Source organism: Bartonella sp. CM120XJJH, assembly GCF_042194715.1.
Taxonomy (GTDB): Bacteria; Pseudomonadota; Alphaproteobacteria; order Rhizobiales; family Rhizobiaceae; genus Bartonella.
This window is the reverse complement of the sequence record NZ_JBHINE010000010.1, coordinates 1-57,671: the sequence shown is the minus strand read 5'-3', so window position 1 is coordinate 57,671 and position 57,671 is coordinate 1. Positions and strand designations below refer to the sequence as shown.

Genomic DNA, 57,671 nt, shown 5'->3' with positions numbered 1-57,671 from the left:
AGGGCGCTCTTTTATCCTAGTTGTCTCTGTCATAAAATATCCTGACCTGGTTTTTACTGCAACCGCAATGAACGAGAAAATTCGCATAAAACGACTAAATATATTATCTCGTTTTTACTTGTTTGGCATCTTAAGATACCAATATTACAGGTCGGTTGTCTCAAATAACGGATTAAAGGTCACGCATAAAAAAAACCGATTGCTCCACGGATATAATCCGCAAAACTTGCTTTAATCTAATACAATTTTATCTTCACGTCAAAGGTCTAACATCTTTTCTCAAATATAAAATAGGAATTTTTCCAGATTAAACCTATCTTTTTGAGGATCCACGATATATGCAACGATATCTTAAATTAACCCCATGATTAAGAATAAAACGAGGCAAAAATGATAGATTAAACATTTTTATGTCCCCTCTAAGCCTTTTAAAAGACAAAACGAATCACGAAAGACACAAATAAGCGGCATAAAAGCCGCTTTTGCATAAAGTTTAGCCGATATAATCTCTACTCAGCAACTTGCTTTTCAACATCTGTGCTTACAGCTGCTGCTTCTACTTTCTCAACAACCTTTTCAGCTTTTTTCCGATAATCTCTCTTTTCAGCGATACGCGCAGCTTTACCTCTCAAACCACGAAGATAATAGAGTTTTGCACGGCGCACTTTACCACGGCGCACCAGCTCAACACCTTCAATCAACGGAGAATAAACAGGAAATACCCGTTCCACCCCTTCACCATAAGAAATCTTGCGTACTGTAAAGGTCTCATTCAACCCACCGCCTGAACGGGCAATACAAACACCTTCATAAGCCTGAACACGCGTCCGCGTACCTTCCGTCACACGCACCATGACACGGACTGTATCTCCTGGCTGAAAGGCTGGAAATTGGCGCTTTTCTTCAATTTTTGCACATTGTTCAGCTTCAAGTTGTGCGATAATATTCATTTCTTTTATCCTTCATGTTCTTTATCAAACAGTCAGAGCGCTCAACTCTTACCAAAAAAGCCTTTATTAAGAATAAGGAGCTCTTTAGGCTATGCCTTACACAGGAGCGAATACACCATTCCTTCATTTTAATTCTGGAACTACAGAAAACCTTTTATAAAAAACTCTCTAAAAAGAGAGCCATGCAATACACCACCTTATCATATGAATCAAGTTTTCTGATGATTTTTATCATAACGCGCATAAAGATCAGGGCGACGTTGACGTGTTAACAATTCGGCTTGACTTTGACGCCAATCTGCGATCGCTTTGTGATGACCTGAGAGCAACACAGGCGGAATACCCCGCCCTTCGAAAAGAGAAGGACGTGTATATTGCGGATGTTCCAGCAAGCCATTTTCAAAACTTTCACTCTTCGCAGAAGCTGCATTTCCCATCACTCCAGGCAGAAGACGTATAACAGCATCTAAGATAACCAATGCGGCTGTTTCACCCCCTGAAAGAATATAATCACCAATAGAGACTTCTTCTAATTCTCGCGCTTCTATGACTCGCTCATCAACCCCTTCAAAACGTCCACAAACTAACGTTACACCCCTATCACGAGCCAAGCTATGCGCATAAGCTTGGTCAAAAGGGCGCCCACGTGGACTCATCAACAATCTTGGCGAATCCTGTGGACAACAGTCAAGAGCAGCCGCCAATACATCCGCCCGCATCACCATACCAGCCCCCCCACCAGCAGGTGTATCATCAACGCTATGATGTTTATCCAAAGCAAAATCCCTAATCTGCACCGTCTCCAGTGACCAAATTCCGCGCTCTAAAGCCTGCCCTGCTAAAGAATACCCTAAAAGACCAGGAAACATTTCAGGATAAAGGGTTAAAACGCGCGCCTGAAACTTCATTTTATTTCTCATCCTTATTTTCTTCAACAGACTCTCAATAGTAAAAAGAGCACAAACAAAATATTTAACGCTATAGCGTTAAATTGAATCTCCTTGATATGGCCATATTTAATACGATCCTTCTAAATACTTGCACTAAAAAAGACTCTAAAAATTCAGGACTATCTCGAGATAAAGTGCTTAAAATATCCGCTCAAAAGTGCATTTTTAATATTTCCACACTTTCCACTTTTTATTGACGAAATTCGTCTGTTATTTTTTACCTTCATCTTTATTTTTAGATTCAAGCTATTTCCTTTTTATCATTGTCTCCCCCATCACTTAAACCAGCTGCCATGGGATCAACAACAAGAAAACCAGAATCCATACAAATTTCTGGTACCGCCGCCTTACTAAAGGGAATAAGAACTTTTTTACCCGTATTCAAACGTATTTCAAGCAAATCACCAGCCCCGAAATTAAAGAAACCACACACTTCACCTAAGATTTTTCCCCCACAATCTTGAACACACAAGCCTATTAAATCAACTTGATAAAACTCATCCTCCATCAAATCATCAATTAATTGATCACGCGTCACATAAAGGCGAATACCTTTTAAAGACTCAGCCGCATTACGATTTTCTACCCCTTTAAAATGTACAATCGCCTTATTTTTTTGTATGCGAAGAGTTACAATTTCATAAGAACGCCCCATATCATCATAAAGAGTGCTGTAAGACTTGAAACGCTGTGGCTCAGCACTTAGAATTTTAACAAAAACATCTCCTTTTATACCATGAGGCATACCAATAATGGCAAGATAGACTTTATTTTTAAGCTTTTCTTTATTATACTTCATGAAAAAGATATTATCTCTCAAAAATGAACCCTTCAATCTTATAGTTTTCTATTCAATCTTGTTGCCATATGAGACAATCTTCTAAAAGACCTTTCTTGGTAACAAAAACAAATTAATAAAGGAGAAAGTCTTATGGCAAATATTATGCTATTTTACAAAGATATCACGCCAATCAACAAAGTTTCCCATAAAAATCTAAAATTTGCTCCTCCAAGTGATATGTCTTTTGCCAAGGATACTCACTGGGTTCCTTTAGCAAGTACTGAGTATTTTCAAGCAGCACTAGACTATCCTATTTTATTTATGTGCGCCGAAGATGAACAAAAAAAACGGCACTACACATCCGCGGCTCTTGTCGGTCTTTCTAATGACGAAAATGACTATATCGCTTCTGATAAAAGTTGGAAAACCAATACTTATGTCCCTGCTTTTGTCCGTCGCTATCCTTTTGTTCTAGCACAAATTAGTAATGAAAAAGAACTTTCTGTTTGCTTTGATCAACAGTCAGGTATGTTTAATGAAGTTGCAGGAACAGAACTTTTTAATTCCGACGGCTCTATTTCTCCTTTTATGGAAGAACGTATTCGTTTTCTTGAAAGTTTTAAAATAGCCATGGAGAAAACCTCTGAGTTTATTGATGCTCTTGTGGAAATGGATCTTCTAAGCCAAAAATCCATCAATGTGAAAAACGATAAAGGTCTCTCAGCGCAGTTGGAACATTTTTGGGTTGTTGATGAAGAAAAATTGAATAAATTATCAGCAAGCCAACTTGCTAAACTTCATAAAAATGGCTTTTTAGGATTAATTTTTGCGCATTTGATGTCAACGCACAATCTCTTGAAAATACTCTCTCTCAAAGGTGAAAAGCAGATTATCAATCGTGAAGAGGAACCCCAAAACAAGAATGGTCATTCTAACGATGAAAAATCTAAAAAGAAAGAAACCCTCAACTAGATAATGCCTATCAAAAACGACAAGAGAAAAGATAAAAATATTCCTCTCATTCCAGCAGACCATGCAATTTTAAACGCAAGGAAAAATTGGTTAGAGTGTCTCATCCAAACACGTCGTATGTCGGCACAAACAGTGCAAGCCTATGAACGTGATACGCGGCAATTTTTGTCTTTTCTCTGTCAACACTTAAGCCATATACCAACCCTTACAGATCTTGCTCATTTACGCATCAGTGACTTGCGTGCTTATCTTGCTTATCGGCGTACAAACAATGTAAGTGCTCGCTCTTTAAGCCGCGGAGTGGCAGGCATACGTTCTTTTTTCAAGTACCTATCACGCGAAGGTATCGTCAATGTTCCCGCGGCTCAACTTATCCGAAGCCCCAAACACCCAAGATCGCTCCCAAAACCTTTAGCGATCAAATCAGCACTTCACATAGTCAAACAAGAAAACCAACTAGAAAATGAACCTTGGATTAGTGCTCGTAATGCGGCTGTCCTCATGCTTCTCTATGGCTGTGGAATGCGAATATCAGAAGCCTTAAGCCTCACACCAGAACAATTTTCTGATCCTGAAAAAACAAGTTTATTTATCACAGGAAAAGGCGGCAAAACACGCCTTGTTCCTCTCATCAAAATTGTTTACGAAGCTGTACAAAATTATCTCAAATGTTGCCCATATCCTTTAAGAGATAACCAACCCATATTTCGCGGAGTGCGAGGCGGTCCTCTACAACCCGCCATTATTCAGAAAACTGTACGCAACTTACGAGCAAGCCTTGGTTTACCAGAAACTGCAACGCCTCACACACTGCGCCATTCTTTTGCCACCCATCTTTTATCACGGGGGGGAGATTTGCGCACGATTCAAGAACTTCTTGGGCACGCTAGTCTTTCCACCACACAAATCTATACCCATGTCGATACAGACCATTTGTTAAAAATTTATCAAAAGGCCCATCCCCGTTCCTAAAAACGTCTCATCAAAAAAATTAGAGTGTCTCAACCTCAAGCGCCAAAGCATGGACACAAGTAGCTAACTCTTCTTGTAAAACTTTATAAATCGCTCGATGTATTTCTACGCGTGTCATATTGGAAAAAGAAGAAGATAAAATTTTCACTCGAAAATGTGTTTCTCCTTTACCATCAAAAGCATGTTCATTATGACGATGCCCCTCATGAAGATGACTTTCGTTAATCACTTCAAGCTTTTGCGGATGAAAAGCATCCTGAAGCTTTCTCTTTATTATTGTTTCTATAAACATTTTTCATTCCTCAAACAAAATGAACGTGCAAAAGTACCCCTTTTTCATAATAAAATTAAGTGTGAAAACAAATTTTTTAAAAGTCAATTCTTGTAAAATTAATCAATTTTGCATAAACCAAGGATATGACAATAACATCTAAATTATTCGATTCAATTCGCATAAGCTCAAATAAAAAACAAAAAGCTGAGCCAGAAGCGCAACAGTGCCAGTGGGAAGGTTGTGAAAAAACAGGGTCCCATAAAGCACCCGCAGGTCGAAATCACGAAGGACAATATTTATATTTCTGTATTGAACACGTACGCGCCTATAATAAAAATTTTAATTACTTCTCTGGTCTTAGCAATAAAGATATCGCAAAATTTCAAAAGGATGCTCTCACAGGACATCGTCCGACATGGCCTACAGATCTGAGCAATGGTACATCGAGAAAAACAGCCGCTAATTATGCAAAGATTCGCTCTGGAACAGCTGCCTATCAAAATCGCATGCGCGATCCCTTCACGCTTCTCACTGAGCGGCATTCAAGCAATAATTTCTCACGAAAATTAAAGCCCTTAGAAGCAAAAGCTTTTGATACACTGGGTCTACAGGCAAACGCTTCAGCAGAAGACATCAAAATGAAATATAAAGAGTTGGTAAAAAAGCACCATCCCGATTCCAATGGTGGTAATCGTGCTTCAGAAGAGCGCTTTCGTGATGTTTTACATGCTTATAATTTGCTAAAAAAGTCTGGTTTGTGCTAAAAATACGCGCTTGTATGAGCCTATTTTCATTTAGACCACCATTATTTGCGCAAGATATTATTTTTTGCAAAACATTATAGAATACGTAAAAATCTTCCTTCAATATCTAAGGCTTTCATTATAGAGCATTGCATAAATACTCTAACTCTTGTATCGTTTCTAATGAATAAATAGCGTCCTCTCCCTTCCAGAAACACAATGACAAATCTTAACCTTGAAAATTTGCCCGATATTACACTTTGTGCTCGCGATCTATTTCATATTGAAACAGATCTGAAAGTCCCTGCTTTTAGCACAAAAACCCCCCATGTCCCTGATATCGATCCCGATTATCTTTTTGATCAGCAAACAACTTTAGCGATTCTCGCAGGTTTTACCTTTAACCGTCGTGTAATGGTTTCTGGCTATCACGGTACAGGGAAATCAACACATATTGAACAAGTTGCTGCACGCCTCAACTGGCCTTGTGTCCGCATTAATCTCGATAGTCATGTAAGTCGTATCGATCTTGTAGGAAAAGACGCTATCGTTTTAAAAGATGGCTTACAAATCACTGAATTTAAAGAAGGCATTTTGCCATGGGCTTATCAAAATAATATTGCTCTTGTTTTCGACGAATATGACGCGGGGCGTCCCGATGTTATGTTTGTCATCCAGCGCGTTCTTGAAACCTCTGGAAAACTAAGCTTACTTGATCAAAGCCGTGTCATCTCTCCACATCCAGCCTTTCGTCTTTTTGCAACAGCAAACACCATTGGTCTTGGTGATACAACCGGTCTCTATCATGGTACCCAACAGATCAATCAAGCTCAAATGGACCGTTGGTCTATTGTTACAATACTCAATTATTTACCCCATGATAAAGAGGTTAATATCATTTGTTCAAAGGTCAAATCTTTTCAAACGGCTGAGGGGAAAAAGACAATTTCACAAATGGTTCATGTTGCTGATATGGTACGCCAATCTTTTATCAATGGAGATCTTTCAACTGTCATGAGTCCACGTACCGTCATTACTTGGGCAGAAAATACAACAATTTTTCAAGATGTCGGCTTTGCCTTCCGATTAACCTTTCTCAATAAATGTGATGAACTCGAACGTGCCACTGTTGCAGAATTTTATCAACGCGCCTTTGGACAAGAGCTTCCCGAATCACTCATTCATGGTGTTTCGCCTTAAGGAATCTGTCACTCATGGCTACCGATATTGGCGACAACAAAAATCTGGCAAAGGACTCTTCCAAAAACACTCTTAATGCTGAAGCTTTAAAAAAAGCACTTTCCACCTGTATGCGTGCAATTGCAGGCACAAAAAACCTTGAAGTTTCCTTTAGTCATAACCGACCATCTTTAAGCGAAAGTTGTGCGCGTTTACCAGAATTACCTCAATACGCAACGAATAAAGACATCACCATTACCCGCGGATTAGGTGATTCCATGGCTCTACGCAAAGCATGGCATGATAACCGCATTCACATGCAATTTGCTCCACTAGAATCAGAAGCACGTGCTGTCTTTGATGCCCTCGAACAAACACGTGTCGAAGCAATTGGCACTTTAGCCATGGAGGGGCTTGCAAAAAATCTTGATGTCATGCTCGCCGATAAATACAAAAGAGCCCATTATCATAAAATTAGCAACCAAAGTGAAGCCCCCATCCAAGAAGCGATTGCACTTTTATTGCGTGAAAAAATAACAAAGCGCACAGCTCCAAGAGAAGCAGGTCCTGTCTTAGAATTGTGGCGTCAAGAACTCGAACAAAAAGCAGCAGCAGAACTCGATGAACTCACTCATCATATTTACAACCAACAAGCTTTTGCACAGATTGTTCGCCAGATGCTTGCTACACTCAAAATGACAGTGCAACAAGCTGAAGCTTCTAACAGTGAAAACAATAAAAAATTAAAAAACGAATGTGAACCTCAAGACCAAGAAGAAGAAGAGAGTAAAAACAAAAAACACGCTCAAAGTGAAAAACAAACCAGCACTGAACAAGAAAGTGATGTGCAAGACGACGGAAAAACACAAGCGACACAATCAAACAACAATGATCAAGCTGACGGCGAGCAAAAAAATGGACCTTGGCAAGAAAAGCCGAGCAGACCCAAACGCCTTTTTTCCGATTCGGAACAAATGGAAAGACTTGGCAATTATAAAATCTTCACCCGTCAATTTGATGAAATTTTGGAAGCAACAGATTTTTGTTCTGAAAACGAGTTAGATCACTTACGCCGTTATCTTGATAAGCAAATCAATCATCTTCAAAACATCGTTGGACGTTTAGCAAACCGTCTCCAGCGCCGCTTGATGGCGCAACAAAATCGCAACTGGAGCTTTGACCTTGAAGAAGGATATCTTGATCCAGCACGGCTTCCACGTCTAATTATTGATCCCATGCAACCCCTTTCTTTTAAAATGGAAAGCAACACCAAATTTCGGGACACGGTTGTTTCACTTCTCATTGATAATTCTGGCTCAATGCGCGGACGCCCCATTAGCGTTGCCGCAAGCTGTGCTGATATTTTGGCACAAACTCTTGAACGTTGTAGTGTCAAAGTTGAAATTTTAGGTTTTACCACTAAAACTTGGAAAGGAGGAAAATCGCGAGAACAATGGCTTACCCAAAACAAATCCCACAATCCTGGACGCCTCAATGATTTATGCCATATCATCTATAAAAGTGCTGATACCCCATGGCGTCGCGCACGACGCAATTTAGGTTTGATGATGCAAGAAGGATTATTAAAAGAAAATATCGACGGAGAAGCTTTAATTTGGGCTCATCAACGTCTTTTATCGCGGCGTGAACAACGTCGCATCCTCATGGTCATTTCTGATGGTGCTCCTGTTGATGATTCGACACTATCGGTCAACTCCAGCAATTATCTAGAAAAACACTTACGCGCAGTGATTCAAGAAATCCAAACACACTCCCCCATCGAACTCATTGCCATTGGAATTGGTCATGACGTCACACGTTATTATCAACGTGCTGTAACAATTATGAATGCTGAAGAACTTGCCGACGCCATAACAAAACAATTAGAAATACTTTTTAGTGATAAAAAGCCTCATATTCATAAGAAATAAATCTGCCTTGAAACAGCCAACAGCTACATTTTAAAAAATTATCTCTATCATTAAACCATCGGCATTAAACCATCAGAATTTGATGACTAACAACCTGAGAAGATAATCCCACAAATTGAATATCGAACTTTAAAGAAGCTTCTACTTTACTGGATGCATTATGAATTCTAAAAGAAATGCTCCAACCATCTTCAAAAATTATAATGAGTTTGTTTTTACTTTCTGGTTTTAGTGCAACTGATAAAATTTTGCTTGGAATTTTCCATTTACGACCATATCCCAGAGTGCCATTCAAATTAAAAGACTGAATAATAACCCGTTTTTGTTTAGATCTTGTATCTATCATAATCTTATAAAATCATAAGAACCTATAACATACTGAAACAATAACTTCACAAATTTATCTTGATAATCTAAACAAAGCCTTTGAAGTTCTTTAGAAAAAGCTTCTAGGATTGGAAGATAAACTCTGCTGTCTTTATTCTCTATATCTCTAAAGAACATCTTCTTATCTCTGAGCTCTGCTAAATAATCAAAAATAGGTTTAATTTCATTAAAATAAACGCTGCTACAAGAATAACCTGTCCATTCTTTACCAAAATCTATTTTACTGGAAAGGCGAGGATGTTTGATAGCGCTATGATTATGTTTTGCAGAAATACCAATGTGATTTTCAGGAACTTTTAAAATAATATCACGGACATCTCCTTTGATCCCCGCAAAATCTTCCTGAAGAACAATAGTTTTCGTGTTTCTAATATTTTTATCATGTAACTGTAAGAAAACAGCTGCTTCAATAGAAGCAAGATTTAAAAGCCTTTTTTCAGTATCATTAAATAAATTATAAAAAGACTCCGCTATTTGAAAGGACGAGTTAAATTCTATAGAAGCCTTTGTCGCTTTTTTAAAACCCATGACAAAGCAATTCAAAGGCTTTTCCATTTTCTATCTGATTCATGCAATTTCCTAAAAATCCTTACTCAAAATTACGAGTTCATTTGATTTTTTATTGTTTCCCATACCGTAAGTCCATTCAGGATTTAAGTATTGTATGTCCTTTATAAAGTTCTCCAACTTCCACACAATCATTATAAGATAAAACCCATCTGTGATGCTTTCTCAAAAGTTCAGCAAGAGCTTGATGATCAAAAGAATGATGTTTATCGCCTTTTTGACCGTAAAGTTTTTGATTAATAAGATATGGAGGATCACAATAAAGAAAATCGTTAAAGTGTTTAGGAATACTTTCTGTAAAATCTCTGTGTTCCACTGTAAAATTTTCAATCTTAAAATCTTTAAGCCGTTCAATAGAACGATAATTGAATCGGGAGTGTCCTGGAGACATACCGCCAGAAAGTGTTGTTCCGGAAAAAGAAGAGCGATTAAGAGTAAGAAAAAACGGCAGCAATCTCTAATTGATTTTTAATATTCCCAAAAGTTTTTTGGAGATTATAAAACATTGCGGGAGTCATATCTTCATATTCTCTCACTTTTTATGCAAGAGCTGAAGCATCTCTCTAAAGTATCTGCCCCAAAATAGCATGCAGCTTAAAAGCATCATAAGCATAAACCCTTGTTCCTCTTTTTGCTAAGGTTAATTCAATTGAACCACCTCCTACAAAAGGAGAACATAAAGTTTTCCGTTTCCTTATATAGTTATTAATAATCATAGGAACAGCACGACTTTTCCCTCGGATAACGAAGAGGTGATTTGACAATGGGTAACTCCCTAGTCTCTCTCTGTTTTTTCAAGGAAGTTAATACCAAATTATCAAATAAAGCCTCTGTATGATCTCTTTGATTTATCATTTTGTTCATACTATCAGCTCCAAGTATCGCATTTTCTAACCTACAATTATCTAAAATAAATACTCGAAGCGTTTGCCAAATTCTACAGAGATCGCATTATAACAAATGATAAATTCATTAACATATCTGCACAAACGTTTGTTCCTAAAATAATGATAAATACCAGTATTAAAACCGTCAAAAAGGACTTGATACCATTGGTATTTATTTTTCTATTTATATACTACCCAAATGTATATCGAAATGTTTTTTCCTTTATAAGAACCAAGTTTCTTATAACTCAAATAATCATAAGGAAGAAATCACAATTCTTAACAAGACATTTTGGGTCCTTTATAAGAGCTTTATTATCTGTTTTTAATACTGATAAGATGCCTTTATCTCATACTGAATCAGTCAAAACCGCTTCCCTACACATTATAAGTATAGATGATGTATGGATAAACACCACTTGAGAAAAGAATCAAAATACTTCTTATAAATCCGCTCAAATTCTGCCCTTAGAGGACATAACGCCCCCCTCTTCTTTAGCAAAACAAAAGAACAAAGATCATTATTTGTTACAAACAAAAGAAGAATCATCCTTTGAATGACTTTGATAAAGAGGAAGCTTTACAATATTAAGAATTGTTCCATAAGGAATCAACATAAACAGGCTCATAATAATTTTTACCGAAAAATCACCAAAAGCAAGCGAGAGCCAAACTGGCATGCCTACCCCTCCCAAAACAGTACTCTCCACCAGTGAACTATCAGCATAGCCTGTTATCTTATCAAGAACAGCAAAAGAGCTAGAAAAAGCAAGAGCAAAAAACAGCACTGTATCCAAAGCCGAACCAACCAACGCTGCTGCTAAAGGTGCTTTCCACCATGTTTTACGTCGCAAAGGAGTAAAAACAACAATATCAAGGAGTTGCCCAAATAAAAATGCAAAACTAGAAGCAAGTGCAAGCCGTGGTGTTGCCAATATCCAAGAAACAAAGACGCCCGCAAAAAAACCAGCATAAACCACACGCCGCGCAGCAGATGGACCATAAAAACGATTGGTCAAATCATTGATCAGAAAAGCAAATGGATAGGTAAAAGCCCCATAAGTCAACAGCTCATTTAAATCAAACCAATAGACAGGATATTGAACAAAAATATTAGAAGCAGTGACAGCAAGGCACATTGCTAAAATAGAAAAAACAATATACCTCTTCTTTTGCTGTTCTCGTAAAAGACTGCTTGGGGGCATTTTTTCAACCTAGAATACGGAACCAATAAAATAAAACAATCAACCTGAAAAAACTTAACTTCCAGAACAGAAAACCGGAATGAAAGCGTCAATAAACCAAAAAGAATGGCGCTAACAATTACGCTGCTTGTTCAGCCTTTTGCCCATCTTCTTGCTCAGCTTTTTTCTTAATGATTTGTCGTTTTAGCAAACGCGCACGTTGCGACAACTCTTTATCGTCTGCTTTGACCAAAAAAGCATCAAGGCCACCACGATGCTCAACAGAACGCAACGCATTTGCTGAAATGCGCAAGCGGTAACTTTGCTGTAACACTTCTGAAATCAATGTCACATTGCAAAGATTTGGTAAAAAACGACGCCGAGTCTTATTATTTGCATGGCTAACATTATTACCATACAGAACCGTCTTCCCTGTCAATTCACATGCACGAGACATAAACTTCACCCTTAAACTCTAAGAAACTTTCAAATCCCCATACCCAAAAGACACAATGAACGCAAAAAACGCACAATGCAACCTTGAACGGGCATCATTGGGAAGTCTCTTTCTAATAGGGGGTCGACAACAAAAGGTCAAGTCTTTTATAAAACCTTTTTCATCTCTTACGGGCTTATTCTTCATCTTTTTTCTCAATTAAGGCGTGCAAATTCTGCCAAAAAGCGTACAAAACGTTTTTTTTAAATACATACTATGTTAGAATAAAAACCTATTGTCCCGAAAGGAAGCATAAATCATGAGCAAAAAAGAGCCTCCCATGACAAAGCTTCAGGGAAAATCTTGCTGTTTTTCTTCTTTTTTGTTTGGAACTTTATGTATTTGTTTTTTTCTTCTCTTCAGCGCATTAGGTATATGGCAAGTACAACGGTTAAACTGGAAAACAAATCTTATCACCAGTGCCAATCAGCGCATTCATTTGCCCCCCATAAAAGCCCCCCTAAAAAATCAATGGTCAGATATTACTTTTGAAAAAAATGAATATCAACCTGTTGTTATCACAGGAAAATTTTTAACAGACAAAAATATTTTAGTCACTGCAGCCGCTCAAAATACTACAGGCTATTGGGTTTTGACTCCTTTACAAACTGCTGATAATACACTGATTTTTATCAACCGTGGCTTTATCCCCATGGATGAACGTAACAATTTTCAAAACTCAGAGCAATCGTATACAAATGCCTCATCTCAGCGAAATTCGACCACGGACACAGAACAAACAACGATTATAGGTTTATTACGCATGAGTGAAAAAAATGGATTTTTCCCGCGTAAAAATAATCCTGACAAAAATTTATGGTATACGCGCGATCTCTCCGCTATGGCACAAAAACTTGGTTTGTCCACTGTTGCCCCTTATTTCATTGATGCCAGAAAAACATCTCCACAAGCAAACCTTCCCGTCACTGGTCTTACGATTATCCATTTTCGAAATAATCATCTCGTTTATGCAATCACGTGGTTTATTTTAGCGGCTGGTGTATTAGGAGCTTTTCTTTTTCTGCTACGGCAAAAAAACTAAAAAAGACCTCTTCCATCTCAAGTGATAAAGAGAACAGAATCTACTAACTTGCGCCTTTGTTAAATAAAGATCATAGGCGAACAATGGATCTTTATACCGTCCACACAAAAAATTTACGCGATACTCTTCAAAAAAATCATCATAAAACGAGGATTAATTCATTAAAAATGTACACAAAAATGTGAAGCAATACATTATCTCCACTCTATAAAAAATTCACTCTTAAAAACATTGTCATAAAAGCTTTTGAAAAACATAAAGCCAAATTTAAAAATGATAGGAAGGATAGGCACTCATTTTTGCCTTTATAATTTGATATTCCTGCCTCATTAGATTGTTTCCCATTTCAGAGATTACTCCAACTGATATACGCAATACTTTCGCCTTCATCTAGTATAAAGCTAATATAGCAGAGAATATCCGGATGCATTTTTTGTTTCAAAACTGCTATGAAGATGAGATGTTGAGTTATAAGCAACAAAAAACATTTAATGTCTCAATGAGACTTTTATACCTATCACCACACCTTAAATAAGAGGTTTTTACAGGATAGTAGAAAAAGGTGAGTCATCCTATATTCTAAAAAGACAGTTTATCCTTTCAGTGTATTTTGCTAAAGGCTTATGCTATAAATCTATAAGCTTGTTTTACTAGAATTTTAACTCTTTCATTTTTAAGGCTTCTGTTATGGGTGTTGTTGCCAAAAATTTTCCCATACCTGATCTTCATCGGGTTCGTCGTGTTCTCTTTTCTGTGTCTGATAAAACGGGTGTGGTTGCTTTTGCACAAGCCCTTCATGCTGCTTACAATGTTGAATTGATTTCAACAGGAGGAACAGCCAAAACCCTCATAGCTGCTGGTTTACCCGTAAAAGATGTTGCTGAAGTTACCGGATTTCCTGAAATAATGGATGGGCGTGTGAAAACACTCCATCCTTTGATTCATGGTGCTTTATTAGGGGTAAGAGAAGATCCTAGCCATAGAGAAGCTATGGAAAAGAACAACATTCATGGAATTGATCTTTTGGTGGTGAATCTTTATCCGTTTGAAGAGACGATCCTATCGGGAGCCGACGGGCAAACAATTCTTGAAAATATTGATATCGGTGGACCGGCGATGATTCGCGCCGCGGCAAAAAATTATGCTTATACTGGTGTTGTAACAGCGATAAAAGATTATGATTCGATTCTAGCTGAATTAAAGCAGCATAATGGATGTTTAAGCTTATCTATGCGTCATCAGCTAGCAATGCGCGCTTATGCACACACCGCTGCCTATGATACGGCAATAGCATCGTGGTTTGCACAGGATTTAAAAATTGAAATTCCATCGTGGCAGAGTTTTTCTGGTCATCTTGAAAGTGTTATGCGCTATGGAGAAAATCCACATCAACAGGCAGCATTTTATCGCAATAATGAAAAACGTTTTGGTATTGCAACAGCAAAACTTTTACAAGGCAAAGCACTTTCTTATAACAATCTGAATGACACAGATGCAGCCTTTGAGCTTGTGGCAGAATTTGATCCGCAAAAAACCGCTGCTGTCGCTCTTATTAAACATGCCAATCCTTGTGGTGTTGCGGAAGGAGAAAATTTGAAAGAAGCTTATTTGAAAGCTCTTATGTGTGATAATGTATCGGCATTTGGTGGAATTGTTGCTTTAAATCAAACCCTTGATGAAGAATGTGCTGAAGAGATTGTTAAAATTTTCACAGAAGTGATTATTGCTCCTGATGCCACAATGGCGGCACGTGAAATTATCGCCAAGAAAAAAAATCTTCGTTTGCTCATTACAGGTGGAGTTCCTGATCCACGCTGTGGAGGACTTCTTGCGAAAACACTTGCAGGAGGAATTTTAGTGCAATCACGTGATAACGTGGTGGTTGATGATCTTAAATTGCAAGTAGTGACAAAGCGGGCACCAACTCAAGATGAAATGCGTGATCTTCAATTTGCTTTTCGTGTAGCAAAACACGTTAAATCAAATGCTATTGTGTACGCAAAAAATAGCGCAACAGTTGGAATTGGAGCCGGACAAATGAGCCGCATCGATTCAGCAAAAATTGCTGCAAGTAAAGCAGCAGAAAGTGCTCAAAGAGCCGGCTTAACAGAACCCCTCACAAAAGGATCAGTTGTTGCATCAGATGCATTTTTTCCTTTTGCAGATGGTTTATTAGCAGCAGCTGAAGCAGGGGCAACAGCAGTTATTCAACCAGGAGGCTCCATGCGTGATGAAGAAGTTATCACTGCTGCTGATGCGCAGGGTTTAGCAATGGTTTTTACAGGAACACGACACTTCCGACATTAATAGTTTTGCTGATTCCCTCTTCATATGAGACAAATATTTCAAGGAATTTTTCATAATCATCGTATGACTATTGATAACTGTTGAAATGAAAGCAGTTATTCAATCCAAAGAATCTACACGTGAAGAAGTTTATCACCGAAGAAAATGCACATAATTTAGCCATTGTTTAAGGAGAGAATATTGTTTTTGTTGATATTTTTAATGGTTGCCCTTTCACATGAGGAAAATGTTAAAGGGATGTTATCTTGTATGTAGATGCATACCTGTTATGATATTATAACACAACTCTTTTTAGTAATATGCTCTATTCTTAAACTAAAGAGTGTAATGAAAAGTTTGAGTAGAGGATATGAATATTCTACGTTTTTATAGTAATTGGCGCCGTTATCGTCGAACCGTTAATGCGTTAAGTCGTCTTTCAACATACGAACTCAGCGATCTTGGAATTTGTCGAGGTGATATTGATTCAATTGCACGACGTTATTCGCGTAAATCTTTATGAAAGGTGTTTGGGATATTCGAGAGAATGCTTTGCTATGAGAAAACGTGCATTTTGTGGTTTATTGTTACGCCTTCATTTTTAGTATAATAACGAAGAGCAGAAGTGTTTTTTCTCTCAGCCGTTGCTGCGTGTTGTTTTTCAAATTCTCAGTGCTTCTGTGATATACAACATTTGATTTATTATTTGATTTATAATGACAATTTAGCGTTATTCATATTGAATTAGAACCCTGAGTACCGTAAGATTCTCTCATTTCAAATCTATGTATGTTGAATCAACCAAAACATTCGCTTGTACGTTACAAGCGGGGAATCCTGTGTGGATAAAAACTATTAAGAAAAGGCTAAAAATGCCTCTTATGAACCATCTCTAGTGCTAAGAGCTGTTAGATTGGACACTATAGGTGATGGTGCCAGAATTGCTCCTTCATAAACGTAAAGGGGTTTTTCTTTAAAATAAGTCCGTGAATATGCAATACAATAGCGCTCTGTTTTTTGTGAGGAGCATGACCATATTAATGCAACTCTCTCAGAGATAAATATTGATCCCAATAGCATACTTAAGAACTTATCGAAGATAAGCAACAGCTCTATTTTCTCTCCATATCTTTAAAGAATGAAGATCCTTAACCAGTACGCATCTGTCAACAATGGCCTATCAAAAAACCTTTTTTCTGGAGCCAATCCCTCTTAGCATCACCTCATAAGATTCTATGAGAAAAACTTGCCTAAAAACATCCAACCTATACTCTAACAAAATGTTTCATGTATAAAATTTATATGATCTTCAAATTTTAAGAATATTACCACAATAAACGATGATGTTTTGCGACACGTAAGATAAAACGCAATATACTATGGGTTAGAACAATGTTCTAATTTTTTATCAAACGCTTCACGGATAAAACGCCAACGAACTTTTTCCTGAAATGCAGGGCGAAAATATAAAACAATCTGTTGTGTCCGTTGTGGACCTGTTGATTCTGCAAAATCAATAGAATCTTCAAGACAAATATCTGCGTCAGGCGATATAAAATACCATACTTGTTCGCTCTTCATGTTCTCGTTCTTTACGGCTAAACACACACGTTCGCCATCATAATTAACTTCAACTTGTGGATGAAGATGAAACCGAACAGCAACATTATTCTGTTCATTTTGCACACTCTTGTGTCTCTTTCCCCCTTTATTTGGCATAAAAAAGCGATCAAAACCCTCGATCATATCTCCATTTGTCGCCAAAATAAGACCACGCTCATGAATGAGATTAAAGGGTCGCACATAACCATTATGACTCGCAATAAAACCCGTCTTCTCTGAATCCTCTATACGGCGCACTTGAACTTCCCTGGGTCCATCAAACAAAAATGGCGCGCCATTTTTCTTTTTCTGATAAAAAGCACCCACTGAACAATCATTAAGCGTAGCTGTTGAATGTGCTGCAGTAACACGTCCTAAATGTCGATAATCTTCCCGCCCATCAGGATTAACACCGGTATTTATAATAAAACGGTGCCCTTGTGAAGACATTTCAAAAGACAAACACCCCGAACAAGCCTGCTGTGCTACAAAGCGGGGTGGAAACTTTCCTGTATCTGCAAGCACTGTTGTTTGATTAGCTTTTAAGCGCTGAAATCCTGAATAACGGGCATAACTAAAAGGATGCCCTCCTGTTTCATCAAGCTCCAAAAGGGACGATAACCGTTCCGACACAAGGGGACCAACCCCATTAAAATGGGCCAACGTTTGATCCTCATGGATAAAGAATCGTAAAGCTGGCAACATACGCTCAACAGAATCAATCAAAATACGGGGTGCTGTTTCATTGCTACGCATAAAAAGATGCCGTAACGACAATAAATCCGATAACAAATTCAGCAAAATAACAGGACTACGAGAAATATGCCCACCATCAACTAGGATTTGACGGGAAAGCTCTTCTATAAGTGTGGTTTGTACCTTTTTTTTCATTGCCACAGAAACAGGCAAAGCAAGAGATGCGAATGTCAAAGCCACTGCTGCTTGTAAACGTTGATCATTGTGCTCCATACTACAAATTGTTACGCGCAAATAACGAAATTGCAAACCAAGTGCACGTAAAAAGCGTTTTTCAAACCGCTCACTTGCCCCTTCTAACAACATTTTCGAATGACAAATCCATGAAATCAAGCGCCGCGCCACAACAGGACCACTCCAAGCAAGCCCTTTTACCTTCTTGCCAGCATGGTCAAACCAATCTTCTAAAAGAGAGCGTGCATGTGCAGAAGCTAAATCACTTCCTGCTGCCTCCATATGGCGCAACCAATGAAAATCATGTAGAGCCGCTTCCCATTCTAGCGTTGGTGGAACCAATGCAAACGGCGAAACAGCACCAGAATGAACAATGTGACCAGCAAAAGCAAAACGACCATGATAAAATTCATGCGCCATCATAGGGTCTGCTACATGCAAATCCATGGGATGCGCTAAAATTTTATGAGGACGAAACCCTGAAAATCGCCAACGAAACAATGGTCCAACCCATAAACGCCGCATAACATTCTGTATCGTATCGATACAGGCCGCCACTTTTACCTGAGGAGCTTTTACCGCAACCGCCAAAATTTCATCTCCATTTATGCTGAATCAAATACAATTTCGACCATTTTCGTAAATGAAGCGTTAATTAAGCAATTTTTCGTAAGCGCGCAGCGAAAAAACCATCCATTCCTAAAAATGCGGTGTTCTCAGCATCAAAATTTTTATGACAAAAATCCGCAGGCGTTGTACGTAACATCCCCCCACAAAGCAAATGTGCCAGAGCTCCCATTTCCTCTGGATAAATAGGTTCTAAAACGATGTCATTGCGTGTAGATAAAATTTTCTCAATAAGATCTTCACCTTCTTCTCTTGCCAATGAACAATTGGAAAAAACAATCCGTCCCCCCACCTTCACCAAAGAAATTGCCCCGACAAGCAAATCATGTTGAAACGCCGCTAACTTGACGATATCATCTCTCGATTTCGTCCATAAAATATCTGGATGTCGACGGATCGTTCCAGTAGAAGAACAAGGAGCGTCAAGAAGAACCGCATCAAAAAGCTGTGGGGGACGGAAATTTCTCACATCGCCCTGCCAAATGTTAACTGAAAAATGAAGCCGTTCCATATTTTCTTTTAAACGCTTTACGCGGTTAGCAGAAAGCTCAATTGCTGTCACCTCTGCCCCTTGCAAAGCCAATTGCGCTGTTTTCCCCCCAGGGCTCGCACAAAGATCAGCAACGCGTTTACCCCGAAGTGTTCCTAGTAAACAAGCAGGCAACGCTGCAGCGAAATCTTGAACCCACCAAGTTCCTTCACTATAGCCTGGTAAATCAGAAACAGAACACTCTAGACGATTTAATCGAACAGAACCATTGGGCAACACCACACCGCCAAGCCTTTTAGCCCATCCAACACTGTCAGATTTCACTGTCAAATCGAAAGGGGGTTCCACACTTTGAATTGCTATAATCTGATGCGCCTTTTCTGTTCCATAAGCTGATATTAAAAGCTGTCCAAACCACGCTGGCGCCCCTTCAATGGTAGGAACTTGTTGGCGTAAGGGCATCACCTCACGTGCAATATTGCGTAAAAGAGCATTCACCACCCCTGAAAAACGGTGCATTCGAGGGTCAAGTTTCGCCACACGCACAGCTAAATCAATAGCCGCATGATCGGGAATATCAAGATAAAGAATTTGTGCAACACTGATATGCAAAAGATGCTGGAGTGAAAGTGCTTGTGAAGGCAAAGGACGCGCCAAAAGGCGTGAGAGAGCTGCCGTAATCTGCCCTCGATGACGCAATGAAGCTGTTAAAATAGCCCGACATAACAAACGATCTCGTTGTGAAAGCTTTAAATATTGTGGATGTCCGTGTTCATTATCCGTCAAACCAGACAGAGGCGTGTACTTATCAACTACCGCCCCCAAAAGACGCACACACACCTGTCGAACAGCTAATCCTGGAACATTTTTTTCAGACACATGCCCCGCTTTTTTGTGTTTCAAAACACCACCTTTATATCACTGTTTCCTTTAAAACCCCCTCAATAACTCTATCAACGAGATCTTTTTGAATTTTCATAACGAAGCCAAGAAGGACGTTTTGTAACACGCTGAAAAGAATTGTTTTCTTGCTCACCTAATGCATGAGCCTGACCACTATGAAAATCTCCATAGTTCATCCCGCTGCTTTTTTCATGCATAGTGTCTTCTTTATTCCATCCCACACTTTTGGCAAGAGCCCCTTTCATCTCTTCTGCTTGCTGATAAAGAGCAGCAATACGATTTGCAGTTGCTGGATGTGTAGAAAAAAGACTATCCGCTCCCTCACCGCTCAAAGGATTAATAATAAACAGATGCGCAGTTGCTGGATTATGCTCTGCTTCTTCATTATATACCCCACGTCCCCCATCAGCAATCTTACGCAATGCCGAAGCCAACCATAAAGGATTGCCACATATTTCAGCCCCTCTCCGATCCGCAGCATATTCACGCGTACGACTAATCGCCATTTGCACCAACATCGCTGCAAAAGGTGCCACGAGCAATGCAATAAATCCTCCAATTGCCCCAGCGCCATGAGAATCTTCTGAAGAGTTGCGCTGCCCTCCCATAAAGAAAGCAAAATTACCAAGCATTGAAATTGCCCCTGCAATCGTTGCGGTTAAAGTCATTGTTAAGGTATCACGATGCTCAATATGTGCGAGCTCATGCGCCATAACGCCGGCAATTTCCTCAGCGCTTAACCGCTCTAACAACCCAGTACTTGCAGCAACAGCAGCATTTTGCGGATTACGTCCCGTCGCAAAAGCATTTGGCTGCGCATTCTCAATAACATAAACCTTTGGTTGAGGAAGAGAAGCCCTTTGCGCTAAATCGCTTACAATCTTATAATAAACTGGTGCTGAATGCTGATCAACTTCACGCGCCCCGTACATGCGTAAAACAATTTTATCCGAATTCCAATAAGAAAAAAAGTTTAAACCACTTGCCATCAAAAGAGCAATGACCATGCCACCGCCCCCTCCAACAAGATAACCAACTCCCATAAAGAGAGCAGTTAAAAAAGCCAAAAGCATGGCTGTACGCATTATATTCATTACTCAAAAAACTCCATGATAAAAGTCAATCAATATTATATGATGGTGTTTTCTTTCTGCTTCTTCAATGGAATAGGTGTAAAATGAATAAAAAAGATGGAAAAACAAGCAAAAAAAATGCAACTGTCGTTAAACAGCAATCTCTTTCTCCCGCAGCACAACGCGCCCTTAAAGAAGCTGAAGAACGGCGAAAAAGCGCAGCAAAAAAAGAACAACCTTTAGAAAACGGCGGACGTGGCGGCAAAGACCCTTCCCGCTATGGAGACTGGGAAATTAAAGGCCGCGCTATTGACTTTTAAAACCATTGATTTTTAAAAAACCAACGCTGTTTAAACAAGCAGCTTTTTAAAGAAAATCCGTTTTTGATAGACAAAAACGGATAATATTTATTTTTCTAAAGCTTTTAAAAACACGTTGATTAAACAATCATGCTTCTTATGCTGAAGCAGATTCTGCTTCAACCGCTGCTGCTGCTTCTTCTTCCGCTTGCTTTGCTGCTGCTATACGTTCTTGTGCCTTTTTACCCGGTTCACCTTTATGTGGATTATTACGAGTTGGACGCTTTTTCAAGCCAGCTGCATCTAAAAACCGTAAAACGCGATCTGTTGGTTGAGCCCCTTGCCCAAGCCAATATTGAATACGTTCTTCATTAAGTTTCACCCTCGGTCCATCTTTAGGCAACATTGGATCCCATGCACCAACACGTTCAAGAAACCGCCCATCGCGCGGACTACGAACATCTGCAACGACGATATGATAGTAAGGACGTTTTTTTGAACCTCCACGGGACAAACGAATTTTCAATGCCATATTTTATCTCCTATTGTCAGCTCTGGCTTTCGTTTAAATTGACTTTTTTTGTTTTTTGCTCTTCAGAAATAACTTCATGATGACTCACAACTTCTTTAATAATAAATTTTAAAAATCTTTCAGCAAAGTCAGGATCAAGATCACTATCTATAGCCAATTGCCGCAAACGCGCTACCTGATATTGCTCACGCAGAGGATCTACTTTAGGCAAATCATAACGCGCTTTTAAACGCCCAACAGCTTTCGTACAACGAAAACGCTCTGCTAAGATATGAATCAAGGTTGCATCAAAATTATCAATAGATGCTCGTAAATGTGCCAATTCGTTTAATACTGTTTCCTGCATTATATTCCTTTCCCTCTTTACATCTTTACATCTTATCTTTTCTTAGGATGCTGAGGAAATTTTCCCCCATCGGCAATGCCATTAGAAAGACCAGGAAACGTAGGTCCACGCTTGGGAAGTCCGGGCAAGAGCTTCCCTCCATTACCATTTTCAATTTGCTTTTGAAGCGTTGAGAATTGCTTGGGATCCAATCCCGACAAATCCGGCATAGCTGGAGAATCCCCTCCCAAGTTTCCCATACCACCAAAACCCATTTTGGAACCAAGTCCTCCCAACATTTTTCCCATCAAACCACTTTTTCCTTTACCACCCATGGCTTTCATCATATCAGCCATTTGGCGATACATCTTCAAAAGTTTATTAATATCAGCTGCCGTTGTACCAGATCCCTTAGCAATTCTCTGTTTGCGGCTATGTTTTAAAAGCTCTGGATTCGCCCGCTCTTTCGGTGTCATAGATGAAATAATGGCCAATTGACGATCAAACAAACGATCATCAAACCCCGCAGCCGCAATCTGCTCTTTGACCTTCCCCATTCCTGGCAACATGCCCATAATACCGCCCATTCCACCCAGTTTTTTCATTTTCTGCAACTGTTCTGCAAGATCATTCAGATCAAATTTTCCGGCTTGCATTTTTTTTGCAAAAGCAGCAGCTTTCTCATGATCCATTGTTTCAGCAGCTTTTTCAACCAAAGAAACAATATCCCCCATTCCGAGAATACGATCAGCAATACGACTGGGATGAAATTCTTCTAAAGCATCTATTTTTTCACCAGTTCCAATTGCTTTAATTGGTTTACCTGTAACAGCACGCATAGAAAGAGCAGCACCACCACGCCCATCACTATCCATCCGTGTTAAAATAATCCCTGTAATCCCTACACGCTCATCAAAAGAACGAGCAAGATGAACGGCATCTTGCCCCGTCAAACTATCAGCTACCAACATAATCTCATGAGGAAGAGAACATGCTTTAATTTCAGCCAATTCAAGCATCAAAGATTCGTCAATATGATTACGTCCTGCTGTGTCAAGAAGAAGCACGTCATAACCACCCAATTTAGCAGCCTGCACGGCACGCGATGCAATATCAACAGGCAGCTGTCCCGCAATAATAGGCAAGCTTGCAAGTTTTTCCTGCTCTCCCAATTGGCGCAATTGCTCCTGTGCAGCGGGACGGCGTGTATCTAATGATGCCATGAGAACTTTTTTATTATGCTTATCAGTAAACCGTTTTGCAAGCTTTGCTGTTGTGGTTGTTTTTCCGGAACCTTGCAAACCAATCATCATGATAACAACTGGAGCTGGTGCATTTAAATCACTCAGAACGCTTTCATTTCCAAGAATATGAACCAATTCATCATGAACAATTTTAACCACCATCTGGCCTGGTTTAATTGATTTAACGATTTCGGCCCCAACCGCTTTTTCCCGAACCCTATCGGTAAAAGAGCGTACAACATCAAGAGCAACATCAGCTTCCAATAAAGCGCGACGAATTTCACGCAGCGCCTCTACAACATCCTGATCCGATAAAGCGCCACGTCCCGTCAAATGAGACAGAATAGAACCGAGTCGCTCTTGCAAGGATTCAAACATCATTTACCTCATTGTTGCATAACAAACAAACCAAAATAGCATCCGAGAACGCATCGCGCCGTCGGATGTTGACCTCTGAGATCTCTTTATACCCTTAAACTGGGGTCTCAGTCGGTGGCTCCAAGTTAATTTTGTCACTGAAAGCTTGCTCCTTCAAACAATAAAACCCCAGCTTTGTCAAGTTTTATCATAAAATGTCTTTTTATACGAAGAAATAAAAACAGCAAATACTATACTTAAAAACTTTCAACTTCAACACGCATAAAACAACCTGTTTCCTGTTCCATACTCCATAATTTTCCGCTAGAGATATCAAACCAAACCCCATGCAATGTCAAAAAACCTTGATCTTTGCGAAGCTTTATCCATGGAAACGTCTCTAAATTTCTCAACGAATGACGAATAGAAAGCTGCTCTAATGCCGTCTGTTTTTCTGGCCACGACAGCGACTTATTATTCAAAACGATTTCTGCTGCTGGTGCTAAGAGACTTATCCATTGACCAATAAAATCATTTGATGATAAAGATTTATATGTCTCCTTAAGAGCAGTATGAACGCCTCCACAATGGGCATGACCAAAAACGACAATATGTTTCACCTTAAGCAATTGCACAGCATATTCAAGAGCTGCTGATGTTGCATGATATTGGTCATCAGGAGAAAAAGGAGGAACCACATTTGCCACGTTGCGCAGGGTGAAAATTTCTCCTGGCTTAGCATCAAAAATCATTTCTGGTACTGCACGCGAATCACAACAAGCAATGACCAAAACTTCAGGTTTCTGTCCCTCAATCGCCAATTGCTGATAATGTGCTATTTTATATAAAAAATGATTGTTTATAAAGTTTTGGTAACCACTCAAAAGTCTTTCTGGTAAATGCGCCATTCTCTCTTTACTTTTGCTTCTTTTTTTACTTTCATTTTGTATATTTTAAAAAACAAACTATTAACATACAAAAATACTAAAAACGCCCTTCCCTTGAAGCAAAATATTTTTTTAAAGTACAAAATATTACTAAAAAATAGCAAAAACAAACTCATTCTTTCCAAATAAAGAGCTATTTTCTTCAGAAAGAAGGTGTTACAGTATATAAAAAATATAATGGTCTGCTTTTAAAAAGAGAAGAAAAGACCCCTTAAGAGCAAAAAGGGAGAGTGAACGTGTTGCAACAGAAAAAAACAGAAACAAAAAACACCCAAGATAAAATAGAACAAATCCTTTTTGCCCAAACCGATAAAGAAGATATTACTTATTATGAAAATGAAGAACTTCAAAAAGCTACAGCCATCGCGGTAAAAGCTTTTAATCTCCATCAGACGGGAAAAAATACCATCTGCTTTGAGCAAAATTTAACCCGTAGTAACAGACCTATAACCGTTATCACGCTTGTCAATGATAACAAACCCTTCCTTCTCGATTCTATTTTAAATGTTTTTAATCAACACAAAAACCATATCTATTTGATTGCACACCCCATTATTGATTGTGCTTCTGGAAAACGCATCAGTCTGATGCAAATTCACATCGAGTCATTAAACAAACAGCAAATACAAAAACTTGAAAATGAACTCACCTTAGTTCTTGAACAGGTTAATGCTGCTGTACAAGACTGGAAACCTATGCTTGAAGAAGTTGAAAAGCAGATTCATGCCTACCAAATAAGCCTTCCCCCACACTACAAACAAGAAGGCGAAAAAGCTATTGAATTTCTTCACTGGCTAATGGACGATAATTTCATTTTCCTTGGTATGCGCACTTACAACTTCATCAAAGACCAAAAACCCCTAAAATCCTTTACAGCGAGTAATATTGAACTTGGTATACTCACGGATGCTTCTATTCATATTGTTGACGATGAAAGTATGAAAGAACCTCCTCAAGAAGTTTTATCCTTCATGGAAAGTGATAATCTGTTTATCGTGACAAAAGCTAACAGCCGCTCCAAAATTCACCGTTCTGTTTGGCTCGATTATATTGGTCTTAAAATCTTTGATAAAGAAAACCAACTCTGTGGAGAATTACGCATCGTAGGGCTTTTTACCTCCTCAGCTTATACACGTTCTATTTTGCAAATTCCTTTCTTAAAAGAAAAAGCCCGAACTATTATTCAACGTCTTGGACACAATCACGCCGATTATTCAGGAAAAGCACTCATCAGTGCTTTAGAAACCTATCCAAGAGATGAAATGTTTCGCTCTGATGTCGATACATTGACAGAAAACACTAAACTTATTCTACAATTAGATGAGCGCCCACGTTTACGGGTTCTTGCCCACACTGATTCTTTTGGGCGCTTTGTTTCTATCCTTGTCTACGTACCGCGTGACCAATATAGCAGCAACCTGCGTGAAAAAGTTGGCGAACATTTTGTTGAGCTTTATAAAGGCGACTTTTTTGAATCTTATCCGCTATTTTTGGAAAGCCCCCTTATACGTGTCTATTATATCATCCATCGCAAAGGAAATGAAACTGTTCCCCTTCACGAACGCTCCACACTTGAACAACATGTACGTTCGATTGCACGAAGTTGGGAAGACAGAGTTCAAGCCATCGCTCTGACCCAGAAAATAACAGAGCCACAAACACGTCTAGCCAGCGAATTCCCCAACAGCTATCGTGATTTATTTTCAGCCGAAGACGCTATTAATGATGCTGGACATATTTTAAACCTTCATGATGAGAAGCCCCTTTTCGTGAACTTTTATCACGCACAAAACAAAGAAAAATGTACCATTTCTCTTCGGCTTTTTCACCGCCATGAAGCTCTTGCTCTTTCTAAACGTGTACCACTCCTTGAAAATATGGGGTTTCGCGTTATTGCTGAACAAACCCTTGAATTACCAGATGGCTATGGACACTCTGTGTACCTTCATGATATGCAGCTGGAAAGCACTTTCCAGCTCTGTATCGATTTTGGAAAAAACGGGCAAAAACACGCCGAAACCTTTGAGGCCATTTGGGCAAAAAATGCTGATAATGACGGCTTTAACGCTCTCACCCAAACAGCTGAGCTTGATTGGCATGAAATTGTTATTTTGCGCCATTATGGGCGCTATCTCCAACAAGCTGGAATTCCTTATTCGCAAGATCGCGTTGCTCAAACTTTAAATGCTTATCCTGACATTACCCAAGATCTTTATGCTTTATTTCATTTAAAATTTCACCAAAGCCATACAGAAAAAGAACGGGGAAAAAACCAACAAGTCATTCAAAAGCGCATTGAAGAAAAATTACGGAAAGTCTCTGGTTTAGATGATGATCTGATTTTACGCCGTTATTGTAACCTTATCGATGCGAGTTTACGAACGAATGCCTTTACGCCTCTTGACGATGGAAGTCCACGGCGTATTTTAGCCACCAAATTAAATCCGCGCCAAATTGAAGGTTTGCCTGAACCACGCCCTTATCGAGAAATTTTTGTTTATGGACCAGAAGTTGAAGGGGTTCATTTGCGTTTTGGACCTATCGCTCGTGGCGGAATTCGTTGGTCTGACCGTGCATTAGATTATCGCACCGAAGTGCTTAGCTTAGTCAAAGCCCAACAAGTTAAAAATGCGGTTATCGTTCCTGCAGGTGCAAAAGGTGGATTCTATCCCCATAGGCTTCCCCAAACAAATGACCGTGCTGTCATCATAGAAGCAGCACGACAAGCTTATACAGACTTTATCACAGCTTTGCTCTCCATCACAGACAATCTGATTAACGGCAAAATAAGTTCTCCCCACAATGTCATCTGTCATGATGACCCTGACCCCTATTTTGTTGTCGCGGCAGACAAAGGAACAGCAACTTTTTCTGATACAGCCAACGCCATCAGCCAAGCAAACCACTTTTGGCTCGATGATGCTTTTGCCTCTGGAGGCTCAGCAGGTTACGACCACAAAGACATTGGTATTACAGCTAAAGGTGCATGGGAAGCCGTCAAAAGACATTTTAGAGAGTCATTTAATCACGATATTCAAACAACGCCCTTCACCTGTGTCGGTGTTGGCGATATGTCTGGTGATGTCTTTGGCAATGGAATGCTGCTTTCCAAACAAACAAAATTGATTGCCGCTTTTGATCACCGCGATATCTTTATTGATCCAGATCCAAGCATAGACGAAAGCTATGCAGAACGTATGCGCCTTTTTAAACTTCCTCGCTCCAGCTGGCAAGATTACGATCAAAGCAAATTATCAAAGGGCGGTGGTATCTTCTCACGAAAAGAAAAAACCATTACTCTCTCACCTGAAGCAGCACAAGCCATTGGTTTCGAAAAACAAACAGGAACACCCTTTGAAATTATCTCTGCTCTTCTCAAAGCCCCTGTTGATCTTTTATGGTTCGGTGGTATTGGTACTTATATCCGTGCTGCAACAGAAAATGATGCCCAAGTAGGTGATCGTGCAAATGATGCAATACGCATTACCGGAGAGCAAGTGCGTGCAAAAATTATTGGCGAAGGGGCTAATCTTGGTGTTACACAACGTGGGCGGATTGAATATGTCTTAAATGGTGGTCGATGCAATACAGATGCCATTGACAATTCTGCTGGTGTGAATTGTTCTGATATTGAGGTCAATCTCAAAATTGTTCTTGCATCAGCACTACGTGCCAAAACGTTAACCCGCGAAGAACGCAATAAGCTCTTGAAAAAAATGACACCTCAAGTCGAGCAACTCGTCTTGCGCAACAATTATCTACAACCCCTTGCTCTTTCTTTGGCAGAAAACCAAAGCACTACTGATTTGCCCTATCAAATACGCTTTATGCACGATTTGGAACAAAAAAAGCTTCTAGATCGCAGAGTTGAAATACTCCCTGATGAGCAAATTTTACGACAAAGAGCAACCCAAGGCAAAGGTCTTCTCCGTCCAGAACTCGCCGTTATTTTTGCCTATGCTAAATTGACCTTAAAAGAAGAAATTGCTCATAGCCCCATTGTTGATGATCACTATTTCAATACAGCCTTGCTGAACTATTTTCCAACCCAAATTCAAGAAAATTTTAAGAAGGAAGTTATTAACCATCAATTGCGTCGTAATATTATCGCAACGCTGATTGCCAACGATATTGTAAATCGTGGAGGCCCTACTTTTGTTAATAGACTACACGATGCAACAGAACAAAAGACTGAAAATATTATTCGCGTTTTCATTGCCATCCGCGATGGTTTCGAAATTCCTCAATTGTCTGAGCAAATTGATAAGCTTGATAATAAAATACCCGGTCTTGTCCAAAATAAATTCTACGCAGCAATGACCCCAATGCTCTTTGAAACAACCAATTGGGGTTTGCACAACATAGATCTCTCACGTCCATTAGAAGAAATTGTAAAAACAATAAAGCAAGCCCGTAGCGTTATTGAAAAAGAGCTTATGCATTCTCACGACAACGATATTAAGCAAAAGATTGAAGAAAAAGCATTACACTACAGCGAAGAGGGAGCACCAAAAGCATTAGCGAAACAATTAGCTCTCTTGGAAGCTGCTTCAACAATCTGTGATATTTCTTTAATTGCAAAAAAAAGCAACAGTGATCTTATTAAAACCGCAGAGATCTACTTTTCACTTGCGCAAATCATTCGTATAAACCGCATTAACGAAGCAAGTCGTATAATCCCTGTAGTAGATTATTATGATAGTATGGCTTTAAGCCAAGCCAAAGAAAATGTTTCTGAAAGCTTTCGGCAAATCGTTATGAAAATTCTCAAAAATTATGGAAAGAAAAAAGATCCTTTTGACACTTGGAAAAAAACAGAAGAAGATCATATTCACAACATTACAAACCGCATTAGCGCCCTTATTGAAAATGATCTCAATATTTCTCGTTTTACTTTTGCAGCAGGATTGATTTCTCAACTTCAAAATATTGGCTTTCAAACCTAAAGCAAATACAAAACGGCCCACTCAATCTCCTGTTCTATCCCACCACCACAACAAACCAACAAAAATAGAGAGCGGAAGTTTGCATTTTTAGGCAAGGCTCCAACAATAAAAATCTCGCTATTTATCACAATAGAATTGTTTGCAATAATTTCAAAAAAACAACAGGATTGATTTCTCACCCTAAAAACATCAACTCTCAGACTTAAAAGCAGTACAAAATAGCTAAGCTTTTTCCCTGTTCTATCCATCCATGTCTAATCAGTAAGGGAAAAACGGAGACGCTATCCCGCATTTTTAGACAGAGCACTTAAAATAAAAAATAAATTCAAATTTTACTGTCAAATATTCTTCAACACAAAAATATAATATATTGATTTACAATCATAATTTTATCATTTTTATGTTGAAGGAGAAGCTGATATTCTAAGTTTGCCTCATTTCCAATCCGTTTATATTCAATCAATTAAACGCATTACCCCTTGCATGTTGCAAATGGGAAAGCTGTATAAATAAAAAACATTAAATAAAGAACTAAAAATGCCCCTCATAAACCGCCTCAAATGCCAAAAGCCGTAGAAACGGGTAGCCAAATATAAATATGATGATTTCCCCCCTTAAGCTTCTTGCTCCATAAGCGAAAAGATTGTGGTGCTTAATGGTTTTATCGTTATACCATTCATAGGCAACATCGTGAAATAGAAAGCACTGAGGAATATTTTTTTAACAAATGCGTAAATATGCAATACACATATATTCTGTTTTACGTGGAAGACATATGGCTTCATTAAAAAACATCAGAAACAAAAGGATATGCTTAATCCATTATTTAAAAGATATGACTGTAACTGCTTTTTAAATACGTGAAATCAAATAAAAATGACAGTAAAGATAGACGTTTATTTTCTCCCTTTACAACTCCATATTCTCATCCAACTAGGCTGTTTACCTATTTTAAAGATTACCCTAAACAGATATATGCAAGATGCTCATTCCATACATAAAGAAAAAAGGTTCCGACACCCAACGCGACACCACCTGTATAAAAAGACAATTCAGCATACTTTAAAATACCACTTTTTGCACACAAACATTGTTTCTATATGTAGTTTGACATAAGACTTTATAGTTAAGTGAAAAAGAGGTTGGACTAGTTAGGAATAGGTAGTAATTTTTTATTTTTATAGCTATTTTTTTACCATTAAATACGTGTTTTGTTAAAATAGATTTTGACACTTTAAAATTGCAAAAAAGTGTAAAAATCAGAAAAAATCGAAATTTGGTAGTAAAAATGAAAAAAGGCTTTGGTACAACACCTAAAGCGGAGAAAGACGACCAAGTTTTAAAAAACCTAATTTTACCCACCCATTGTTAATGAGCAAGGGAAGAACAGGAGCGCCATCGGCATTTTTAGGCAGTGTACCCAAAATAAAAAATAACGCTTGAAGATTATTGGCCTGCCCGGGAAATAAGCGCTGCAGAGTGTCAAGAAGCTTCATAGGCTGAATATGGACAAGTTCAAACTTTGCTGTCAAATATCCTTCTTCATCAAAAGAAAAAGGCCCATTAATACGTAACCCACCACCTGTATGAAAAGTCAATTCACCTTGCTTTAAAAGTCCACTTTTTCCATACAGTCGCTGTTGCCAATTTTTTCCTTCATCTTCAGACAGAAAAGAGATGTCATTTAAAATCACTTTCAAGTTGCCATCAATTTTTGGGACATCGACAAAAGAAGATATAAAAATTCGAGAAACATCAAAACCGTCAAAAGTTATATTTCCCGATAAATCATTCTTTTCATGTTTAAGATCAAGTCGAAAAAATTCTGCCGTTATTTTTTGGGTAGCTTCTTTTGGCTCTAATGGCTGAATAGTCACGTTATGCGTATTTTGCAAAGATGCCTGATCTTCTACATTTTCTTGTGTCGTTTTTTTATCTGTTGTTTGTGCTCCTAATGCTTCTTGAGGCTTTTGATCTTCAAGGGAAGAAGAAAGAGGTGAAATTTCAAGCCCCTCAGCTATAAACTTCAATGTTTTACCCGTTTTCCAATAAGGTTCTGTTTCAACCACCAAATTGCGCCAATGCGATACTATGGGAGTTTGTCCGGAAAAAACAATTAATGCAGGAGAATGAACATTAAACTCGACCAAATGAGGTGCATAAATTGGTGCACCAGCTGTCAAACGCCCCGTCGATAAAGAAACCCCATGTAAAGGCCAAGAAAATTGAAACTTGTCACAAACAACACCGACACGTAAAGGATAACCATCCTTATGCACATTCTCACATACCGCCGCCATATTATGGGAAGATACTTTTGTGAATATATCAGAAACATAGTTTTCTATTTTACGTGAAAAAAAAACCAGAGTGCGCTATAAATAAATATCAGAGCAAGACAAAAGAGCCCACAAATTAAATAACTCAAAGAAAAACTTTTTTGTGATGATGGTATTTGAAAGGATTTAGACAATATTCAAACTTTCTTTATCTCTTAACTTCCTCCCCACCCTAAAAAAGGCAAAGATTCTTAACCACGGTCAGTTGATAAACAACCCAACTTCTTAATCGATCGGATTTTATCTGCTAACCACTTCAAGGAGTCCCTATACATCATTCTAAAGTACAGCATCTCATACGCCCACCCAGCAAGATCTTTTTAAGAAAACCCATTACACTCTTTAACAAAAAACACCTCATGTGTAAAGTTTTACATAGATTTTCTACCTCTGCCTTAAACCATACTGTTTCACAGCACAACAAAAATGATAATGAATAGTGTTTCTTAACGATAAAGCCATTGAGCACCCCCATCATTACGCTTATGGAGGAGAGCAAGCCAGCACCATCATTATATTTGGCTAGCCCCCAATGTTGCGACAGCCCTAGGCACTTAAGACAGTTCATAAGAGGCATTTTTAGTCTTTTCTTATACAGTTTTTGCCCACACGCCAACCCTACTTGTGACATGCAAGCAAGAGGTTTTTATTGATTCAACATACACAAATTTGGAATGAGAGAAGCTTACTATATTCGGGATCCTCATTTAATATGAAAAACAGCAAATTAATTATACGAATCAATGCATTATCAAAAATCACACAAGTACGGTCGGTGTGCAAAAAATCTGGTGTAATGCGCTTTCAAACCATTGGCTCAAAGCTCGATCATAGATTAAACGACCTTTCAAATGTGCACAAGCAGGTTGAGCACCTTTTTCAGTCAATTTATGTGCCGAACGCATGACCAAACGCCGCATCATAGCGCGTGTAAATTCAGCATGAAACTGCAAGCCCCATGCATTGTTTCCATAACGAAAAGCCTGTGTAGGATATGTATTCCCTGTTGCCAAAAGCATTGCCTCTTTCGGTAAATCATAAATACCTTCATCATGGAAATGGTAGACCATTTCTGGCCAATTCATCAATTCCTTCCCCTGTGGAGTTGCTTCTAGTGGATACCAGCCCACTTCAACAGTCCCATCACTTCTTGTACCAACGCGCCCCCCTAGATTTCGCGCTAACATTTGTGCTCCAAGACAAATACCCAAAAAAGGCTTATTTTCCTTTAGTGATAACGAAATCCAATCAATTTCCTCACCAATATAGGTTTCGCTGTCATTCACACTCATCGGTCCCCCTAAAATAACAACACCGGCATAATGCTCTAATGTATCAGGGAGTTTTTGTCCAAAAATAGGACGATAAACATCAAGAACAAAACCATTTTGTTGTAAAAATTTTCCCAAACGACCAGTATAGGCAGACCGCCGATGAATAACGACAGCAATCCTTAGTTTGTTATTTTTTTGTTTTTTATCAAAACACCTCTGATTTAAAAACATTTTTTAACCAATCACCTCTGCTACCAAGCAAAACTTTATTTTTAAAGCATAAGAGAATAATTTTATTGGACAAGACTAACGATATTTTTTCTTCTAGGTCAATTGTTTCTTCTGAGAAAACATTCGTATTATCACATTGGTGCAATTTAAAATAAACGAAATTTTTTCCTCGACAAAGATGTTTCTTCTTCTGTTTTAACCCCTGGATCATCAACATTTAAGTGAGTTTGACTGAACATTTTTACATCTTGTTCTTTTATATCTTGTTTCTCCACCTGCGCATTATGCAAAAGAGAATCATCTATAGGTGTTAATTTTTCAAGTTTCTTATCTTCAACACCATCACTTTTTCCCATAACATACTCTTTGTCTTGCTTTTTCGGCACAATATTATCCGCCTCTAATGTGAGAGAAGGCATACAGGGAGGCGCCTTCCATTCAAAACCGCCCAAACGTCCACTGATTGGAGAAACCGCTGACCAAGAAGAAAAAATGGACCCATCACACATCCATACTGGATCACGTTCAGCACGAAGTGCTAAAGAAAGCCATTGACGCACAGCACCTTGATTGTTTCCCTGTGCCTCTTCGATATCTGCCAACAATAAATAAACACTTTCTCGTGGATGATACTCTAATGCTTTTTTTGCCTGCTCTCTCGCTAATGCTGTTTCACCAGCATCTAAAGCTGCTTTAGCAATAAGGAAAGCTGATTCAAATGCATCTTTATTATAAGAAGCAAGTGTCTTAGCTCTTTTCAATCGCCCAATGGCTCCTTCTTCTCTTTCGAGATAAAGCGTCCCCAAATCAGGATGAGGATCCTTTTGCCAAGCCGCTATAATCATTTTATCCGCTTTACGCGTTTCATTTAACTTATAAAGAATATCAGCAGCAATAACTATTATTGGAACAAAATCAGGCGCCAATTTATGGGCTTTCAAAATGGCTTCACGTGCTTGTACAGGATGTGTATCAAACAAAGAAAGTGCCTGCCCACTTAATAGTAAAACTTGGATATGCTGCCGCTCTGGAGTCGTGCGAACAGAACGCGGGAGAGCTTTTTGCGCTCTTTCAAAAATAGTAAGTGCCTTATCCCATTTACCCTCAGTACTTAACCGATCAAGCACCGCTTGATGCGCCCATAAAAGTGCTGGCGATAAAGTCAGCGCCTCTTCGGCATATTGTTGCGCCGCCTCATAAGCTTTACTCTTCATCGCTTCACGAAACAAACCATAAAGTCCAACCAGTTTTGTTGGATCTTCCTTTCTCATCTCCTCATAAAGACCGATGGCGCGAACAGAGTTATTTTGTAAAGACAAGGTTTGCGCTTGTAAGAATTTTACCAATGGCTCTTGTTTTCCTGCAAGATATTTAGCAACCCGTGCTTCCATTTTTTGCGCAACCATACTATCACCAGCAAAAGTTGCAAGAATCCCCTTTGAAAGAGCTTCATAACCACGCTTTTGATGGCGTTTATAAAAATAATTGGAAAGAGCACTCGGTATGGAAAAAAAGAAAGACAATAACCACCATAAAAGCATCAGTGTTACAAAAAACAAAATAAGCACACTTAACACTGTAAGCAGCGAAGCAGAAAATCTGAAATGCAAAAATGTGAGAACAAAAATACCATTGTGATTAGCAACCCACGCGAAAGCTAAACCGAGGATACAAACAACAAAGGTATAAATAAAAACACGTATCATCTTGAGCCTATTTACATCTTTGTTGCTTTTAAAGATCCTTGTTGCACAGACAATAACAATTGCTGCAACAACTGTTGAATAGCAATATGTCTTTCAAGCCGCTTAACAAAATCCATTGAAATATCTTTTGCACTTTGGGGCAATGATTGCCATTCGCCCAAAGCCTTTTCGTAATCACCGGCTTGAATAGCAACTTCCATGCGTGCCACAATAGCCCCAAGCGTCATCCCTTCAACATTTCCAATCGGTCGCGAAACAATAAGCCCTTTTATCCACGTTAAAATTCGGTCAAAAAAACCAGCATCTGACGCAACGATATTTTGCGTACCAACAATTGTATCGGCAACATGAGCAAAATCAACTGAAAGTTGTGCTGAACTTGGAAGACCCACAGTAGCTGTCTTTTGCAACACATCAAGTCCATCAATCGAAGGCGATAATTGCTGTAACAGCTTTAATTCATTATTATAAGACCCACCACGCTCTACAGCATTTTTTAATGAACTAATTGCAGTAAAGAGCGCGGTATTTATTTCTCTTTTCTCACTATTTTTAACAGCAGTTTCTTCCTGTAGTGCTTCTAACTGTTGTTTTAACGCAGCAAGATCATTTGCATTGCTCTGCCCAACAGATAAAGCCATCTCTATTTCTTTCGACTCTCTAACAAAAGTTTGTACAGTTTCTTCAAGAGCTTTTACTTTTTCCTCTAAAATTGCAAAAGCTTTTCTGCTTTCTTCTTTCGATAGTTCATCATTTTTCGTTGTGTTAAACTGCTGTGATGAAAAAGAAGAAAACTCTGTTTTTAACGCGTCGATTTCTTGAAGGACCCGGCTCAATTGTTCTTTTGTGTCTTCACCTTGACTTTTTGCGGCTTCAGCAATCTGCAAAGCTTTTTCCCCTCCAGCAGAATTTTCCACAAAAGGAGAAGAAAAAAAACCAGCCCATTGAAGCCCCATAAAAATTCCCAAAGCAATGAATCCCCCCAAAATTCCAGAAAGGGACAAGAAAAGCCAAGTTGTACTAGAAGTACTTTTATACTGACCTTGCATATTCTGTTTTTCTCGCGCATGAGATTCTACAGAATTGTGGACTTTTTCCTCTGAATCATGGGGAACAGCTTCATGCTCAATAACTGGTTTCTTACGGCGCGTACCAGCATAATGTGGTTTAACTTTTGGTTTTGAAGAATCGACCATCTCTGTCACTTTTCGTGCACACTTTTTTTAATGATAAAATAATAAAATGAAGAAAGTTTTAAAAATGCAGCTTTTCTCAATAATATTTACAATTATAGACTTTAATAGACAAGTTTTTAAAAAAACATTTGCATTTTATACTCAAAAATACAGCTTTATTTTTTAATCAACAATATCATGAAATTCAAAGAAAATGCCAAAACACATATTTTTTCATAGAAAAATCAATTCTAAGAGAAATACTTTGCATCTTTTTCTGTTCATGGTACGCACGCAGGAAAGAAGCTTCAATATAAGGTTTTGTTTAAAATGCGTCTGCTGGGAATAGAAACAAGTTGTGATGAAACAGCAGCGGCTGTCATCAAATATAACAATGAATCAAATAGCCAAATTCTTTCCAATGTTGTTTGGAGCCAAATTGATCACCATGCACCTTACGGCGGTGTTGTTCCTGAAATTGCTGCTCGTGCTCATGTTGAAGTTCTTGATCATTTAATTCTGCAAGCACTAACAGAAGCAAACACAAAATTAAAAGATATTGATGGCATTGCAGCCACCAGTGGACCTGGTTTGATAGGAGGACTGTTGGTAGGCGTTATGAGCGCAAAAGCACTCTCTCTTGCCACTGGCAAACCATTTATTGCGGTAAATCACTTAGAGGGACATGCTTTAACAGCTGTATTAACGCACAACGTCAGCTTTCCCTATTTATTACTTTTGGTTTCAGGGGGGCATACACAAACAATCATTGTTCATGGAGTAGGCAACTACCAACGTTTAGGAACCACTATTGATGATGCATTAGGAGAAGCCTTTGATAAAACTGCAAAACTTTTAGGTCTTCCTTATCCTGGTGGACCAGCACTTGAAAAAGCAGCTTTATTTGGTGATAAAAATCGCATCCCCCTTCCACGCCCTTTAAAGGGTGAAAAACGGTTAGATTTTTCTTTTTCCGGACTCAAAACTGCTGTCCGACAAGCCGCAACAGCCATAGCTCCTCTTACAGAAAATGATATTGCTGACATTGCCGCAAGTTTTCAAGCCGCCGTGACCGATACGATACATGATCGTATTCACCTAGCCCTACAACACTTTACCCACCAATATCCCCTCTCTCATAATCAAAGAAAGCGTTCTCCTGCTTTGGTTGTCGCGGGCGGTGTTGCAGCAAACCAAGCCATTCGCTCTACATTGCAAGAACTTGCCCATCAACATGGTTTTGAATTTATAGCCCCTCCTCTTTCCTTGTGTACCGATAATGCTGCAATGATTGCTTTTGCCGGTGCACAAAAACTCGCACGAGGAGAAACAAGCTCTCTCGACATTGCACCCCGCTCACGCTGGCCATTAGATGAAAAAGCCACGCCCTTGATCGGAATGGGACGCCGTGGAACAAAAGCATAATAAAATTGACGTTCCCCCCACACACATCTTAAAAAACGAAGATTTCTATTCAATCCGGTCTACAGATCGTCCGAACTCTCTATCGAGCGGATTCCACCTGCTTCCCACTCTCACAATTCACTTAACCCAAAGCTCGATACGCAAACCTAAATATTCACCACACATTCTAAAAAATTTCATGTTTCAAAAAACTGCCTTATATCATTACACTTCAAATGACGGTATTTTACAGCATAATAAGATCTACTCTCTCCCACAAAGCATAGATATGAATGTCATTCTTTGATTATCTATTCGTTTCATTGTCATTGTAATCTTAAAGCTTTTTAGAACCAATTTTCTTAATTTTTCCAACAAACTCTTATAGTGACCGCATTTCAAACCATAGCTGCAAAGATAAGCAAAGAGCAAAATACCTTTATACAACATGAAATATCAATGAATCGCGTTTCTCTGCTACACGTTATTTTGAAACAAGAAAAAACAGATAATGCCCGTTCTTTACCCCATTTTAAAAATCATCGTTGATGGTGTTACAAAGATGCTTATAAAAATGCATATTATGAATGCATAATAGTCTATTAAAAAGGAGAACTCATGGCTTATTGGCTTTTTAAATCTGAACCCCACAAATGGTCATGGGAGATGCAAAAGAAAAAAGGAGTTAATGGCGAACAATGGGATGGTGTACGCAATTATCAAGCCCGTAATAATATGCGCGCCATGAAATATGGCGATAAAGGTTTTTTTTATCACTCAAATAAAGGTTTAGAAATTGTAGGCATTGTAGAAATATGTGCTGAAGCACACCATGATTCTACAAGCTCTGATCCACGCTGGGAATGTGTGGATATCCGTGCACTTTGTGACATGCCAACACCCGTTTCATTAAAACAAATTAAAGCCAATCCGAAACTAGCAAATATGGTGCTGGTTAAAGCCAGCCGCTTATCAGTACAACCCGTGACAGAAGATGAATGGAAAGAAGTCTGTTTGATGGGCAACCTTAAAAGTGAAATGCTTTTATCTTAAAACAATAATTTTTATTCATTAACTCATATAAAAAGATGCTTCATAGCGCAGAAGAATAAGCACAACACATCCTTCTGTTGAAGGTATTCTCATGCTAAATGCATAAATATGATATTTTTCTTTGTCATTTTTATCCTGCACTCTTTCTCAATACAGTCTTCCTCCCAAATTACACAAAAAACCTCTTTATGATGTATCATTTCGGCATTGCTAAAGGCAAAGCTTACTCAACGATTATAATAAGCAACACCACAAACATCACACACAGAACCCTTCGCGCACAAATGCAGCAAAAAACAAAACTGAACGTGGATAAAAAAAAATAAAATGACCGTGAAATTCTCCTAAACAGTGCATATGTACTAGGTGTTGTACAGTTTTCTTCACGCTTAAAAACGCATCATATTGAGCATTCACCGTTTTGCATATTGGATGAAAGTCTCTTATACCGCAGGCTTCTCTCATTCCCAACCTGTTTATATTGAATTAATCACAAGCTATTTGCTTGCACATTACAAGCGGAGAAGGTTCCGTATGGATAAAAACGTGAAAGAAAGGACTAAACATTCCTTTTATGAATCGTCTCAAGTGCCAAGGACTGTCCGCAACACCCACGAGATGGCAAACTGTATGATAGTGTCGGCTTGTTTCTCCATAAGCGTAAAGATGATGACACTTAATGGCTAAAACACCTTCTAGAGCATAAAAAATGCTTCCAACCAATACATAAAATACTCTGCAGACGGAAATACCTTCTTTTCAGCAAGCAACCATAGAAATGATAAAAGTTTATTTTTAGAGACCCTCTTTTTTTAATTTTCCTCTTTTAATTTTTCTTGCATGAAATCTCATTTTTCACGAAACTACTCTTTACCAATCAGTGCATCAACATGCCTATAAGGAAAAACATGAACCACTATACTCTTTTAATTGTTGAAGACGATGATCTACGCCCCGTTTTAGTAGAACAATTGCAAATGTATCAAGAGTTTGAAATTTTCCAAGCCAAAACAGCAAAAGCAGGAATGAAAATAATCCAAGAAGAAAATATTGATCTTGCTATTTTGGGACTTGAACTTCCTGATCTTGATGGTTGCAAAGCCGTGAAACAATTACGCACCCAAGGATTTCGTGCCCCTATTATCATAATAACGAATTATGATACAGACTGCGATAATATTTTAGATCTTGAAACAGGCGCCAATGATTATGTGACAAAACCCTTTCGCTTTGCGGTGTTATTAGCGAGAATTCGAGCACAGCTGCGCCAATATGAACAAAATGAAGATGCAACCTTTCACATTGGACCCTATACTTTTAAACTAAGACAAAAACTTCTTCTTGATCAATGTAACAATAAAATCTGTCTCACAGAAAAAGAAGCAGCAATTCTTAAATGTCTCTATCATGCCAATGATAAAATTGTCAGCCGTGAAACATTGTTAGAACAAGTTTGGGGTTATAATGAAAATATTGTCACCCATACTTTAGAAACCCACATCTATCGTTTGCGACAAAAAATCGAAAAAGATCCTTCTAATGCACAAATTCTCATGACAGATCAAAATGGTTATCGTTTAAATCTTTAATTCGAGATTTACTGTTTCAAAAATAATTTTAATATCCTAAATGAAAACAAAAGCGAGATGAAAAAACTTCACATATAATTGGAATGCTATTACATAGAACTTACTCTTATGACAAAATATATAACATTATGAATAAAAACGAAATATTCCAACATGAGAACCAGAAACAAAAATGCTTTCAAACCTCACGATATACTTTGTAACTTCTGCTTCACATGCTTTTGTTCTCTCTAAAATTTTTAATATGTTCCGCATATAAATAATCGTGATATCTTTTAACGACATTCTTGATCATAACTATCATCTTTAGATGCGTGATGTTTATGATTATTTTTTTCAGAAATACCGCTCCACGCACTGCTTTATCTCACATTCACGAACCTAAATTAAGAGATGTTTTTTATCTTTATAGTTTTTCTCCATCCTTTATGATTTTATCTCCTCTTAAGAGGTTATATAATTAATGATATAACGCTAAATGTTTATCCTAACGATAAAGCCACTGAGCACCACCGTCTTTACGCTTATAAAAGAACAAGCTGGCACTATCACACACTTTGTTAGATATCGATGTTGGCAGATAGCCCTTGACACTTGAGATAGTTCATAAGAAGCATTTTAATCCTTCTTTGTACAGTTTTTAACCACCATGAACCATATTATGCAAGATCCCTTAGACTCTGCTATTTTTATGCTTACGAAGACATCAGCATTTTTTTCTCTTAAAATGTTTCCACTATTCATGAAATATGGTTCGGTATATAGATACTTGAGATTTTTTATTCACATGCCAATTCCACATATAATGTACAAAAGAATATTTTTTGATTGTAAATACAAAAAATTGAAATAAGAGAATCCTTCTATATTTGCGGTTCTTATGCCAATGGCAAAATGATTAATTATCTTTATAAATTAAAATATTCCGCACTTGTGGTGATAAAGCAGGAATAAAAATACGTCGCGACTGACGACGCTGTACGAGCAAACCTTGATAAACACGTTTTTGTGCCTGACACATTAAGAGTCCACCAAAATAAGGCAAAAGATAGCGTGCAAATGGCTCATAAAAAAATGAGAACAACCGCGAAACATAACTCGTAGAAGGCATATAATGTACAATTTCTTGTATTGGCCCAGAAACAAAATTTGTTTTTTCGAACAAACGAGTAATTTGTTGCCGACTATAGGGTTCGCCATAACCAAAGGGCGTAGTAATATTTCGCGCCCAAAAGCCAGAGCGATTAGGTACAATAACAATTAAGCGGCCATTGGGTGCTAAAACACGCCATATTTCATTCAACGTTTCAAATGAATTTTCTGTATATTCTAATGCATGTACCAATAAAATACAGTCAACTGACGCATCCGGAAGCGGCAAATCTTCTTCAAAAACAAGCGCTGCAGCAACTTGCTCCGCACAAGGCCAAGACGAAGCACCCTGGGAAGCTGGCATAAAAGCAAAACATTGTTGGGCACGTTCACGCAATATAGAAAGATAAGGAAGTGCATAACCCAACCCCATAATCCGTTTATCCGTAAGATCAGGCCACCATAAATTCAATTGGTCACACAGCGTCTTTTGTACACGCAAACCAAGTGCAGAAGTATAAAAATCTTTCAGCGTAACGATATCCAACTCAACCTACCATGTAGAAACAAATTTCAAACATTACAGATTTTCATATACCCAACTTATATGGACTTCTGTCCTTTTTCCGCAATAGCGAACATTTCAATATTTCATATTTTAAACTTAAATGATCAAAAAATCAGTACAAAAGGATGATTATTGCGTTACAAGCGCTTTAATCATTTTCTTGGAGATGAACCCCATAGAAGTTCTTCATACACTGTTTCCGACATCAATTAAGAAAAAAGCCAACACTGGTTAATTAAAACGAAGCAATCTTTCAAGATAGTTTTTTTCTTCTTCTGGAATATGCTCTTTACCAAGACGTTTGCGAATTTCATCCAAAATCTGCCGCGTACGCATTTGATCACTTTCTTGTGGTAGTGCCTCACCTTCTTGTTCTTCATCTGTTTTTGAAGAAAGTGGGCGTCCTAACGGATCTTTAGGACCAAAACCAGCATTTTGATCATCTCCCGTTTCTTTGAGTGCTTCGCGCATTTTTTTCAAAACATTTTGTGCACCTTGCCTCAAAGATTCCAAAGCATCAGACTGATTTTGTATAGATACCTGATGATTTCCATTATCAAGAGCATTTTCCGCAGAATTCATTTTTTCTTCTGCCCTTTTCAATGCGCCCCCTGTTTCAAATCCTTGTTCTGATAATTCTTTTTCCAATGTTGATAATTCAGACTGCAATTCAGCTTGACGTTTTTTTAAAGATCTGCTTTGTGTCTCCGGCACATTTTCTCCGCGTTTTTGTTCCATCTCTAACTGATGTGTTTCATTGAGAATTTCTTGCTGACGACGCATTAAATCCCCAAGCTGGTCCATCTTTTCTTTCATTTGTGCAGATTGGCTTTTTTCTCCCTCATTTTGATTGCCTTTTTGCACATGCAAATGATCAAGCGTCTGTTCAACTTCCGCCAAGAGTTGTTCAGCTGCTAAAGAAGAGCCCGTTTTAGCCATTTCCTCAATTAAATTTAGCTTTTCTTGTAATGTAGCTTCAGAAAGATTAGGACTTTTTGAGCTTTTAGAATTTTTAGAAACTTGACTATCTGGTGCTTTTTCAGCCAAAGCACGGATATACTCATCCATAGCTTGACGTAAATCTGCCATAAGCCGTTCAATTTCTGCCGCTGAAGCACCGTAACGCAGTGCATCACGTAAAGCAGCTTGTGCTTGTTTTAAATTTTTTTGCACGGATTCAAGCTGATTATCTTCAATACCCAAAGCAATTTGCCATAGATAATCCACCACACCACGCAAATCCTCTTCTGTTTGTGCTAAAGAAAGTCTTGTCCACGCACTTTGTAGAACAAGAAAATGCATTGCATTTTGCAACCCCTTTTCTGGACGTACAAGCAAAGCAGAAAGCATATCCAATACACGCTCTCTCGCAGAAGCATCAAGCGCTAATAAACGACGCAATTCACTCACCGCACGCGCAACAGGATTTGAAAAAACGTGTTGCGGTAATGTCATGACAAAAGTTTTGCTACGTCCTTTCTGCCCCGCACCATCTTCTGCCACCAAAGTAATTTTGACTTGCGAACCCGCCCACGGATGCGCTGATATATCTTGCACCATCCGCATTTTTCCCTTTCCACCACGCGGAAGAAGAAGCTCTATTTCCGGAGCATTATAAAGAGAAGAAGCACTTTTATTCTGAGGAAGAAAAGGCTCTATTTCAACAAAAGCCTTTGTCACACCATAATCATCATCCACCATATATCGTAACTCTAACGATCCCGTTAAAATCCGCCCTGGTTTTTCCAGCCAATGAATTGTCGGAAGCGTGTCCTTAACCATCTGCAAATGCCACTGCTGTTTTTTACGACGTGATGATACAAATAAATTCATTGAATGCTTGAAATGTGTTTCAAAATGAACAATTGGATCATTCAAAGCTGTTTGTTCCGTTTTCTCTGAAAACGAAACTTCCCTCCCATCTTCTACAGACTTTGCTTTTACTGTAATGCCAGCTCCATTGACAACACGCACAACAACATTACTCCCTTCAGGAATTTCTAGTTGTGTTTTCTCATCTTTTGTCAAATAAATCGGTGCCACACCGGTATAAGCAGGTGGTGTTACCCAAGCATCAATCCGCATGAGTTTTTCATCAACGACAGGACGAAAATCAAAGGCATCAGCCAAACGCCCCCCTTGTGAACCAAAAGAAAAACTAAAAGAGCACACAAAAAGAAGAGCACACAAAGCCCTCAAAGCAAAAGGATCGTAATCCGCACTATTAAGAGAGATAAATCCAGTTTTTAAATGATATAATTGCTTTGCCATTCGGCGTTGATGTTCACGCCAAATAACAGCACTAAAATCTTCATCATTTTCAGAACATAAACGATCTGTTTGAATATTCAAAGGCTGGTGTCTAAGATCATTGACGCGTTCAAGACGGCAATTTACTTCCCGCATTGTGGGAAACCGAAAACGAATAAGAAAAAATAAACTCGCCCCAGCACAAACAAGTATAATCCCAAGTAAGAGCAAATGTGACCAATAGCCCAAAATGCCAAAAAGTCCCAACCAGCTAAACGAACAAAAGAGACTAAGAACAAGGAAAAATGGCAACAACCGCACCCACATCCGTTCAAATGAAAGGATCCCCCACATCAAAATGCGCACACACAAAAGCTTCATTGCAAAGCCTTTAATGTTTTTATTTTTCATAAACAAGCATTTATCCCCTTTTATCGTGGTGCATTAAGATCATAAACCCCATACAAAACAATTTCTAGAAAATAAATTGTTTCATCAAAGTTTAGTAAAAATAAGACCAAAAATATTTAATAATGCTCAATCTAATTTGGGTTCAATCCAATCTGGAACATGATCACAGCCTATCAATTGTGCATAATCAAGGCGTGGACGAATAACTGCATAACGTGTATCCTGAACCAGAACCTCCGGCACCAAAAGTCGACTATTATAAGTGCTTGCCATCACTGCGCCATAAGCCCCCGCTCCTGTTAACATCAAAACATCACCCGCTTTCAACACTGGTAAAGAACGTTCCAAGCCTAAATAATCACCAGTTTCACAAATAGGACCAACAATATCAGCATTAATCAGAGGGGCATCTACTGGTGCTTTTTTCACTGGCATTATATTTTGCCACGCATCATAAAGCGTTGGACGCATGAAATCATTCATCGCCGCATCAACAATAACAAAATTTCGTCCTTCCCCCTTTTTTAAATACACAACCGATGTCACCAACACACCGGCTTCACCAACAATACTACGCCCAGGTTCTAAGATAATATTAATCCCTAAAGGAGCAATATATTTCTTTACCAGTTCTGCATACTCAAAAGGAGAAGGTACTGGATGCTGCTCATAACCATAAGGGATACCAAGCCCGCCCCCAATATCGATATGGGTTATCGCATAACCATTATTCCATAATTGACGCACAAAATCTGCAACAATAACAAATGCATCTTCAAACGGTTTTAAATCACAAATTTGACTACCAATATGGAGATCAACACCACACACATGAAGACCGGGCAATTGGGCTGCTTTTTTATATGCATCACCCGCCAAAGACAAAGGAATACCAAATTTATTCTCAGACTTGCCTGTTGTAATTTTCTTATGAGTCTTAGCATCCACATCAGGATTAATGCGTAAAGAAATCCGAGCCGTTTTTGAAAGCGCATCAGCTCGCGCCGATAATTGTTCAAGTTCTTGCTCTGATTCAACGTTAAAACAATAAATATCTTGTGCAAGAGCAAAATCTATTTCTTTCACTGTTTTACCAACACCAGAATAAACAATATTCTGCGCAGGAATACCAACAGCAAGTGCACGCCGTAATTCCCCTTCTGAGACCACATCAGCTCCCGCTCCATTGTTAGCTAAAAGTTGTAAAACCGCTTGATTGGAATTCGCTTTAACCGCATAAGCAATTAAACTCGGCATATCATGAAATGCATTCTGATAATCTTTAAAATGTGCAACGATTGAGCTAGCTGAATAACAATAAAAAGGTGTTCCAACTTTCCGCGCAAGTTCCAAAAGCGAAAGACCTTCAGCGTGGAGCACACCCTGATGATAAGAAAAAAAACGCATAAAAATCCCTATTGTATCAACCTATCAAGAATAAAAGGTTTATCTGTTTTGCCTTGAGGAACAAAAGTTCCTTGTGAAGAATTCACTCCTGGTGAAGGAGGTAACTCTAATGACCCTTTACGCCCACACCCAACGATACCCAAGCCCCCCAAAAGAACAATCATCAACCCCTTTAATATAATTTTCATCTGTCCTCTTTCCTCATCTCGATCTCTTTTTTACCTTTAAAATACAATCACTCAAACGCTCACGAGACGCTTTTTCCAATACGCAATTTGCCGAAGAACCTCTGAAGGTGCTGTTCCCCCAAAGCTTTTACGACTTTCAACAGATTTTTCAACGGTCAAAACATCAAAAAGTGTCGCATTAATATCAGGACAAATTGCTTGAAGTTCATCTAATGATAAATCATGAAGGCGACACTGTTTTTTTTCTGCTAATGCCACAGCACATCCTGTGATATGATGTGCTTCGCGAAAAGGAATCCCTGATTCGCGCACAAGCCAATCAGCAAAATCTGTAGCTGTTGCATACCCTAAATCCGCTGCTTGTTTCATGGCTTTTTTATTCACTTTCAAATCAGCAATCATCCCTGTCATTGCTGCTAGTGATAATTCCAAACTCAAAGCCCCATCAAACACATATTCTTTATCTTCTTGCATATCCTTTGAATAAGCAAGCGGTAATCCTTTCATCACCGTTAACAGCCCCATTAATGCACCATTCAACCTGCCTACTTTAGCCCGAACAAGTTCGGCCGCATCAGGATTTCTCTTTTGTGGCATAATAGACGAACCCGTTGAAAAGGCATCTGATAAATGAATAAAACAAAATTGTTCACTTGACCAAAGAATTATTTCTTCTGCCAATCGCGAAAGATGCATCGCACAAAGAGCACCAGCGCTTAAAAATTCCAATGCAAAATCACGATCCGAAACACTATCAATTGAATTGCGTGTAGGTTCTCGAAAGCCTAGCGCTTTTGCTGTCATAAAACGATCAATCGGAAAGCCTGTCCCCGCTAAAGCAGCCGCCCCTAAAGGCGATTCATTCATTCGCTCAAGGGCATCATGCGTCCGCGATAAATCTCGACCAAACATTTCAACATAAGCCATCATATAATGACCAAATGTTACGGGTTGAGCCAATTGTAAATGCGTAAAGCCTGACATAAAAGTATCAACATGTTGTTCTGCGCGAATAAGCAATTGCTCTATTAATCCTTTCAAAGCTTGTGCTATCTTTTGCGTTGCTTCACGCACCCACAAGCGAAAATCAACAGCAACTTGATCATTGCGTGAACGCGCCGTATGCAAACGCCCTGCTACAGGACCAATCAATTCGCTCAGTCGTGCTTCAATATTCATATGAATATCTTCAAGCTTTCGTGAAAAAACAAATTTACCGTCTTCAATTTCTTGGCGAATAAGTTTCAAACCATGAGCAATTTTTTCATAATCTGATTGTGAAATGATTTTCGTTTGCGCTAACATAGCCGCATGAGAAAGAGAACCTTCAATATCTTGTCGATAAAGTTTTTGATCAAAATCAATAGAAGCATTAATTTCTTCCATAATTGCAGCAGGACCTGCCGCAAACCGACCACCCCACATTTGGTTCTTTAACTTCTCATCTGTCATATTCTGAAAATACCCATCCAAAGGACAAAATTATGATTTTTCAAATTTTCATCAGCAAAAAAAACAATAAAAAAAGGCAATTCTCTCTTGCATTCTTTATCATTGCATTGAGTTTATACGCAACCATAAACTACGATACCAAAAGAGAGTCTTTTCTTTTCAATTTCATTTCAGCAGCACAAGCACAAAAAATAAACACTGATAAAGCACGAGCAGAAAAAATGATGGCGATACGAAAAGCAGCAAAAGGCTTTTTTAGCCACATACGATTTGCTGATACGCCCTCAGATATGAATAAACTCTCTTTCAAGGATATTCAAGGAAAAGAGCACACTCTCAGCGAATTTACTGGAAAACCAATGCTGGTCAATCTATGGGCTATTTGGTGTGCACCTTGCCGCACAGAAATGCCCGAACTTGCGCAATTAAAACGTGAATTAGGTGGTGAAAACTTTGATGTCATAGCTATTAATATCGATAAAACTGCTTCTCCTGAAAAAATTCAGCAATTTTTACAGAATATTCATTCAGATAATTTGCTTTACTATCGCGATGAAACAATGGATATTTTCAACAATGTTAGAAAACAAGGGCTCGCTTTAGGACTCCCCGTTACATTGCTCATCGATAAAGAGGGATATCTCATTGCTTCCTTCAATGGTGCTGCTCCATGGGTCAATGACGATGCCAAAGCACTTATAAAAGCAGTCATTAAAGAAGCCCTATAACCTAATAACCGCGTCTTTTTAAACGTTGTATAATGAGATCCAGTGCTGACAAAAAAGCAGAACGGTCTTTGCGACAAAAAGGACGGGGACCACCTGTTATGCTGCCCTGTCCACGCAAATCTTCCATCAAATTGCGCATCGCCAAAGCCTGACCAATTGAATTTACATCAAAAATACGCCCCGTTGGCGAAAGACAAAAACCCCCAGCTTGCACAACCCGTGCTGCTAAAGGAATATCACTGGTAATAACGATACTTGCCTCATGCACATGTTCTACAATCCAATCATCAGCACCATTGAATTCACCAGCAACGACCACTCTTTCAATGAGTGCTTCATCTGGAAGGGACAAAGAACGATTTGCCACAACAAATGTCTTAAGCTGATAACGATTCATCACACGATAAACTTCATCTTTTACAGGACAAGCATCCGCATCAATCAACAAAGTGATAGCAGGCTTTATTGGGATACTCATACCTTGGCTTTCAAGCAATAATAAGCTCTTTCATTCATCTGAATGTTGCAAATCCTTGCGATAAAACATTATTGCCGCGTTTATTTCTCCTCCCAAAATAAAAATTGCACTCAATATGTAAAGAAAAATAATAGCAACCATAATAGATGCCAACCCTGCATAGGTTGAAATATAATCAAACATCGTTAAATATTGCGCAAAAGCGATAGAAGCCATAAACCATATAAACATTGTCACCACTATTCCTGGTAAAATATCTATAAATTTCCGCCGCCCTGCTGGAAGCCACTTATGAACAATCAAAAGACTAATAAACAAAATAACGATTGCAACTGTATAACGCCATACACGAATAGCAGCAATATATTCAGTCATAAAAAAAGAATGGTTTTGCATAATTTTGATCAACAAAGGCGTCAGAATCAATAAAAAGCTAATCACAACAAGACCAACAGCTCCAAGGATTACAAAAAACAGACTTTGAAAACGACAAAATAACAAACTCCGTCGATCAGTAACACGGTAAGCTTTATTTAAAGCCGTACGCAAAGCCTCTATCCCATTAGAAGCAAAATAAGCCGCTCCAATGACAGAAAGCGTCAACACACCTCCTCGATGAATGGTTAAAACATTGACAATTTCCTGAGATAAAGGCTCTGCAATAACATCAGGCAATAACTGCACCAGTGCTTTAATTTTTTGCGGTGTATAAGTAAAAGCACCTAGAAAACGAGCAAACGATGTTCCAAAAATAAAAAAAGGGAAAAATGCTAAAAGCCCCGATAGCGCAACATGGCTTGCAAAAGCACTACCATTATCACGCCAATAATGACTTACTGCGTCACCAAAAATACGATAGCTATACCAAAAGATATTTTTTAACAAAACTCAATACTTTCTGGTAAAACTCTTCCTCAGTCTATTTCAAGTTTTATAAAAATCATCAAAACTCTGCAAATAAATATTTTGCAATGTTGTAGTATAAAGGGCAATAATCAATACGGTCAAGCCTGCTTTATACCAAAACCAAAACAATAACCCACTCTATGAAGTTCTACAACGATTTCATTTTTTTGTCTCTTCTACAGATCAGTAAACTCTTCTGTACATCATATGCCCTATAGCGATCTAAGCAAGATGATCGTGCACACATAAGACCTTTTGAAGTCATGGTTATCTGTATCGAAGCAATCGCCACTCTTTTTTATTGCAATCTATGACTGAGTAGAGAAAAAACTTCTTATCGATTTCTAGAAAAAACCAACGAAATTCAACACAAACCCCTTGCTTTTACTCACCCTTTTTTAGAAACACTCTGACGTCCAAAATCAGGAGCATCAATTTCCTGTCCAGCATCAATAATATTGCGACGTACAGCACGCGTACGTGTAAAAAAATTAAACAATGTCTCACCATCTCCTAAACGAATTGCCTGCTCTAAAAAAGAAAGCCCCTCACTAAAACGGCTCAACATTTCTAAAATAGCATCCTTATTATGCAAACAAATATCACGCCACATAACAGGATCAGAAGATGCCAAACGGGTAAAATCACGAAAACCTGAAGCGGAATAAGCAATGACTTCTGAATTTGTCACCTTTTCTAAATCACTCGCTGTCCCAACAGTATTATAAGCAATTAAATGCGGCAAATGCGAAACAATAGCCAAAACAAGATCATGATGTTTAGGATCCATCTTTTCGACACGCGCACCACAAGCTTCCCAAAACGCTGTTAATTGTGCAGCAGCAGCAGCATCACTCTCAGCAAAAGGCGTTAAAATACACCAACGATTCATAAACAAATCAGCAAAACCAGCATCCGGTCCTGAATATTCCGTTCCAGCAATTGGATGCCCTGGAATAAAATGAACCGTTTTTGGTAATAAAGGTGCCATTTCCGCAATAACCAACGATTTCGTAGAACCAACATCACTCACAATCGCCCCAGGTTTTAAATGATCACGAATGGTTTTTGCTACTTCTGCACTAGCCCCAACAGGAACAGAAAGAATAACCAAATCTGCTCCTTCAACAGCTTTTGCATTATCTGTCGTATAAAAATCCCCAAGCTCCAATTCACGCGCTCTTTCCAATGTTTCTTGACGACGTGTTGCAATAGAAATCTGAGCTGCAAGTTTTTTCTTTTTAATCACTCTTGCTAAAGAGGACCCAATCAGACCGATTCCAATGAGTGCTATTTTTTCAAACTGAATATGGGGCATCTTTCACCTTTAAAGATTCTTTGCAAATGGCAATAAAGACAACTGTAAAATCATAATTTTTCTGTCTATTTGTTCAAGAGTTTTGCGTAAAACATTAAAAAACGACAACTAGGGAATAAAGAATAACGCAGTTTACCAATCATCACCTGCGCAAGCTGACAACAGATCATTTTACCTAGAAAATACATAAAAAATAAATGACGAGAAATCTAACATCATGCTCTAAAACTCCCTCTTAATTACTGATCAAAGCGCATCACCGAAACAAAATAAAATGCACTCTCAATTAGGATAACAACGACTCTACATAAAATCCCATAAGTTTACTTTATCTTACTAATTTACTCACAAAAAACACATCAAAAGCGTAAGCAGACACCAACTCTTCCCCAATTATCCCGATACGTCCAATTAATTTATACATTAGACCTATATAAGAACGTATTATGCCTCCACCTACAACATCAACACAAGTTTTGCGAATATTGAAAACACCGTAAAACAACGCATACAAAAAAATACCATTAAAAACATTTTCCCCTCCCGATTTCTGATACCGTAAATCAAACAAATACGAGAAAAACACGCCCTCTTAATAAAGAAAAAGTTTGATAACAAAAACACCGAATATCCCTTCAATGGAGTCACAACCCTCACGTAAAACAGAATGCCCTAAACAGAATAGATTTGGATTACAAATTCATGTGTTTGTTTTAAAAAAACATCTCGCTCCCCAGCCTATCTCACGACAGTGTTCGTAAATGTTATAACTATAAATCCATTAAGCACGACTCTCTTTACACTTAATAAACACTACCATTATATTTGCCTACCCCCAATGTTGCGAAAAACCTTGGAATTTGAGAGCATTCATAAGAGACATTTTTAGTGCTTCCTTGTACAGTTTTTATTCACACGCCCCCCCACTTATGACGTGCAAAAGACATTGTTCTGATTGATTCAATATGAAAAATTATGAATTATTAATAATAAACAATAGCTAGCTCTGTTTATGAAACACATTCATTGCTAAGAAATCATTTCTGTATCAAACATAAAAGTCTCCCCATAGGTACTGTCGTTTTCATCATAATCTATTTTGACTTTCTCCTCATCCCACGAAGATTCTTAATTCATACCGATCTGCAAACAATTCATTTTCTTGTCTAAAAGATTCCGCTGGATTACTATTTTAAGTGATTCAATTAATCTATAATATATTGATTTATAAAAATAATTATTTTTTTCAATTTGAATCATGACTTCGAATACTGTAAAATTCTTCCATCACAACCCCTCTTATCAATTAAAATCCCTTATCTGTACGTCACAAGAAGACATGTAAGCAAAAAATGATGAAAAACGCTCTCAATGCTAAAAACTGCAGCAACATTAGAGGCTAGCAAAGTATATAATGAATGTCGACTTGCACTTTTATTAAGCGTAACGATAGAGTTGCTCTATGGATTTTATATTCTTCACAAGGAACTTTACTTCTACACCATTCACAAACGTCGTCATAAAATAGATATGACGCACATTGAAAAATATTTCTAAGAAAGCGTATGAATTTACCATACAAGTGTCTTCTGTTGTTTGAGATGCTCTGTTTTGCATGAGGGGTGTTACCCCTATTAAGGCGCTATGAACTAGCCTAATATTCACCACATACTCACACAAAAACACCGAATGCGTAAAATTTTACCTGAGCTCTATATCACGAACCAACAGTGTTTTTCGACACAACAAAATAATAAAACCCTGTAAAAACTGCCTTTCGAAGAAAAATAATTTTTCTGAAGAAAAGTTTCTATAAAACTTTCAAGCTCTTCAAACGCATCCTCAAAAATACAACTAACCTCCACTTGATTAACACAAAAGTTTTAATTGCTGAAAATACCTCTGTGGCGTACTAAAAATAAAAAATCATCATATTTTTAAACTGTTAAGCTGCCATCTGGCGTCGTGCAATAATTGTAAGCCCTAACAAAACTTGACGAATGATAGCTTCACCCAAAAGTGGATTTTTACGACTGTCTAAAACAGCACCCTGAATTCTTTCCATTGCATAAGAAATTTGTTCTAACTTCCAATATTTTAAAGCTTGTTCAACGATCTTTTTCCGTTGAAAAAAAATGGGAGGCCGCGCTTGAGAAACCACCGTAAAAGGTGATTTTCCTTCAACCTCTACCTGATAACGCAATAGCTGTAATTGCTGAAAATGCCTTTGAGCTGTATTCAAAATAAAAAAAAGCGCCCCATGCACTGCTGCATGTCGGTTAAAATGCGCTTCAAAGCCTGATATATCACCCAATAAAAGAGCATCAATGACTTCATCTTGAGAAAGAGCACTGACATCGCTTACAACAGCTTTTACATCTTCAAGAGTAATATGAACATTTGCAGCGTAAAGACAAAGCTTTTCTAATTCACCTCGTGATACAAGGCGATCCGCCCCTAAACTTTCATGCAACCATCTACGTGCATCCAAAGAAAGAGTCTTCTTAAACTGTCCCAAAACCTCATCAATCAAACCGTCAAGAGAACGCATATCATCTGCAAAACAGGGCAAAGCCATTGCTTTTGATGCCGTCTCAACAGCATTGCGCAACCCTGTTCCTTTTTTTAAATCCCCAGCCTCAATGAGAATAAAACAAGCCTCTGGTGGCTTCTCAATTAAAAGCTTCAAGGCAGAAAGAAAACCTTTTTGGTTAGCAGCATTAGAGATCCATATCAAACGATCTCCCCCAAAAAGCGATAACGTACGCGCTTCATTTTCCAAACGTGCGGGATCTTTATCAATTTCAGCAGCATCCAAACGAATTGTCGAAAATGGATCTTCTATTGCTACCTGTGTAAGTTTTGCAAAACGTTGTGCACGCTCACAAATAAGACCACGATCTGGCCCATAAATGAGAACAACAGGAAAAACACGCGAAAAACGCATTAAAAACTGATCAACTTCATGTGCTTTTTTCTGAACCACACTATTAATCCATTAACAGTTCATCATCATCAAGAACTTCCCCGCGAACTTTCTGAAACATGCCAATTAAATCATTGACATCCAAGCCCTTACGCTCTTCATGACAGACATCCAAAATCACTTTTCCACCATGCAACATCAAGGTGCGATCGCCATAATCAAGAGCCTGACGCATAGAATGAGTCACCATGATAGTCGTTAATTTTTTCTCTTCAACGATTTTTTCAGTCAACCGCATCACAAAATCAGCCATTCCAGGATCAAGCGCTGAGGTATGTTCATCAAGCAATAAAACATCCGCATGGGCTAATGTTGCCATCACAAGGCAAACAGCTTGACGTTGCCCACCTGATAAACTGTCCATAGGATTATGAATATATGCTTCAAGACCAATGCCTAATTGAGCAATTTTCTCTCGAAAAAATTGCCGTTTCTCATGGTTTAAAGCCGAGCGCAAACCACGACGATTTCCTCGAAGAGCAGCAAGAGCCAAATTTTCTTCAATTGTTAAAGAGCCACAACTTCCCTCTAACGAATCTTGAAAAACACAAGCAACCTTTCCAGCGCGTTCACTGACTGATTGCCTAGAAACATTTTGCCCATTGATAACCACTTTCCCTGTTGAGGGAAGCGTTGCACCCGCTAAAACACTGAGCAAGGTTGATTTACCAGCGCCATTTGAACCGATAACCGTAACAAAACTACCCTGATCAATTTTAAGGTTAATATCAATCAAAGCCTGTTTTTCCAAAGGTGTTTGCGGTTTAAATGTAACCCCAACATGAGAAAACTCAATCACGTTTACGCCTCCTAAAATAGCGTGGCACAATAAGGGTTAAAATAACCAACAGTGAAGTAATCAACTGAAGATCTGTCGACGTATCAATACCAATTCCATTTGCTTCAAATGCAAATTGTACCGCCACACGATAAAGCACAGATCCCACAATACAGCTGATTATAATCCAAAAAATATTACGCGTACGAAAGAGAGTTTCACCGATAATCACAGCTGCCAACCCAAAAACAATTGTTCCAATTCCACCGGTAATATCCGTTGCAATCGCAGTTTGAATATAAAGAGAACCACCAAGTGCAACACAGGCATTTGAAAGCCCCATACCAAAATAAATTAACGCCGACGTATGGACCCCTTGCGCCGTCGCCATGCGTGGATTAGCTCCCATTGCACGCATAGCAAGACCAATTTCACTTTCCAAAAAACGCCAAATCAAAAACGCCATAATCAGCAATACAGTACCAATGAAAAGAGGACGCACAAAAATATCAGACAAACCAAACAGATTATAAAAGGGCGTTAACGCCGTATCAGCAAGCGCTAAATTAACATTAGATCCTCCCATAATTCCCATAATACGAAGATTAACCGTATAGAGTGCTGACATTGTTAAAATGGAAGCCAAAAGATTCAAAATACCAAAACGCAAATTCAACATAGCTGTTAATAAACCAGCTACCATGCCTGCACAAAAAGCACATGCCATAGCTGCCCATGCATTAAAACCTAAAAGAATCAAGACGCCGCAGACACAAGACCCAAGAAGAAATGAGCCATCAACTGTTAAATCAGGAAAGTCCAAAACACGAAAAGAGAGATAAACCCCTATAGCCACAAACGCATAAATAAGACCTAATTCCACAGCGCCAGAAAACGCAAATATATTCATGTAAAGACAATCCCCATGAAAACTTAACGTATTTTATTGTATCAATATCCTATCAATGAAAGTTATCGTATCACTTTTGTCGCACGATCAATAACTGCCTGCGGAATAACAATCCCCGCTTTTTCTGCTGCTTTCATATCAATTCGAATGTCATTATTAGCCGCCTGCACAACATCAATATCACCAGGCTTTTCACCCTTTAGAATACGCACAACCAACTTCCCAGCATCAGCCCCTACATCATAGAAATTCACACCTTGCGTCATAAAGGGACCGCGCCCAATAGAGTTAGCATCAACAGTAAATATAGGAACATTTGCTTCCTGTGAGACCTTTACTGCACCCTCCAAAACAGAGAGAACCGTATTATCAGCGGGAATAAAAATGATATCTACTTTACCGATTAAAGCCCGTGTTGCTGCTTGGACATCTGAAGGTTTTGGTGCTGATGAAGGAATGATTTCAATTCCAACCTTTTTTGCTACATCCTTTAACACTTTAAGTGTTGAAACAGAATTTGCTTCAGAAGCATTATAGAGATAACCTATTTTTTTCAAATTTGGTTTTACTTCTTGTAAAAGTTTAACACTTTCTGCAACATCTATACGATCAGAACTCCCCGTCATATTACCGCCAGGTTTGGTAAGCGAAGAAACGATTTTAGCTCCGATCGGATCAGAAATCGCCGCAAAGACGATAGGTATTGTTTTTGTTGCCGCAAGCATTGTTTGTGCTGAAGGCGTGGTAATCGCTACAATAACATCAGGTTTATCACCAACAAATTTACGTGCAATTTGCGTTGCTGTTGAAATATTGCCCTGTGCTGATAAAAAAGTAAGTTGAAAATTTTCACCTTGCTTATAACCATTTTCTGCAAGAACATCTTCCACACCTTTACGAACAGCATCCGCAGCAGGATGAATCATAATTTGTGTGAGTGCAACTTTAATGTGTTTAACTTGGTCATCCGCTTTTGCAACACTGTTCATCATAAAAACAGCTGCAATGATAATCCCTAATATATTTATTCTCTTCAACATTATACTCCACCCCTCTCTATGCAAAATTAAAAAAGGAATAATCTATTACTGAAGAATCTTCTAAAATCAATCTTTATTTCATTTTATTAAAACATGGACAAAATAAATCAAACTAAAATGATATTTTTTTGTTGCAATTCGTAGAAGCCTACGCCATACAGACAGGACATATATCGAATCGGTAAGCGGGTGTAGCTCAGGGGTAGAGCACAACCTTGCCAAGGTTGGGGTCGTGGGTTCGAATCCCATCGCCCGCTCCATTGAATTTTGTATTTATTCGTTCTTGTGTGGAGTTATAGCTTGTTGTAGCTTGTGTAGCTTGCCAGCGGGTTTTGTATATTTTGCCACTAGGTTTTGTAGCAATTTATTTTTTCTCAAAGAGTTTTAAAGGTGTTTTCAAAGGATCTTCAAAGGTCTTTCAAAGATCATTTAAAACCTCTTCCATGAATCTTTTTTTCTTCCTCTAAAAGTCGCAATTTGAGATGATGAGTTCTTGAGCCAGAATCGGATTA

General features: G+C 38.5%; 46 protein-coding genes, 1 tRNA gene and 2 pseudogenes (1 of these 49 running past the window's edge). 15 read left to right on the top strand and 34 right to left on the bottom strand.

Annotated elements, in window-relative coordinates; all coding sequences use genetic code 11:
* The 4 genes from sdhC to rimM all read right to left on the bottom strand — a co-directional run.
* Positions 1-33, bottom strand: the 5' end (the start) of a protein-coding gene (sdhC, locus tag ACFIKU_RS05730) for a succinate dehydrogenase, cytochrome b556 subunit (protein ID WP_375656931.1). It extends 369 nt beyond the left edge of the window; only the first 33 of its 402 coding nucleotides appear in the window; the start codon lies at positions 31-33; the stop codon falls past the left edge of the window.
* A gap of 476 nt (positions 34-509) precedes the next feature.
* Positions 510-950 carry a 50S ribosomal protein L19 gene (rplS, locus tag ACFIKU_RS05725; RefSeq protein ID WP_375635295.1) on the bottom strand — a complete coding sequence of 147 codons (441 nt, stop codon included), beginning with the start codon at positions 948-950 and terminating at the stop codon, positions 510-512.
* Between the two features lie 209 nt (positions 951-1,159).
* Positions 1,160-1,858, bottom strand: coding sequence for a tRNA (guanosine(37)-N1)-methyltransferase TrmD (trmD, locus tag ACFIKU_RS05720; RefSeq protein WP_375641136.1), 699 nt, complete (start codon positions 1,856-1,858; stop codon positions 1,160-1,162).
* Positions 1,859-2,141: 283 nt separating this feature from the next.
* On the bottom strand, positions 2,142-2,699 hold the full coding sequence (gene rimM, locus ACFIKU_RS05715) for a ribosome maturation factor RimM (protein WP_375641138.1): 558 nt from the start codon (positions 2,697-2,699) through the stop codon (positions 2,142-2,144).
* A gap of 132 nt (positions 2,700-2,831) precedes the next feature.
* Between rimM and ACFIKU_RS05710 the strand changes: the two genes are divergently transcribed.
* Complete coding sequence (locus ACFIKU_RS05710) at positions 2,832-3,653, top strand: SapC family protein (protein ID WP_273723284.1); 822 nt, start codon at positions 2,832-2,834, stop codon at positions 3,651-3,653.
* 3 nt (positions 3,654-3,656) lie between these two features.
* Positions 3,657-4,625, top strand: coding sequence for a tyrosine recombinase XerC (locus tag ACFIKU_RS05705; protein ID WP_375641140.1), 969 nt, complete (start codon positions 3,657-3,659; stop codon positions 4,623-4,625).
* A gap of 19 nt (positions 4,626-4,644) precedes the next feature.
* On the opposite strand, the gene ACFIKU_RS05700 is transcribed toward ACFIKU_RS05705, so the two are convergent.
* Positions 4,645-4,917, bottom strand: a complete 273-nt coding sequence (locus ACFIKU_RS05700) for a BolA family transcriptional regulator (RefSeq protein WP_273723281.1) — start codon at positions 4,915-4,917, stop codon at positions 4,645-4,647.
* A 125-nt stretch (positions 4,918-5,042) separates the two neighbouring features.
* Here ACFIKU_RS05700 and ACFIKU_RS05695 point away from each other — a divergent pair, with 125 nt between their 5' ends.
* From ACFIKU_RS05695 to cobT, 3 genes are all read left to right on the top strand, one after another.
* Positions 5,043-5,663, top strand: a complete 621-nt coding sequence (locus ACFIKU_RS05695) for a J domain-containing protein (RefSeq protein WP_375641142.1) — start codon at positions 5,043-5,045, stop codon at positions 5,661-5,663.
* Positions 5,664-5,861: 198 nt separating this feature from the next.
* Entirely contained in the window at positions 5,862-6,842 is a 981-nt protein-coding gene (gene cobS, locus ACFIKU_RS05690) for a cobaltochelatase subunit CobS (RefSeq protein ID WP_375641144.1), read from the top strand.
* A gap of 14 nt (positions 6,843-6,856) precedes the next feature.
* On the top strand, positions 6,857-8,752 hold the full coding sequence (cobT, locus tag ACFIKU_RS05685; RefSeq protein ID WP_375656930.1) for a cobaltochelatase subunit CobT: 1,896 nt from the start codon (positions 6,857-6,859) through the stop codon (positions 8,750-8,752).
* A gap of 64 nt (positions 8,753-8,816) precedes the next feature.
* Here cobT and ACFIKU_RS05680 read toward each other — a convergent pair.
* The 5 genes and pseudogenes from ACFIKU_RS05680 to rpmB form a co-directional block, all read right to left on the bottom strand.
* Positions 8,817-9,667 (bottom strand): annotated as a pseudogene (locus tag ACFIKU_RS05680) (HaeIII family restriction endonuclease).
* Positions 9,668-9,785: 118 nt separating this feature from the next.
* On the bottom strand, positions 9,786-10,160 hold the full coding sequence (locus ACFIKU_RS05675; protein WP_375641150.1) for a DNA adenine methylase: 375 nt from the start codon (positions 10,158-10,160) through the stop codon (positions 9,786-9,788).
* A gap of 109 nt (positions 10,161-10,269) precedes the next feature.
* A complete protein-coding gene (locus ACFIKU_RS05670; protein ID WP_375641152.1) occupies positions 10,270-10,470 on the bottom strand; it encodes a DNA adenine methylase in 201 nt (66 codons plus the stop codon).
* A gap of 644 nt (positions 10,471-11,114) precedes the next feature.
* Positions 11,115-11,798, bottom strand: a complete 684-nt coding sequence (locus ACFIKU_RS05665; RefSeq protein WP_375656929.1) for a VUT family protein — start codon at positions 11,796-11,798, stop codon at positions 11,115-11,117.
* A 118-nt stretch (positions 11,799-11,916) separates the two neighbouring features.
* Positions 11,917-12,234: a 50S ribosomal protein L28 gene (rpmB, locus tag ACFIKU_RS05660; protein WP_375656928.1), complete on the bottom strand. Its 318-nt coding sequence runs from the start codon at positions 12,232-12,234 to the stop codon at positions 11,917-11,919.
* A gap of 298 nt (positions 12,235-12,532) precedes the next feature.
* Here rpmB and ACFIKU_RS05655 point away from each other — a divergent pair, with 298 nt between their 5' ends.
* The 3 genes from ACFIKU_RS05655 to ACFIKU_RS05645 all read left to right on the top strand — a co-directional run bounded on the left by ACFIKU_RS05655 (position 12,533) and on the right by ACFIKU_RS05645 (position 16,124).
* Positions 12,533-13,315 carry an SURF1 family protein gene (locus ACFIKU_RS05655; protein WP_375656927.1) on the top strand — a complete coding sequence of 261 codons (783 nt, stop codon included), beginning with the start codon at positions 12,533-12,535 and terminating at the stop codon, positions 13,313-13,315.
* Between the two features lie 687 nt (positions 13,316-14,002).
* Complete coding sequence (purH, locus tag ACFIKU_RS05650; RefSeq protein ID WP_375641159.1) at positions 14,003-15,622, top strand: bifunctional phosphoribosylaminoimidazolecarboxamide formyltransferase/IMP cyclohydrolase; 1,620 nt, start codon at positions 14,003-14,005, stop codon at positions 15,620-15,622.
* 349 nt (positions 15,623-15,971) lie between these two features.
* Complete coding sequence (locus tag ACFIKU_RS05645; protein WP_273790070.1) at positions 15,972-16,124, top strand: DUF1127 domain-containing protein; 153 nt, start codon at positions 15,972-15,974, stop codon at positions 16,122-16,124.
* Positions 16,125-16,978: 854 nt separating this feature from the next.
* On the opposite strand, the gene ACFIKU_RS05640 is transcribed toward ACFIKU_RS05645, so the two are convergent.
* The 3 genes from ACFIKU_RS05640 to htpX all read right to left on the bottom strand — a co-directional run bounded on the left by ACFIKU_RS05640 (position 16,979) and on the right by htpX (position 21,247).
* Entirely contained in the window at positions 16,979-18,724 is a 1,746-nt protein-coding gene (locus tag ACFIKU_RS05640) for a heparinase II/III family protein (protein ID WP_375656926.1), read from the bottom strand.
* Positions 18,725-18,788: 64 nt separating this feature from the next.
* Complete coding sequence (locus ACFIKU_RS05635) at positions 18,789-20,153, bottom strand: RsmB/NOP family class I SAM-dependent RNA methyltransferase (protein ID WP_375656925.1); 1,365 nt, start codon at positions 20,151-20,153, stop codon at positions 18,789-18,791.
* Between the two features lie 50 nt (positions 20,154-20,203).
* Positions 20,204-21,247 carry a zinc metalloprotease HtpX gene (gene htpX / locus ACFIKU_RS05630; RefSeq protein ID WP_375641165.1) on the bottom strand — a complete coding sequence of 348 codons (1,044 nt, stop codon included), beginning with the start codon at positions 21,245-21,247 and terminating at the stop codon, positions 20,204-20,206.
* Positions 21,248-21,330: 83 nt separating this feature from the next.
* On the opposite strand from htpX, the gene ACFIKU_RS05625 reads away from it, so the two are divergent.
* Positions 21,331-21,546, top strand: coding sequence for a DUF1674 domain-containing protein (locus tag ACFIKU_RS05625; protein ID WP_375641167.1), 216 nt, complete (start codon positions 21,331-21,333; stop codon positions 21,544-21,546).
* A 136-nt stretch (positions 21,547-21,682) separates the two neighbouring features.
* On the opposite strand, the gene rpsP is transcribed toward ACFIKU_RS05625, so the two are convergent.
* From rpsP to ACFIKU_RS05605, 4 genes are all read right to left on the bottom strand, one after another.
* Positions 21,683-22,057, bottom strand: coding sequence for a 30S ribosomal protein S16 (gene rpsP / locus ACFIKU_RS05620; protein WP_375641169.1), 375 nt, complete (start codon positions 22,055-22,057; stop codon positions 21,683-21,685).
* 16 nt (positions 22,058-22,073) lie between these two features.
* Positions 22,074-22,403 carry a chorismate mutase gene (locus ACFIKU_RS05615; RefSeq protein ID WP_375641171.1) on the bottom strand — a complete coding sequence of 110 codons (330 nt, stop codon included), beginning with the start codon at positions 22,401-22,403 and terminating at the stop codon, positions 22,074-22,076.
* A gap of 32 nt (positions 22,404-22,435) precedes the next feature.
* Positions 22,436-24,004 (bottom strand): signal recognition particle protein, encoded by a 1,569-nt coding sequence (ffh, locus tag ACFIKU_RS05610; RefSeq protein ID WP_375656934.1) that lies wholly within the window; start codon positions 24,002-24,004, stop codon positions 22,436-22,438.
* A 236-nt stretch (positions 24,005-24,240) separates the two neighbouring features.
* Entirely contained in the window at positions 24,241-24,891 is a 651-nt protein-coding gene (locus tag ACFIKU_RS05605) for a carbonic anhydrase (protein WP_375656924.1), read from the bottom strand.
* 275 nt (positions 24,892-25,166) lie between these two features.
* Between ACFIKU_RS05605 and ACFIKU_RS05600 the strand changes: the two genes are divergently transcribed.
* The gene (locus ACFIKU_RS05600) at positions 25,167-29,876 is read left to right on the top strand and encodes an NAD-glutamate dehydrogenase (protein ID WP_375656923.1); all 4,710 of its coding nucleotides are present in this window, start codon (positions 25,167-25,169) and stop codon (positions 29,874-29,876) included.
* A gap of 1,313 nt (positions 29,877-31,189) precedes the next feature.
* Here the strand turns inward: ACFIKU_RS05600 and ACFIKU_RS05595 are convergent.
* From ACFIKU_RS05595 to ACFIKU_RS05575, 5 genes and pseudogenes are all read right to left on the bottom strand, one after another.
* The gene (locus ACFIKU_RS05595) at positions 31,190-32,176 is read right to left on the bottom strand and encodes a DUF2125 domain-containing protein (protein WP_375656922.1); all 987 of its coding nucleotides are present in this window, start codon (positions 32,174-32,176) and stop codon (positions 31,190-31,192) included.
* Between the two features lie 488 nt (positions 32,177-32,664).
* A pseudogene (locus ACFIKU_RS05590) lies at positions 32,665-32,769 on the bottom strand (DUF4102 domain-containing protein); the annotation flags it as partial.
* 204 nt (positions 32,770-32,973) lie between these two features.
* Positions 32,974-33,720, bottom strand: a complete 747-nt coding sequence (locus ACFIKU_RS05585; protein WP_375656921.1) for a glutamine amidotransferase — start codon at positions 33,718-33,720, stop codon at positions 32,974-32,976.
* A 146-nt stretch (positions 33,721-33,866) separates the two neighbouring features.
* Complete coding sequence (locus ACFIKU_RS05580; protein WP_375641179.1) at positions 33,867-35,426, bottom strand: heme biosynthesis protein HemY; 1,560 nt, start codon at positions 35,424-35,426, stop codon at positions 33,867-33,869.
* Between the two features lie 11 nt (positions 35,427-35,437).
* Positions 35,438-36,622, bottom strand: a complete 1,185-nt coding sequence (locus ACFIKU_RS05575; RefSeq protein ID WP_375656920.1) for a mitofilin family membrane protein — start codon at positions 36,620-36,622, stop codon at positions 35,438-35,440.
* Between the two features lie 309 nt (positions 36,623-36,931).
* On the opposite strand from ACFIKU_RS05575, the gene tsaD reads away from it, so the two are divergent.
* The 3 genes from tsaD to ACFIKU_RS05560 all read left to right on the top strand — a co-directional run bounded on the left by tsaD (position 36,932) and on the right by ACFIKU_RS05560 (position 40,647).
* On the top strand, positions 36,932-38,026 hold the full coding sequence (gene tsaD / locus ACFIKU_RS05570) for a tRNA (adenosine(37)-N6)-threonylcarbamoyltransferase complex transferase subunit TsaD (RefSeq protein ID WP_375656919.1): 1,095 nt from the start codon (positions 36,932-36,934) through the stop codon (positions 38,024-38,026).
* A gap of 597 nt (positions 38,027-38,623) precedes the next feature.
* A complete protein-coding gene (locus ACFIKU_RS05565) occupies positions 38,624-39,058 on the top strand; it encodes an EVE domain-containing protein (protein WP_375641184.1) in 435 nt (144 codons plus the stop codon).
* Between the two features lie 908 nt (positions 39,059-39,966).
* Complete coding sequence (locus ACFIKU_RS05560; protein WP_375656918.1) at positions 39,967-40,647, top strand: response regulator transcription factor; 681 nt, start codon at positions 39,967-39,969, stop codon at positions 40,645-40,647.
* An 898-nt stretch (positions 40,648-41,545) separates the two neighbouring features.
* Here the strand turns inward: ACFIKU_RS05560 and ACFIKU_RS05555 are convergent.
* The 5 genes from ACFIKU_RS05555 to argH all read right to left on the bottom strand — a co-directional run bounded on the left by ACFIKU_RS05555 (position 41,546) and on the right by argH (position 48,015).
* Positions 41,546-42,286 (bottom strand): methyltransferase domain-containing protein, encoded by a 741-nt coding sequence (locus ACFIKU_RS05555; RefSeq protein ID WP_375641188.1) that lies wholly within the window; start codon positions 42,284-42,286, stop codon positions 41,546-41,548.
* Positions 42,287-42,538: 252 nt separating this feature from the next.
* Entirely contained in the window at positions 42,539-44,968 is a 2,430-nt protein-coding gene (locus ACFIKU_RS05550) for a TIGR02302 family protein (RefSeq protein WP_375656917.1), read from the bottom strand.
* Between the two features lie 126 nt (positions 44,969-45,094).
* A complete protein-coding gene (gene lysA / locus ACFIKU_RS05545; RefSeq protein ID WP_375641191.1) occupies positions 45,095-46,375 on the bottom strand; it encodes a diaminopimelate decarboxylase in 1,281 nt (426 codons plus the stop codon).
* 8 nt (positions 46,376-46,383) lie between these two features.
* Positions 46,384-46,563: an LPS translocon maturation chaperone LptM gene (locus ACFIKU_RS05540; protein WP_375641193.1), complete on the bottom strand. Its 180-nt coding sequence runs from the start codon at positions 46,561-46,563 to the stop codon at positions 46,384-46,386.
* A 51-nt stretch (positions 46,564-46,614) separates the two neighbouring features.
* Complete coding sequence (argH, locus tag ACFIKU_RS05535; RefSeq protein ID WP_375656916.1) at positions 46,615-48,015, bottom strand: argininosuccinate lyase; 1,401 nt, start codon at positions 48,013-48,015, stop codon at positions 46,615-46,617.
* A 32-nt stretch (positions 48,016-48,047) separates the two neighbouring features.
* Between argH and ACFIKU_RS05530 the strand changes: the two genes are divergently transcribed.
* Positions 48,048-48,743 carry a TlpA disulfide reductase family protein gene (locus tag ACFIKU_RS05530; RefSeq protein ID WP_375656915.1) on the top strand — a complete coding sequence of 232 codons (696 nt, stop codon included), beginning with the start codon at positions 48,048-48,050 and terminating at the stop codon, positions 48,741-48,743.
* Position 48,744: 1 nt separating this feature from the next.
* On the opposite strand, the gene ACFIKU_RS05525 is transcribed toward ACFIKU_RS05530, so the two are convergent.
* The 7 genes from ACFIKU_RS05525 to ACFIKU_RS05495 all read right to left on the bottom strand — a co-directional run bounded on the left by ACFIKU_RS05525 (position 48,745) and on the right by ACFIKU_RS05495 (position 57,159).
* Positions 48,745-49,221 carry a YaiI/YqxD family protein gene (locus ACFIKU_RS05525; protein WP_375656933.1) on the bottom strand — a complete coding sequence of 159 codons (477 nt, stop codon included), beginning with the start codon at positions 49,219-49,221 and terminating at the stop codon, positions 48,745-48,747.
* 30 nt (positions 49,222-49,251) lie between these two features.
* Entirely contained in the window at positions 49,252-50,106 is an 855-nt protein-coding gene (locus ACFIKU_RS05520) for a YihY/virulence factor BrkB family protein (RefSeq protein ID WP_375641199.1), read from the bottom strand.
* A gap of 409 nt (positions 50,107-50,515) precedes the next feature.
* Complete coding sequence (locus tag ACFIKU_RS05515; RefSeq protein WP_375656914.1) at positions 50,516-51,445, bottom strand: prephenate/arogenate dehydrogenase family protein; 930 nt, start codon at positions 51,443-51,445, stop codon at positions 50,516-50,518.
* Positions 51,446-53,390: 1,945 nt separating this feature from the next.
* A complete protein-coding gene (holA, locus tag ACFIKU_RS05510) occupies positions 53,391-54,431 on the bottom strand; it encodes a DNA polymerase III subunit delta (protein ID WP_375656913.1) in 1,041 nt (346 codons plus the stop codon).
* A gap of 4 nt (positions 54,432-54,435) precedes the next feature.
* Entirely contained in the window at positions 54,436-55,230 is a 795-nt protein-coding gene (locus ACFIKU_RS05505; protein WP_375656912.1) for an ABC transporter ATP-binding protein, read from the bottom strand.
* Complete coding sequence (locus tag ACFIKU_RS05500) at positions 55,223-56,119, bottom strand: ABC transporter permease (RefSeq protein WP_375641205.1); 897 nt, start codon at positions 56,117-56,119, stop codon at positions 55,223-55,225. Before ACFIKU_RS05500 ends, ACFIKU_RS05505 begins: the two co-directional genes overlap by 8 nt.
* 62 nt (positions 56,120-56,181) lie before the next feature.
* Positions 56,182-57,159, bottom strand: coding sequence for an ABC transporter substrate-binding protein (locus ACFIKU_RS05495; protein WP_375656911.1), 978 nt, complete (start codon positions 57,157-57,159; stop codon positions 56,182-56,184).
* Positions 57,160-57,344: 185 nt separating this feature from the next.
* Here ACFIKU_RS05495 and ACFIKU_RS05490 point away from each other — a divergent pair.
* Positions 57,345-57,419, top strand: a tRNA-Gly gene (locus tag ACFIKU_RS05490).
* Positions 57,420-57,671 lie beyond the last annotated feature (252 nt).

Bases quoted from the DNA above. Each gene is read 5' to 3' on its own strand.
- ACFIKU_RS05645 (WP_273790070.1), top strand. From the start codon at position 15,972: ATGAATATTCTACGTTTTTATAGTAATTGGCGCCGTTATCGTCGAACC.
- htpX (WP_375641165.1), bottom strand. From the start codon at position 21,247: ATGAATATAATGCGTACAGCCATGCTTTTGGCTTTTTTAACTGCTCTC.
- purH (WP_375641159.1), top strand. From the start codon at position 14,003: ATGGGTGTTGTTGCCAAAAATTTTCCCATACCTGATCTTCATCGGGTT.
- ACFIKU_RS05615 (WP_375641171.1), bottom strand. From the start codon at position 22,403: ATGCAGGAAACAGTATTAAACGAATTGGCACATTTACGAGCATCTATT.
- ACFIKU_RS05565 (WP_375641184.1), top strand. From the start codon at position 38,624: ATGGCTTATTGGCTTTTTAAATCTGAACCCCACAAATGGTCATGGGAG.
- ACFIKU_RS05700 (WP_273723281.1), bottom strand. From the start codon at position 4,917: ATGTTTATAGAAACAATAATAAAGAGAAAGCTTCAGGATGCTTTTCAT.
- ACFIKU_RS05605 (WP_375656924.1), bottom strand. From the start codon at position 24,891: ATGGCGCATTTACCAGAAAGACTTTTGAGTGGTTACCAAAACTTTATA.
- ACFIKU_RS05625 (WP_375641167.1), top strand. From the start codon at position 21,331: ATGAATAAAAAAGATGGAAAAACAAGCAAAAAAAATGCAACTGTCGTT.
- ACFIKU_RS05495 (WP_375656911.1), bottom strand. From the start codon at position 57,159: ATGTTGAAGAGAATAAATATATTAGGGATTATCATTGCAGCTGTTTTT.
- ACFIKU_RS05560 (WP_375656918.1), top strand. From the start codon at position 39,967: ATGAACCACTATACTCTTTTAATTGTTGAAGACGATGATCTACGCCCC.
- rimM (WP_375641138.1), bottom strand. From the start codon at position 2,699: ATGAAGTATAATAAAGAAAAGCTTAAAAATAAAGTCTATCTTGCCATT.
- ACFIKU_RS05710 (WP_273723284.1), top strand. From the start codon at position 2,832: ATGGCAAATATTATGCTATTTTACAAAGATATCACGCCAATCAACAAA.
- ACFIKU_RS05665 (WP_375656929.1), bottom strand. From the start codon at position 11,798: ATGCCCCCAAGCAGTCTTTTACGAGAACAGCAAAAGAAGAGGTATATT.
- ACFIKU_RS05515 (WP_375656914.1), bottom strand. From the start codon at position 51,445: ATGCCCCATATTCAGTTTGAAAAAATAGCACTCATTGGAATCGGTCTG.
- ACFIKU_RS05540 (WP_375641193.1), bottom strand. From the start codon at position 46,563: ATGAAAATTATATTAAAGGGGTTGATGATTGTTCTTTTGGGGGGCTTG.
- ACFIKU_RS05595 (WP_375656922.1), bottom strand. From the start codon at position 32,176: ATGGCGGCGGTATGTGAGAATGTGCATAAGGATGGTTATCCTTTACGT.
- rplS (WP_375635295.1), bottom strand. From the start codon at position 950: ATGAATATTATCGCACAACTTGAAGCTGAACAATGTGCAAAAATTGAA.
- ACFIKU_RS05525 (WP_375656933.1), bottom strand. From the start codon at position 49,221: ATGAGTATCCCAATAAAGCCTGCTATCACTTTGTTGATTGATGCGGAT.
- ACFIKU_RS05580 (WP_375641179.1), bottom strand. From the start codon at position 35,426: ATGATACGTGTTTTTATTTATACCTTTGTTGTTTGTATCCTCGGTTTA.
- argH (WP_375656916.1), bottom strand. From the start codon at position 48,015: ATGACAGATGAGAAGTTAAAGAACCAAATGTGGGGTGGTCGGTTTGCG.
- cobT (WP_375656930.1), top strand. From the start codon at position 6,857: ATGGCTACCGATATTGGCGACAACAAAAATCTGGCAAAGGACTCTTCC.
- ACFIKU_RS05655 (WP_375656927.1), top strand. From the start codon at position 12,533: ATGAGCAAAAAAGAGCCTCCCATGACAAAGCTTCAGGGAAAATCTTGC.
- ACFIKU_RS05550 (WP_375656917.1), bottom strand. From the start codon at position 44,968: ATGAAAAATAAAAACATTAAAGGCTTTGCAATGAAGCTTTTGTGTGTG.
- ACFIKU_RS05695 (WP_375641142.1), top strand. From the start codon at position 5,043: ATGACAATAACATCTAAATTATTCGATTCAATTCGCATAAGCTCAAAT.
- ACFIKU_RS05585 (WP_375656921.1), bottom strand. From the start codon at position 33,720: ATGTTTTTAAATCAGAGGTGTTTTGATAAAAAACAAAAAAATAACAAA.
- rpmB (WP_375656928.1), bottom strand. From the start codon at position 12,234: ATGTCTCGTGCATGTGAATTGACAGGGAAGACGGTTCTGTATGGTAAT.
- ACFIKU_RS05575 (WP_375656920.1), bottom strand. From the start codon at position 36,622: ATGGTCGATTCTTCAAAACCAAAAGTTAAACCACATTATGCTGGTACG.
- trmD (WP_375641136.1), bottom strand. From the start codon at position 1,858: ATGAAGTTTCAGGCGCGCGTTTTAACCCTTTATCCTGAAATGTTTCCT.
- ACFIKU_RS05705 (WP_375641140.1), top strand. From the start codon at position 3,657: ATGCCTATCAAAAACGACAAGAGAAAAGATAAAAATATTCCTCTCATT.
- tsaD (WP_375656919.1), top strand. From the start codon at position 36,932: ATGCGTCTGCTGGGAATAGAAACAAGTTGTGATGAAACAGCAGCGGCT.
- rpsP (WP_375641169.1), bottom strand. From the start codon at position 22,057: ATGGCATTGAAAATTCGTTTGTCCCGTGGAGGTTCAAAAAAACGTCCT.
- ACFIKU_RS05530 (WP_375656915.1), top strand. From the start codon at position 48,048: ATGATTTTTCAAATTTTCATCAGCAAAAAAAACAATAAAAAAAGGCAA.
- ffh (WP_375656934.1), bottom strand. From the start codon at position 24,004: ATGTTTGAATCCTTGCAAGAGCGACTCGGTTCTATTCTGTCTCATTTG.
- cobS (WP_375641144.1), top strand. From the start codon at position 5,862: ATGACAAATCTTAACCTTGAAAATTTGCCCGATATTACACTTTGTGCT.
- lysA (WP_375641191.1), bottom strand. From the start codon at position 46,375: ATGCGTTTTTTTTCTTATCATCAGGGTGTGCTCCACGCTGAAGGTCTT.
- ACFIKU_RS05500 (WP_375641205.1), bottom strand. From the start codon at position 56,119: ATGAATATATTTGCGTTTTCTGGCGCTGTGGAATTAGGTCTTATTTAT.